The sequence below is a fragment of the Pseudomonas sp. S4_EA_1b genome (genome assembly GCF_016307435.1).
GTDB classification, from domain to species: Bacteria; Pseudomonadota; Gammaproteobacteria; order Pseudomonadales; family Pseudomonadaceae; genus Aquipseudomonas; species Aquipseudomonas rhodesiae.
The window spans coordinates 20,870-77,460 of the sequence record NZ_JAEILC010000113.1 but is presented as its reverse complement, the minus strand read 5'-3'; the positions used below and the strand labels follow the sequence as shown (position 1 = coordinate 77,460).

Annotated in this window: 47 protein-coding genes; 28 read left to right on the top strand and 19 right to left on the bottom strand. The window is 61.9% G+C overall.

Going from position 1 to position 56,591, the window contains the following annotated elements; translation table 11 throughout:
- The 5 genes from YA0848_RS29640 to YA0848_RS29620 form a co-directional block, all read left to right on the top strand.
- On the top strand, positions 1–228 hold a 228-nt coding region (locus YA0848_RS29640), incomplete at its 5' end, for a ribonucleotide-diphosphate reductase subunit beta (protein ID WP_332874102.1).
- An 87-nt stretch (positions 229–315) separates the two neighbouring features.
- Positions 316–804: a DUF1289 domain-containing protein gene (locus tag YA0848_RS29635; protein WP_034097187.1), complete on the top strand. Its 489-nt coding sequence runs from the start codon at positions 316–318 to the stop codon at positions 802–804.
- 93 nt (positions 805–897) lie between these two features.
- Positions 898–1,812, top strand: coding sequence for a class I SAM-dependent methyltransferase (locus tag YA0848_RS29630; protein ID WP_169903230.1), 915 nt, complete (start codon positions 898–900; stop codon positions 1,810–1,812).
- A gap of 147 nt (positions 1,813–1,959) precedes the next feature.
- Positions 1,960–2,676 carry a phosphatidylcholine synthase gene (pcsA, locus tag YA0848_RS29625; protein WP_034097185.1) on the top strand — a complete coding sequence of 239 codons (717 nt, stop codon included), beginning with the start codon at positions 1,960–1,962 and terminating at the stop codon, positions 2,674–2,676.
- A 171-nt stretch (positions 2,677–2,847) separates the two neighbouring features.
- Entirely contained in the window at positions 2,848–3,627 is a 780-nt protein-coding gene (locus YA0848_RS29620; RefSeq protein ID WP_034097184.1) for a TSUP family transporter, read from the top strand.
- On the opposite strand, the gene nudC is transcribed toward YA0848_RS29620, so the two are convergent.
- Both nudC and YA0848_RS29610 read right to left on the bottom strand, forming a co-directional pair.
- Positions 3,595–4,428, bottom strand: coding sequence for an NAD(+) diphosphatase (gene nudC / locus YA0848_RS29615; RefSeq protein ID WP_034097183.1), 834 nt, complete (start codon positions 4,426–4,428; stop codon positions 3,595–3,597). The genes YA0848_RS29620 and nudC overlap by 33 nt on opposite strands.
- Positions 4,429–4,433: 5 nt before the next feature.
- Positions 4,434–5,246: a crotonase/enoyl-CoA hydratase family protein gene (locus YA0848_RS29610; protein WP_198712478.1), complete on the bottom strand. Its 813-nt coding sequence runs from the start codon at positions 5,244–5,246 to the stop codon at positions 4,434–4,436.
- A gap of 185 nt (positions 5,247–5,431) precedes the next feature.
- On the opposite strand from YA0848_RS29610, the gene YA0848_RS29605 reads away from it, so the two are divergent.
- The 3 genes from YA0848_RS29605 to YA0848_RS29595 all read left to right on the top strand — a co-directional run bounded on the left by YA0848_RS29605 (position 5,432) and on the right by YA0848_RS29595 (position 7,755).
- Complete coding sequence (locus tag YA0848_RS29605) at positions 5,432–5,986, top strand: UPF0149 family protein (RefSeq protein WP_034113276.1); 555 nt, start codon at positions 5,432–5,434, stop codon at positions 5,984–5,986.
- Positions 5,987–6,077: 91 nt separating this feature from the next.
- Entirely contained in the window at positions 6,078–7,334 is a 1,257-nt protein-coding gene (locus YA0848_RS29600) for a 3-phosphoshikimate 1-carboxyvinyltransferase (RefSeq protein ID WP_034137993.1), read from the top strand.
- Between the two features lie 31 nt (positions 7,335–7,365).
- The gene (locus tag YA0848_RS29595) at positions 7,366–7,755 is read left to right on the top strand and encodes a hypothetical protein (protein WP_034097177.1); all 390 of its coding nucleotides are present in this window, start codon (positions 7,366–7,368) and stop codon (positions 7,753–7,755) included.
- A gap of 1 nt (position 7,756) precedes the next feature.
- Here YA0848_RS29595 and YA0848_RS29590 read toward each other — a convergent pair whose 3' ends face one another.
- A complete protein-coding gene (locus YA0848_RS29590; RefSeq protein WP_047881958.1) occupies positions 7,757–8,356 on the bottom strand; it encodes an NAD(P)H-dependent oxidoreductase in 600 nt (199 codons plus the stop codon).
- Between the two features lie 71 nt (positions 8,357–8,427).
- On the opposite strand from YA0848_RS29590, the gene YA0848_RS29585 reads away from it, so the two are divergent.
- Positions 8,428–9,030 (top strand): TetR/AcrR family transcriptional regulator, encoded by a 603-nt coding sequence (locus tag YA0848_RS29585; RefSeq protein WP_034097174.1) that lies wholly within the window; start codon positions 8,428–8,430, stop codon positions 9,028–9,030.
- Here YA0848_RS29585 and YA0848_RS29580 read toward each other — a convergent pair.
- Together YA0848_RS29580 and YA0848_RS29575 are read right to left on the bottom strand one after the other, a co-directional pair.
- On the bottom strand, positions 9,011–9,691 hold the full coding sequence (locus YA0848_RS29580) for a GNAT family N-acetyltransferase (RefSeq protein WP_034097172.1): 681 nt from the start codon (positions 9,689–9,691) through the stop codon (positions 9,011–9,013). The two genes, YA0848_RS29585 and YA0848_RS29580, sit on opposite strands and share 20 nt — an antisense overlap.
- Positions 9,692–9,748: 57 nt before the next feature.
- The gene (locus YA0848_RS29575; protein ID WP_169903227.1) at positions 9,749–10,630 is read right to left on the bottom strand and encodes a LysR family transcriptional regulator; all 882 of its coding nucleotides are present in this window, start codon (positions 10,628–10,630) and stop codon (positions 9,749–9,751) included.
- A gap of 113 nt (positions 10,631–10,743) precedes the next feature.
- Between YA0848_RS29575 and YA0848_RS29570 the strand changes: the two genes are divergently transcribed.
- From YA0848_RS29570 to YA0848_RS29560, 3 genes are all read left to right on the top strand, one after another.
- Positions 10,744–11,952 carry an MFS transporter gene (locus YA0848_RS29570; protein WP_034113264.1) on the top strand — a complete coding sequence of 403 codons (1,209 nt, stop codon included), beginning with the start codon at positions 10,744–10,746 and terminating at the stop codon, positions 11,950–11,952.
- A gap of 81 nt (positions 11,953–12,033) precedes the next feature.
- Positions 12,034–12,891, top strand: a complete 858-nt coding sequence (locus YA0848_RS29565) for a CAP domain-containing protein (protein ID WP_034097167.1) — start codon at positions 12,034–12,036, stop codon at positions 12,889–12,891.
- Positions 12,892–13,050: 159 nt separating this feature from the next.
- Entirely contained in the window at positions 13,051–15,237 is a 2,187-nt protein-coding gene (locus YA0848_RS29560; RefSeq protein ID WP_198712479.1) for a GAF domain-containing hybrid sensor histidine kinase/response regulator, read from the top strand.
- A gap of 8 nt (positions 15,238–15,245) precedes the next feature.
- Here YA0848_RS29560 and YA0848_RS29555 read toward each other — a convergent pair whose 3' ends face one another.
- The 4 genes from YA0848_RS29555 to YA0848_RS29540 form a co-directional block, all read right to left on the bottom strand.
- A complete protein-coding gene (locus tag YA0848_RS29555) occupies positions 15,246–16,412 on the bottom strand; it encodes a GGDEF domain-containing protein (protein ID WP_034097164.1) in 1,167 nt (388 codons plus the stop codon).
- A 139-nt stretch (positions 16,413–16,551) separates the two neighbouring features.
- Complete coding sequence (gene glgB, locus YA0848_RS29550) at positions 16,552–18,783, bottom strand: 1,4-alpha-glucan branching protein GlgB (RefSeq protein ID WP_169903225.1); 2,232 nt, start codon at positions 18,781–18,783, stop codon at positions 16,552–16,554.
- Positions 18,780–22,127 carry a maltose alpha-D-glucosyltransferase gene (gene treS / locus YA0848_RS29545; protein ID WP_184316653.1) on the bottom strand — a complete coding sequence of 1,116 codons (3,348 nt, stop codon included), beginning with the start codon at positions 22,125–22,127 and terminating at the stop codon, positions 18,780–18,782. Before treS ends, glgB begins: the two co-directional genes overlap by 4 nt.
- Before the next feature lie 70 nt (positions 22,128–22,197).
- Entirely contained in the window at positions 22,198–24,183 is a 1,986-nt protein-coding gene (locus YA0848_RS29540; RefSeq protein ID WP_034097159.1) for an alpha-1,4-glucan--maltose-1-phosphate maltosyltransferase, read from the bottom strand.
- Between the two features lie 202 nt (positions 24,184–24,385).
- Between YA0848_RS29540 and YA0848_RS29535 the strand changes: the two genes are divergently transcribed.
- The gene (locus tag YA0848_RS29535; protein WP_167389888.1) at positions 24,386–24,544 is read left to right on the top strand and encodes a hypothetical protein; all 159 of its coding nucleotides are present in this window, start codon (positions 24,386–24,388) and stop codon (positions 24,542–24,544) included.
- A 199-nt stretch (positions 24,545–24,743) separates the two neighbouring features.
- Positions 24,744–25,769, top strand: coding sequence for a M10 family metallopeptidase C-terminal domain-containing protein (locus tag YA0848_RS29530; protein ID WP_169903223.1), 1,026 nt, complete (start codon positions 24,744–24,746; stop codon positions 25,767–25,769).
- Between the two features lie 14 nt (positions 25,770–25,783).
- On the opposite strand, the gene YA0848_RS29525 is transcribed toward YA0848_RS29530, so the two are convergent.
- Complete coding sequence (locus tag YA0848_RS29525) at positions 25,784–26,281, bottom strand: MgtC/SapB family protein (RefSeq protein WP_034097158.1); 498 nt, start codon at positions 26,279–26,281, stop codon at positions 25,784–25,786.
- 122 nt (positions 26,282–26,403) lie between these two features.
- Here YA0848_RS29525 and YA0848_RS29520 point away from each other — a divergent pair, with 122 nt between their 5' ends.
- From YA0848_RS29520 to mapR, 3 genes are all read left to right on the top strand, one after another.
- Positions 26,404–26,643 (top strand): DUF3203 family protein, encoded by a 240-nt coding sequence (locus YA0848_RS29520; protein WP_034097156.1) that lies wholly within the window; start codon positions 26,404–26,406, stop codon positions 26,641–26,643.
- A 184-nt stretch (positions 26,644–26,827) separates the two neighbouring features.
- On the top strand, positions 26,828–28,237 hold the full coding sequence (gene ccoG, locus YA0848_RS29515; RefSeq protein ID WP_169903222.1) for a cytochrome c oxidase accessory protein CcoG: 1,410 nt from the start codon (positions 26,828–26,830) through the stop codon (positions 28,235–28,237).
- A gap of 92 nt (positions 28,238–28,329) precedes the next feature.
- Positions 28,330–29,739 carry a GntR family transcriptional regulator MpaR gene (gene mapR, locus YA0848_RS29510; RefSeq protein ID WP_169903221.1) on the top strand — a complete coding sequence of 470 codons (1,410 nt, stop codon included), beginning with the start codon at positions 28,330–28,332 and terminating at the stop codon, positions 29,737–29,739.
- A gap of 122 nt (positions 29,740–29,861) precedes the next feature.
- Here mapR and YA0848_RS29505 read toward each other — a convergent pair whose 3' ends face one another.
- The 7 genes from YA0848_RS29505 to tpx form a co-directional block, all read right to left on the bottom strand.
- The gene (locus YA0848_RS29505) at positions 29,862–30,608 is read right to left on the bottom strand and encodes an SDR family oxidoreductase (RefSeq protein ID WP_034097153.1); all 747 of its coding nucleotides are present in this window, start codon (positions 30,606–30,608) and stop codon (positions 29,862–29,864) included.
- Positions 30,609–30,664: 56 nt separating this feature from the next.
- Complete coding sequence (locus tag YA0848_RS29500) at positions 30,665–32,761, bottom strand: putative bifunctional diguanylate cyclase/phosphodiesterase (RefSeq protein ID WP_198712480.1); 2,097 nt, start codon at positions 32,759–32,761, stop codon at positions 30,665–30,667.
- Positions 32,762–32,933: 172 nt separating this feature from the next.
- Positions 32,934–34,385: an efflux transporter outer membrane subunit gene (locus YA0848_RS29495; protein ID WP_047881948.1), complete on the bottom strand. Its 1,452-nt coding sequence runs from the start codon at positions 34,383–34,385 to the stop codon at positions 32,934–32,936.
- Positions 34,382–37,489, bottom strand: coding sequence for an efflux RND transporter permease subunit (locus YA0848_RS29490; RefSeq protein WP_034113247.1), 3,108 nt, complete (start codon positions 37,487–37,489; stop codon positions 34,382–34,384). The genes YA0848_RS29495 and YA0848_RS29490 overlap by 4 nt, the downstream gene beginning before the upstream one ends.
- Positions 37,486–40,587: an MdtB/MuxB family multidrug efflux RND transporter permease subunit gene (locus YA0848_RS29485; RefSeq protein WP_034097146.1), complete on the bottom strand. Its 3,102-nt coding sequence runs from the start codon at positions 40,585–40,587 to the stop codon at positions 37,486–37,488. The genes YA0848_RS29490 and YA0848_RS29485 overlap by 4 nt, the downstream gene beginning before the upstream one ends.
- Positions 40,584–41,882, bottom strand: a complete 1,299-nt coding sequence (locus tag YA0848_RS29480) for an MdtA/MuxA family multidrug efflux RND transporter periplasmic adaptor subunit (RefSeq protein ID WP_040268115.1) — start codon at positions 41,880–41,882, stop codon at positions 40,584–40,586. Before YA0848_RS29480 ends, YA0848_RS29485 begins: the two co-directional genes overlap by 4 nt.
- Before the next feature lie 234 nt (positions 41,883–42,116).
- Complete coding sequence (gene tpx, locus YA0848_RS29475; RefSeq protein WP_034097142.1) at positions 42,117–42,617, bottom strand: thiol peroxidase; 501 nt, start codon at positions 42,615–42,617, stop codon at positions 42,117–42,119.
- A gap of 159 nt (positions 42,618–42,776) precedes the next feature.
- Here tpx and YA0848_RS29470 point away from each other — a divergent pair, with 159 nt between their 5' ends.
- The 9 genes from YA0848_RS29470 to YA0848_RS29430 all read left to right on the top strand — a co-directional run bounded on the left by YA0848_RS29470 (position 42,777) and on the right by YA0848_RS29430 (position 53,684).
- The gene (locus tag YA0848_RS29470; RefSeq protein ID WP_034097141.1) at positions 42,777–44,066 is read left to right on the top strand and encodes a glycosyltransferase; all 1,290 of its coding nucleotides are present in this window, start codon (positions 42,777–42,779) and stop codon (positions 44,064–44,066) included.
- 72 nt (positions 44,067–44,138) lie between these two features.
- Positions 44,139–45,044, top strand: a complete 906-nt coding sequence (locus YA0848_RS29465; protein ID WP_034097140.1) for an AraC family transcriptional regulator — start codon at positions 44,139–44,141, stop codon at positions 45,042–45,044.
- Positions 45,045–45,278: 234 nt separating this feature from the next.
- Positions 45,279–46,601 (top strand): ABC transporter substrate-binding protein, encoded by a 1,323-nt coding sequence (locus YA0848_RS29460; protein ID WP_034097138.1) that lies wholly within the window; start codon positions 45,279–45,281, stop codon positions 46,599–46,601.
- Positions 46,602–46,756: 155 nt separating this feature from the next.
- On the top strand, positions 46,757–47,647 hold the full coding sequence (locus YA0848_RS29455; RefSeq protein ID WP_034097137.1) for a carbohydrate ABC transporter permease: 891 nt from the start codon (positions 46,757–46,759) through the stop codon (positions 47,645–47,647).
- A gap of 10 nt (positions 47,648–47,657) precedes the next feature.
- The gene (locus YA0848_RS29450) at positions 47,658–48,488 is read left to right on the top strand and encodes a carbohydrate ABC transporter permease (RefSeq protein ID WP_034097135.1); all 831 of its coding nucleotides are present in this window, start codon (positions 47,658–47,660) and stop codon (positions 48,486–48,488) included.
- A 22-nt stretch (positions 48,489–48,510) separates the two neighbouring features.
- Complete coding sequence (locus YA0848_RS29445; protein WP_169903219.1) at positions 48,511–49,614, top strand: ABC transporter ATP-binding protein; 1,104 nt, start codon at positions 48,511–48,513, stop codon at positions 49,612–49,614.
- Between the two features lie 18 nt (positions 49,615–49,632).
- On the top strand, positions 49,633–51,114 hold the full coding sequence (locus YA0848_RS29440; protein ID WP_169903218.1) for a mannitol dehydrogenase family protein: 1,482 nt from the start codon (positions 49,633–49,635) through the stop codon (positions 51,112–51,114).
- A 137-nt stretch (positions 51,115–51,251) separates the two neighbouring features.
- Positions 51,252–52,733 (top strand): xylulokinase, encoded by a 1,482-nt coding sequence (gene xylB, locus YA0848_RS29435; protein WP_034097128.1) that lies wholly within the window; start codon positions 51,252–51,254, stop codon positions 52,731–52,733.
- A gap of 12 nt (positions 52,734–52,745) precedes the next feature.
- The gene (locus YA0848_RS29430; protein WP_034097127.1) at positions 52,746–53,684 is read left to right on the top strand and encodes a carbohydrate kinase family protein; all 939 of its coding nucleotides are present in this window, start codon (positions 52,746–52,748) and stop codon (positions 53,682–53,684) included.
- A gap of 96 nt (positions 53,685–53,780) precedes the next feature.
- Here YA0848_RS29430 and YA0848_RS29425 read toward each other — a convergent pair whose 3' ends face one another.
- Both YA0848_RS29425 and ilvA read right to left on the bottom strand, forming a co-directional pair.
- Positions 53,781–54,050 carry a DUF1652 domain-containing protein gene (locus tag YA0848_RS29425; RefSeq protein ID WP_034097126.1) on the bottom strand — a complete coding sequence of 90 codons (270 nt, stop codon included), beginning with the start codon at positions 54,048–54,050 and terminating at the stop codon, positions 53,781–53,783.
- A 245-nt stretch (positions 54,051–54,295) separates the two neighbouring features.
- The gene (gene ilvA / locus YA0848_RS29420) at positions 54,296–55,318 is read right to left on the bottom strand and encodes a threonine ammonia-lyase, biosynthetic (protein WP_169903217.1); all 1,023 of its coding nucleotides are present in this window, start codon (positions 55,316–55,318) and stop codon (positions 54,296–54,298) included.
- Positions 55,319–55,590: 272 nt separating this feature from the next.
- On the opposite strand from ilvA, the gene YA0848_RS29415 reads away from it, so the two are divergent.
- Both YA0848_RS29415 and map read left to right on the top strand, forming a co-directional pair.
- Positions 55,591–55,791: a ParD-like family protein gene (locus YA0848_RS29415; protein ID WP_034097124.1), complete on the top strand. Its 201-nt coding sequence runs from the start codon at positions 55,591–55,593 to the stop codon at positions 55,789–55,791.
- Positions 55,791–56,558: a type I methionyl aminopeptidase gene (gene map, locus YA0848_RS29410; protein ID WP_169903233.1), complete on the top strand. Its 768-nt coding sequence runs from the start codon at positions 55,791–55,793 to the stop codon at positions 56,556–56,558. Before YA0848_RS29415 ends, map begins: the two co-directional genes overlap by 1 nt.
- Positions 56,559–56,591: the final 33 nt, after the last annotated feature.

Below are 56,591 nucleotides of genomic sequence, written 5' to 3'. Positions count from 1 at the left end.
GACACCATGCCGCGCGGTGTATTGGGCATGAACGCAGCGATGATGGAGGATTACCTCAAGTTCATCGCTAACCGTCGCCTGTCGCAGATTGGCTTGAAGGAAGAGTATCCGGGGACCACCAACCCGTTCCCATGGATGAGCGAGATCATGGACTTGAAGAAAGAGAAAAACTTCTTCGAAACCCGCGTGATCGAGTACCAGACCGGCGGTGCGCTGAGCTGGGACTGATCCACGAACACGCATCAATGTGGGAGCGGGCTTGCCCGCCCCAACATGGGCGCCGCGGGGCGCTACAGACTTTGCTAATAGCCTTTTATGCCTAACCAAACCATCAAGACCCCCTGCGTCGGCCTGTGCTCCACCGTGTACGGTGACCTGGTCTGCCGGGGTTGCAAGCGTTATCACCATGAAGTGATCCAGTGGAATGGCTACAACGCCGAGGAAAAGCGCGCGGTGTGGCAGCGTCTGGAGCAGTTGCTGGTGCAGGTGATGGCCAGCAAGTTGGAAGTGTTCGACCCCGAACGCTTGCGTCAGCAGTTGCAGGACCGCCAGATCCGTTTTATGCCCCAGCAGTCGCCATATTGCTGGGCGTATCAGTTGATCGCGCGCGGTGCGCGGGTGATCTCCCGCCTGGATGCTTACGGTCTGGCGCTGTTGCCGGAGTTTCGCGAACGCCATCTGGCGGATTTGCGCGATGCCATCGATCGGGAGTTTTTCCTGTTGTCCGAGGCGCATTACCAGCGATATATCGCGCCGAATTTCCTCAAGGACGCCTTTGGGCCTGCTCTGATTGCCGCCTTATAGCGCTCAAATTCAGGCCGTTGTGTGTCACTTCATACCGCTCCAATCCTCGCGTGTGGTTAAAATGCCGCCCGCTCAACAACCCGATGCTCAACGATGACCCCAGACGCACTCGCTACCCTCCACGCTCACCTGCTGACGGCCCTGGCCAACCCGCCCAGTGAAACCCGACGCCTGTTCCACGGCCGTGGCCGTTGCTGGCCGGGCCTGGAGCAACTGACGGTGGATTGGCTGCAAGGCGTGCTGCTGGTCTCGCTATTCAAGGAGCCGCAGGCGGCACAGCTGGAAGCCCTGAAACAGCTGCTGCAAAGCGAGTTCAGCGCGCACACGGTTGCCCTGCAACACCGTTACTTGCCACAAAGCACCACCGAATGGCTGGTGGGGCAAGCGATCGACGAGCGGATCATCACCGAGGGCGGCCTGCGTTACCTGATCGACCTGGGTAAAAAGCAGAACACAGGGTTGTTCCTCGATATGCGCTACGGGCGCCAATGGGTGCGCGAACAGGCCAAGGGCCAGCGCGTGCTCAATCTGTTTGCCTACACCTGCGGCTTTTCCGTGGCGGCCATCGAAGGCGGTGCCGAGCATGTAGTGAATCTGGACATGGCGCGCGGCGCCCTGAGCCGTGGCCGCGATAATCATCGGCTCAACGGCCATGACCTGAGCGGCGTCACGTTTCTTGGCCATGACCTGTTCAAATCCTGGGCAAAAGTGATCAACAACGGCCCCTATGATCTGGTGATCATCGACCCGCCATCGTTCCAGAAAGGCAGTTTTCTGCTGACCAAGGACTATCAGCGCGTGCTGCGACGCCTGCCGGAACTGCTGACCGCTCAGGGCACGGTGCTGGCGTGCATGAACGATCCGGCCTTCGGCGAAGACTTCCTGATCGATGGCGTGACCCGCGAAGCGCCGGGGCTGCATTTCGTACAGCGCCTGGCGAACCCGCCGGAATTTCCCGACGTCGACCCACAAAGTGGCCTCAAAGCCCTGGTGTTTCGCCAGAGCTGATGCCGAAACGTCCTACGCTTGCTACCCTAAGCAAGACGCCGGGCGGTGAACCTTATCCCCCCCTTCCCGGTCGATACCTGCATTCCCCGGCCAGACTCGACCGCGTCACGTTGTCGGCTGCCCCGTTCCACCTTTGGAGAACCGCCCGTGATATCGACCCTGCATGTAGCCAGAATCAAAGCCTGGGGCGCCCACGGCTTTACCGCCACCGGTGTGGTCCTGGCCTTCCTGGCCACCCTGGCCCTGCTGGAAAACTCGCCTAAGGCTTGCCTGCTGTGGCTGGGCCTGGCGCTGGTGGTGGATGGCCTCGACGGCTCCCTGGCGCGGCGCGTCAATGTCAGCACGGTGCTGCCGAGCTTCGACGGTTCGGTGCTGGATTTGGTGATCGATTACCTCACCTACGTGTTTATCCCCGCGCTGTTTATCTACCGCTACATCGACCTGCCGGAGTTCACCCATCTGTTTACCGTGTCGGTGATCCTGGTGTCGTCCTTGTTCTGCTTCTGCAACGTCAATATGAAAAGCAAGGACAACTACTTCGTCGGCTTCCCCGCCGCCTGGAACGTGGTAGCCCTGTGCGTGTACATCATCCAGCCGGACGCGTGGGTCACCTTGCTGACGGTCATCGGTTTGGCCCTGCTGACCGTCACGCCGATGAAGTTTCTGCACCCGTTTCGGGTCAAGCGCTTTATGCCGATCAATATCGCGGTGACCACCATCTGGTTGCTGTGCAGCTTTTTGATGGTCGTGGATTATCCCAACACCAATCCGTGGACATTCGGCTTGTGGTCGCTGATGTCGGCGTACTTTCTGGGGATTTGCATCTGGCGCACCGCGCTGGAGTGGCTGGGCACCCACAAATAGCCAAATAGGTGGGATGGGGCTGCCCCCCGATGGCGATGTGTCAGTCAGCTTATCTGTCACTGATACACCGCAATCGGGGGGTAGGCACCCTCCCACAGTTGGTTCTGCATACATTCGGCAGGTAAGATGGCGACCTTCCGCATAGCGCCCTGCCAACCATAAGCCCTGCCCATGCCCTTCGAACTCAGCGTTGACCTCACCACCCTCGCCATCCTCGCCATCGTGGCCTTTATTGCCGGTTTTATTGATGCCATCGCCGGCGGTGGCGGGCTGTTGACCACCCCGGCGCTGCTCACCGCCGGCATGCCGCCGCACTTGGTGCTGGGCACCAACAAGCTCAGTTCCACGTTCGGCTCGGCCACCGCCAGTTTCACGTTTTACCGCCGCAAGCTGTTTCACCCGCGTCAATGGATGCACGCCATCGTCGGCACGCTGGTGGGCGCGCTGGCCGGTGCGGTGGTCGCCCACTACCTGCCAGCCGAGGCCTTGAACAAAATGCTGCCGGTGATCGTATTCGCCTGCGGCCTTTACCTGCTGTTCGGCGGCACGCCCAAGGCGCCGCTGGACGTCGACGCGCCGATCAAGAAAAAGTGGCAGGCCACCCAAGGCTTCGGCCTGGGCTTCTACGATGGCGTAGCAGGCCCGGGCACCGGGGCGTTCTGGACCGTCAGCACCCTGCTGCTGCACCCCATCGACCTGGTCAAGGCCAGCGGTGTGGCGCGCAGCATGAACTTCGTCAGCAACGCGGCAGCGCTGTCGGTGTTTATCTTCAACGGTTCGGTGGACTGGATAGTCGGCCTGGCGATGGGGATTTCGGTGATGGGCGGGGCCTTCTTTGGCGCTCGCAGCGCGATCAGCGGCGGCGCCAAATTCATTCGTCCTGTGTTTATCACCGTGGTCCTCGGCCTGACCGTGCGCTTAGCCTGGCAGCACTGGTTCAGCGTGGCCTAAGCGGCGCGCCACGTAGAGGTCGATCAGGTAGCGCGCAATCGAACGCGACGCCGGCAACGGCGGCAGGTCATGGATGTTGAACCACTGCGCGTCCTCGATCTCGTCGGCCTGGGGCACGATGTCGCCACCGGCGTACTCGGCATGGAAGCCGAGCATCATCGAATGGGGGAACGGCCAGCACTGGCTGCCCATGTACTGGATATTCTGTACCTCCACCTGCACTTCCTCGCGCACCTCGCGAATCAGGCAGTCTTCGGCCGACTCCCCCGGCTCGGCAAACCCGGCCAACGTGCTGTAGACCCCGGTCACAAAGCGCGGCGAACGGGCCAGCAGGATTTCGTCGCCACGGGTCACCAGCACGATCATGCTCGGCGAGATGCGCGGGTAACTGCGTAGGTCGCACGCCTGGCAATACATTGCCCGTTCGCGTGGCACTTGCACCATGGCCAGGCCGCAGCTGCCGCAAAAGCGGTGCTCGCGGGCCCAGGTGCCGATCTGCGCGGCGTAACCCAGCACTTTGTACAGGGTGTGATCACCTTGCAGCATAAAACCGCGCAAGCCCTGCCAACTGCAGCCGAGCACATCGCTGGGGGCGTTTAGCTCAAGCAGGTACACCGGCTCGCCGTCGAGGTGGCCGATACCGTGTTCGGCGAACACCGAAAGGTCCTGACGCTTGAGCCACTCCCGCGGAAACAGCGGGCCATTGGCGTCATGTAAAAAGCCTTCGCGGCTGCGGGCGACAGCCCAGCCGCCAGGGGTGTCGTTGTCCAGAAGCGTTGTGGTAATCCAGCCTGGGGTCATGTCTATCAATCCACGAATTCGGGTGTCTGCTTGCTCATATGGGCCGCCATGGCCACACGCAGGTCGTTGGATTGCAACATAGCCGAGTTCCAGGTGGCAACGTATTCCAGCCCGTCATTGACCGTATGGTCACGCATATAGCTGATCATTGCCTTGGTGCCGGTCACGGCAATCGGCGATTTGGCCGCGATGTCCCGGGCGATCTCCAGCACGCCGGCCAACAGGCTGTCGTGATCGGCATACACACGGTTGACCAGGCCGATGCTTCGCGCCTCTTCTGCGCCGAACATGCGCCCGGTGTAAGCCAGTTCGCGCAGCATACCGTCGCCGATGATGCGCGGCAGGCGTTGCAGCGTGCCGACGTCGGCGGCCATGCCGATATCGATTTCCTTGATAGAGAACTGCGCATCTTCGGCGGCATAGCGCATGTCACAGGCACTGATCAGGTCGATGGCGCCACCGATGCAATAGCCCTGGATCGCCGCCAGCACTGGCTTGCGGCAATTGTCCACGGCATTGAATGAAGCTTGCAGTTCGAGAATCTTGCGCCGCAGCAAGCGCGCGTTGCGGCCCACGTCTTTGCCCAGGTCATTGGCCACCGAGGCCAGCATCATCAGGTCGATACCGGAGGAAAAATGCTTGCCGGCACCGCTGAGCACCACGGCGCGCACGGCATCGGTGTCGTCGATCCATTGGAAAATGTCGATGATCTCGGTCCAGAACGCGGCATTCATCGCGTTGATTTTTTCCGGGCGGTTGATCTGCACATGGGCAATGTTGCCGTTGAGTTCGACGACAAAGGCTTGGTATTCGGACATGGCCATGATCCCTGACTGGCGAAGGAGAAGGCCCAGACTATAACAAGGGTGCGCGACGGCGCATCGGCCAAAAGCGGGACTGGCCAGCGGGATGGAAAAGAGGCTGGATAAAACCCCGCGCACACGCCATCCTTCGTGCTTTGAGCCGCGCAGTGCGCGGCGTTCGACGTTTAAAGGATATGCCCATGCACGCCCAGCCCCTCGCCCCCGCCGATTTCGCCGCCCTGGAAGACACCCTGCTCAAGTACGGCGATGACCACTCCGTGTTGAACGTGGCCGAACTCGACGGCTACTTCACCGCGCTGGTCTCAGGCCCGGCGCCGGTAGACATCGCCGAGTGGTTCCCGGCGATCTGGGGCGGCCAGAACCCCGAGTGGGAAAGCGCCGACGAGGCGCAGCAGTTTCTGGAGCTGTGCGTGCGCTACCTCAACACCCTGGCGGCGCAACTGGCCGGCGACGCCCCGGGCTTCACGCCGCGCTTCGACGAAACCGAGCATCGGGCACAGACGGTGACCCTGGCTGAAGAATGGTGCTTCGGCTACATCCGTGGTGCTGCCATCGGTAACTGGCCGCCGCTGCCGACGGAACAGGCAGCGAACCTGGAGAAAATCTCCTGGTGCGCCGAACAGGACAACTTTGAATTGCCCGCCGACCTGGATATCCAGGCCCACCAGCAGCGCGCCGGCCAGATCGAACCGGCGGCGCGGGCGTTGCATGATTACTGGTCGAGCCAGCGCTAAGCCTCGACAGCACGGCATCAATGCCCGATTATTCGGGTCCGCCCCGTCGGCCACTCCGTGCCACCTTGCCTTGAATCAGGAGCCTTGTACCTTGAGTTCGCAGAAAACCGTGACCGTTACCCCGCCCAACGCCCCGCTCATCGGCAAGGTCGCGCCCCCCGGCTCCAAATCCATTACCAACCGTGCATTGCTGCTGGCGGCCCTAGCCAAGGGCACCAGCCGTTTGAGTGGTGCACTGAAAAGCGACGATACCCGCCACATGTCGGTGGCCCTGCGCCAGATGGGCGTGACCATTGAGGAGCCGGACGACACCACGTTCGTGGTCACCGGTCAGGGCAAGTTGCAGTTGCCGGCGCAACCGCTGTTCCTCGGCAACGCCGGCACCGCCATGCGCTTTCTCACCGCCGCCGTGGCCACCGTGCAAGGCACCGTGGTGCTCGATGGCGACGACTACATGCGCAAGCGCCCCATTGGCCCGCTGCTGGCCACCCTCGGGCAGAACGGCATCCAGGTCGACAGCCCGAGCGGCTGCCCGCCAGTCACCGTGCACGGCACGGGCAAGGTGCAGGCCAAGCGCTTCGAGATCGACGGCGGGTTGTCCAGCCAATACGTATCGGCCCTGCTGATGCTTGCCGCCTGCGGTGAAGCGCCGATTGAAGTGGCGCTGACCGGCAAGGACATCGGCGCCCGTGGCTATGTGGACCTGACCCTGGACTGCATGCGCGCCTTCGGAGCGCAGGTCGATGCCGTCGACGACACCACCTGGCGCGTCGCCCCCACTGGCTACACCGCCCATGATTACCTGATCGAACCCGACGCCTCCGCCGCCACCTACCTGTGGGCCGCCGAAGTGTTGACTGGCGGCCGTATCGACATCGGTGTAGCGGCCCAGGATTTCACCCAGCCGGACGCCAAGGCGCAGGCGGTGATCGCCCAGTTCCCGGATATGCAGGCCACGGTAGTGGGCTCGCAGATGCAGGACGCGATCCCCACCCTGGCAGTGCTGGCGGCGTTCAACAACACCCCGGTACGCTTTACCGAACTGGCCAACCTACGCGTCAAGGAATGTGACCGGGTGCAGGCGCTGCATGACGGCCTGAATGAAATCCGCCCCGGCCTGGCGACCATCGAAGGCGACGACCTGCTGGTGGCCAGCGACCCGGCGTTGGCCGGCACCGCCTGCACCGCGCTGATCGACACCCACGCCGACCATCGCATCGCCATGTGCTTTGCCCTGGCCGGCTTGAAGGTGGCGGGCATTCGCATCCAGGACCCGGACTGCGTGGCCAAGACCTATCCCGACTACTGGAAGGCCTTGAGCAGCCTGGGTGTCGCGCTGACCTATTGAGCCCGGCGCGCCGGAATGGGGAGGACTGAACATGAACATTCGCCAACCCTGCCCACCCGGCGCCTGCGTATGCGAGCGCGAGCAATTGCTGCAAGCGCCCGAGGCGGACTTGCGCATCCTCGGCCTGACCCGCCAGGAAGAGAAACGCCTGCTCGAACGCCTGGAAAACCTGCAAAACCTGCAAGACCTGGAACGCATGCAACAACGCATGTACGAACTGCTGGGCATCCGCGTACACATCGCGCCGGGCCACACCGAAGTCAAAAGCATGCGCGGCATTCAGATCGTCATCGACGACCTGCCCGGGCTATGTCGCAAAACCCGCCAAGCGATTCCGGCGGCGATTCGCCGGGGCATGGAAAAACGCCCGGAGATCGCCTACCGCCTGCTGGACGCCCACGACCTGTTTCGCGACGGGTAAGTCAGCCCGCCACCGTTTCGGCCTTGAACAGCCCCTGGCCCACGGTTCTCGCGGTGCTCAAATGGGCCTCTGCGCTGCCGCTTTCCGAGTCCAGTAGCAGGTCGGACGTGAGCACCTTCGCGCCACAGTAATCAAAGATGCCGTAGTCAATCTGCGTGTGCATCGATTGGGCATAACCATGCCGTTCGTACGCGCTGAAGTCCGCCGCGCCAAGCGCCAGCAGGTGCACGTGTAAATGCCCGAGTTTTTTCACCACCGGGGTGTCCGGGCCGTAGTCGATGGCCCAACCGTTGACGAATACACGGTCAATCCAACCCTTGAGCAGGCCGGGCATCGACCACCAATAAATGGGAAACACCAGAACCAACGCATCGGCGCGGTCGATGCGGGCCTGTTCGGCCAGCACATCGGCCGGTGGTGCGGCGCGTTCGCGATGCACCCGATGGTCGGCAGCGCTGTAACGCGGGTCGAAGCCCTCGGCGGCGAGGTCGGCGATTTCAGAGGTGTGATCCGATAGGCGCAGGCCATGGGCAACCTGGGCGGCAATGCTGTGGGTCAGGGATTGTGGGTCGTGATGGGCGACAACGATCAGTGCGTGCATGACATTCACTCCGGTTCAGTTTAGGCTCTGGGCTTAAGTTACGAACAGTAAGTTACTTTTGGTATATAAGCATGTCAAGCCACGAATCTCCTGCACCCCGCCGTCGTCTGTCCCGTGAAGATCGCCTGCAACAATTATTGGAGGTGGCCTGGCAGCTGGTGCGCGATGAAGGCACCGATGCCCTGACCCTGGGCCGTGTGGCAGAACTGGCCGGCGTCACCAAGCCGGTGGTCTACGACCATTTTGTCACCCGTGCGGGGTTACTGGCGGCGCTGTACGAAGATTTCGACGCGCGCCAGAACCAGGCGTTTGTCGACGCACTCGACACCAGCGACGCTACCCTGGAAGGCCGCGCTAGAGTGATTGCCGCGTGCTACATCGATTGTGTGCTATTGCAGGGGCGGGAAATCCCAGGCGTGATCGCGGCCTTGAACAGTTCCCCGGAACTGGAAACCCTCAAGCGCAAGTACGAAGCGATCTTCCTCGACAAATGCCGCGATGCTCTGGCGCCCTTCGCCCCCTCCGGCACAGTGCCTCAAGCCGGCTTGAGGGCCATGCTCGGGGCGGCCGAAGCGTTGTCCCACGCAGCGGCCAATGGCGAGGTCAGCCGTGAAGAAGCACAGCAGGAATTGCAGGCGATCATTGCAGCGATGATTAACCGCGCTCGCCCGTGACGAACGCCTGCACCTTGCGCGCCAGCTGATCCAAGTGGCGGTCGCGCTGGCGCTCGGCGTCGACCATCGCGCGTTTGCCGTGCCGTTGCAGCAGGTAGGTATGGATCTGCTGCACCTCAAGGGAGCGGTAGATCGCGGCCACGTCCAGCACGCCCATCAGCCCGTCGGTGCCGTAGTTACGCGTGTTCATCAGCACCTGGGTATCGCGTGCGCCGCGCACCTGGAACCCCATGGCCTCGAAGGCCGGCACCTTTTCCACCGAGCAAGCCAGCTCCGCATGGGGGTAGCGAGCCAGCACGTCCTGCATCATGGCGCGCCCTACCCCGTGGCGCCGCGAACCGGCCTGCACGGCCATAAAGGGAATGCCGCAGGCCTCGGGGTCATCCTTGACCGGTAAACACAACAGAAACCCAATGACCTGTTCCGGGTCCTGGGCATCCGTCGCCACCACCAGCTCGACCGCAATGCCCTTCTCACCGTTCAGCGCCTCCAGATACAAGTGCACCTCGAAGCCGATGGCGTATTGGTAGATGTTGTACAGCAGGTTGCTGGGGGGCAGCGCGACGCTGCTGATATCGGTGAGGTTGTCCACCACCATCTGCAGGATCTGACCATTGATAGGCTCGGGGCACGGCGTGGTGTAACGGGTAAGGCTGAACATGCACATTCCTGGGGGTTGGGCTTCAAGGCAGCGGCGATTGTACCTGTTACACCCGGTTCATGGCCCGCACACCTCACGCAGGCAGCCGCGCAGCCAGCGGTGGGCCGGGTCCGCGTCCAGTCGCGGGTGCCAAAGCATGGCTACGCTGAAGGTGGGCAGGCTCAGCGGCAGTTCAAAGCAGAACAGCTCGTTGCGCTGGGCAATATAGCGTTCGGGGACGCTGGCTATCAGGTCGGTGTCCCGTGCCAGGGCGATGGCAGTGGCGAACCCGGCGACTATGGTGTGGATCTGCCGCGTAACGCCCAGGGCTTGCAGGGCATCGTCGATCTGGCCACGGTCCTGGCCTCGCCGCGACACATAGAGGTGTTGGCCTTCGGCGTAGCGTTGCAGGCTGACCGTGCCGCGACTGAGGGGATGGCCGTTGCGCACCACGCCCACCAAGCGATCGCGGAACAGCGCCTGGGTCAGCACCTCGGGGCCGGCGCTGGGGTCGACCACGCCGATGTCCAGATCCACACGGGCGTCGCGCAGCGGTGCAGTGTCCTTGTCGGTTTTACTCAGCAGACGCAGACGCACGTCCGGCGCTTCTTGAGCGATACGCCGGAGCAACGCGGCGCCGAAACACTCGATGAACTCTTCGCTGGTGCGCAACGTAAAGGTGCGCTCGACCTGGGCCATGTCCACCGCTTGCGCCGGGCGCAGGGCCGCCTGGGCCTCCTGCACCAAGCGGCTGACCTGCTCGCGCAACGCCAACGCATGAGGCGTCGGCACCAAGCCACGACCGGCACGCACCAACAACGGATCGCCCGTGGTGTGCCGCAGACGCGCCAAGGCCCGGCTCATGGCCGAAGGGCTCAAGTGCAGGCGCTTGGCCGCACGTTCCACGCTACCCTCGGCGAGCAGCACGTCCAGGGTGATCAACAGGTTCAGATCAGGCATCAGCGCTCCCAAGAAGGCGTTTTATGCAGGTATTTAATGCAATCCATGCGTCTTCCGCCATGTTAGGCCAGGCCGTAGAGTTCTGTCAGTCACCTTCAGTCAAGGAGTTCCCCATGCCCATCTCTTCGCGCGGTGCTCTAGTCAGCCTGTGCTTGTCCATGCTGCTGGCCTCGCTGGGCACCAGCATCGCCAACGTCGGCCTGCCGACGCTGGCACAGACCTTCAATGCAGCGTTCCCGGCGGTGCAGTGGGCGGTGCTGGCGTACCTGCTGGGCATCACGGCGGTGATCGTCAGTGCGGGTCGTTTGGGTGATCGCCTGGGGCGCCGTCGGGTGTTGATTGCTGGGCTGTTGCTGTTCGCGGTGGCGAGCACCGTGTGCGGCGTTGCCCCCTCATTGAATGGCTTGATCGCCGCGCGTGTGCTGCAAGGCCTCGGCGCGGCAAGCATGATGGCCATGGCCATGGGTCTGGTGGGCGATACCGTATCCAAGGAGCGTATCGGCCGAGTCATGGGCCTGCTGGGCACCATGTCGGCACTCGGTACGGCGATGGGCCCCAGTGTCGGCGGCGTGTTGCTCAGCCTATGGGGTTGGCACGCGTTGTTTATGGTGGGCACGCCCCTGGGGGTATTGGCCGCCGCCCTGGCCTGGCGCTATCTGCCGGTGGATCTGCCGCACGCACGCGTACCCGGCAGCCTGTGGTCGCCCTTGAAAGCCGCGCCATTACGCGCCGGCCTGGCCATGAGCGCGCTGGTGTCGGCGGTGATCATGGCCACCTTCGTGGTCGGGCCGTTTTACCTGTCTCGCGGCCTGGGCCTCGCGCCTGAATGGATGGGCCTGGCAATGGCTGTAGGGCCGGGTGTCGCCGCGCTCACCGGCGTGCCGGCCGGACGCCTGACCGACCGCCTGGGCAGCCGCCGCGTCACACTGGTCGGGCTAAGCACATTGCTGGGCGGCGCGCTGCTGCTGTCCCTGGCGTCGGGGCTGATGGCTTATCTGGGCGCGCTGGTGATTCTGACCTGCGGCTACAGCCTGTTCCAAGCCGCCAACAACACCGCGGTGATGAGCGACGTGGACGCCTCCCGCCGCGGCACGGTCTCGGGCCTGCTCAACCTGTCACGCAACCTGGGCCTGATCCTCGGCACCTCAGCATTGGGCGCGGTATTCACCTGGGCCAGTCCGGATGTCATCCACGCCACGCCTGAATCTGTCACCCATGGACTGCACGTCACGTTCCGCGTCGCGGTGGGGCTGATCGTTCTGGCCGCTGCGATGGCAGTTTGCCGCATTGCCAGCGTTACGCCGCCGCTGAACACCCGTTGAGGCAAAAAAACAAAAAAGGCGTTGCGCCGGACCGGGTTACTTCGCGCATCATGGGCACTTTCAAGCTCAAGGGTAACGTCCATGCGCGTTCTGTCATTGATGATGGGTCTTACGACGCTGGCCGCCAGTACGGTGTTCTGCGCCAGCGCGATGGCGAATGAAGAAAGTCAGTTGGTACAACAGATCAATGCCTACCGCAGCCAGGTGCAACGCTGCGGCGATCAGGGTTCCCAGGAGTTGCCGCCGCTGACCAGCGACGCGCGCCTGGTGCTGCCAGCCAATAACGCCGGCGACCTGCAGCAGGCGCTGGCGCGGGCTGCGTACCCGATGGTGAATGTGCAGGCCATCAGCCTGTCCGGGCCCAAGGATGCCGCTGCGGCCATGAAGGCAGTAAGCGAGAGCTTCTGCCGGGTGGTGCTGGACCCGCAATACGTCGACATCGGCGTGAGCAACACGGGCCAGGACTGGCGCATCGTGCTGGCGCGCCCGCTGCTGTCCAGCGGCCGGGGCGACTGGCAGACCGAAGGCAAGCAATTGCTCAGTCTGGTCAATGCCGCCCGCGCTCAAGCGCACCAGTGCGGCACCCAAGCGTTTACCGCCACCACCCCGCTGGCCTGGAACGACACCCTGGCCGCCGCAGCCAACGGCCACACGCGCAACATGGCCAACGGCAACTTCTTCGATCATCTGGACCATGAGGGCAGAACCCCAGGTGACCGTGCGGAACTGGCCGGCTATACCGCCAAATCCATTGGGGAAAACATCGCCGCCGGCCTGGATACTCCGCGCAAGGTGGTGGACGGCTGGCTCGCCAGCCCCGGCCATTGCGCCAACCTGATGAACCCGCAGTTTCGCGAACTGGGCGCGGCCTATGCCATGGACCCCAAGAGCGATGCGGGCATCTATTGGACCGCCATGTTCGGCACTCCGCAGCAATAGAGGGTGGTTGACCGCCCTCGTCGCCCCTCAAACGAATAGAGCATCAAAATGCCATCTCGTGGATAATCCGCTGAACTGGCGGCGGGCATTCCGGTCTGTAGCTTGGCAGCCTGGGCACTCCAGGCGACGACAGACTGTGGCAAACAAGGTGTGACCCCAATGATGAATTGGCTGCAAAGCAGCAGCGACATGGCCGAACAGGTTCGTCAGCATGATTGGGCAAGTACGCCCCTGGGGCCATTGGAGCAGTGGCCAGATGTCTTGAAGACCACCGTTGCGCTGTGTTTCGCGTCGAGTTTCCCTCAGGCAATCGTCTGGGGGCCGCAAATGATCACGCTCTACAACGATGCGTTTATTCCGATCCTGGGTAACAAGCCCTACGCTCTGGGCCGTCCTTTCAGCGAAATCTGGAGCGAGGTGTGGGACGAAGTGCGTCCCATCGCCAGCGCGGCCTTCGAAGGGCACGCCACCTATATCGAGAATTTCCCGCTGGTGATCAAACGCGGGCCCGCACCGGAACAGGCGTACTTCACGTTCTGCTACAGCCCGATCCGCGATCCGCGAGGCAAAGTGGTCGGCATGCTCGATACCGTCACCGAAACCACCGCCACGGTGTTTCACGCGCGCCGCCTGGCGTTGCTGGACGCCATCGGCAACGCGGTGGCCAACGCCAACGACGCCCAGGCGATCATGACTGACACCACCCGCCTGCTGGCCGAGCACTTGCAGGTGAGCAATTGCGCCTACGCCGATATGGATGCCGATGAAGACGGCTTCACCATCCGCGACAACTGGACCGCCCCCGGCTCGCCGAGCATTATCGGTCGTTATAGCCTAGCGGCGTTTGGCGAACGCGCGGTTAAGTGCCTACGCGCCGGTGAGCCGCTGGTGATCCACAACAACTTGCGCGAACTGCCGCCCCACGAGGCCGAGCAATTCCAGACGCTGGGGGTGACCGCCACCATCTGCATGCCGCTGATCCGCAACGGCCGTCTTACCGCCCTGATGGCGGTGCATGACAAAGTTGCGCGGCCGTGGTCGCACTACGACCTGGCGGTGCTGCGGGAAGTCACCGAGCGCTCCTGGGCCTATATCGAGCGCGTGCGTGCCGACGCCGATGTGCGCGCCGGCCTGGCCGCCTACGCCGAACTCAACACCACCCTGGAGCAGCGCGTCGAAGAACGCACCCTGGCGCTGGCCCAGACCGAAGCCGCCCTGCGCCAATCGCAGAAGCTGGAAGCCATCGGCCAGTTAACCGGGGGTGTGGCCCACGACTTCAATAACCTGCTGACCATCATCCGTTCCTCGGTGGATTTTCTGCGCCAGCCAGGGCTCTCTGAAGAACGCCGCCAGCGTTACATGAGCGCGGTCTCGGACACCGTCGAGCGCGCCAGCAAGTTGACCAGCCAGTTGCTCGCCTTCGCCCGGCGCCAGCCGCTGAACCCGGAAGTCTTCGACGTCGGCCAGCGCGTGCAAAATATCGGCGAAATGCTCGAAAGCGTCACCGGTGCGCGCATCCAGGTGCGGGTGGAGTTACCGACGCAGCCGTGTTTTGCGCGGATAGATTCAAGCCAGTTCGAAACCGCACTGATCAACATCGCCCTCAATGCGCGGGACGCCATGGACGGCCACGGCACCCTCACCTTGCGGCTGACCGGTCAACAGCCCCTGCCGCGCATACGCGGCGAGGCCGGTTCGCGCCAGCCGCATATCGCCATTGCCCTGGCCGACACCGGCCCCGGCATTCCCGGCGACACCGTCGAGCGCATTTTCGAACCGTTTTTTACCACCAAGGCCGTGGGCAAAGGCACGGGGCTGGGGCTGTCCCAAGTATTCGGCTTCGCCAAGCAGTCGGGAGGCAATATCGATGTAGCCAGCACCCTGGGCCAGGGCTCGGTGTTTACCCTGTACCTGCCGCAGGTCGCGGCCCAGGACTCGGCACAACACCGCCCACAGGACGAACCGACGCCTGTCCATGACACCACGCAGTGCCATGTGCTGATCGTGGAAGACAATCTGGAGGTGGGGCGCTTTGCCAGCCAGATCCTGCAGGATCTGGGCTACCAGACCACGTGGGCTACCGATGCCGAACACGCCCTGCGCCTGGCGGGTCCGCAGGCGTTGGCCTTCGATGCGGTTTTTTCGGACGTGGTGATGCCTGGCATGACCGGCGTGGCCATGGCCAAGGAGCTGCGCCAACGTCGCGCCGACCTGCCGGTGGTATTGACCTCCGGCTACAGCGAGGAGCTGGCTGACAGTGGCTACGAAGGCTTTGAATTCCTGCCCAAGCCCTACTCGGCCGATCAGGTCTCACGGGTACTGATCAAGGCGATACTCCGGGACTAAGAGGCGCCTTACTCCGCCAGCGCCACCTGGTTACGTCCCTGGGCCTTGGCCCGATACAGCGCTTTATCCGCCATGTTCATCAGGCCGTGCAGGTCTTGGTCGTGATCATGGGTGGAGGCTACACCGAGACTGGCCGACAAGCCCTTGACCGGCTCGGCGGCCAACCCGGAAATCGCCTTGATCAGTTGTTCGGCAATCGCACGCGCGGTTTCCAAGGACGTATTGGGCAGCAACACCGCAAATTCTTCGCCGCCCAGCCGGCCATACACGTCGGCCTGACGGAACGAGGCACTGATCACCCCGCCGATCTGGCGCAACACCTGATCGCCGGCCTGGTGGCCGTAGGTGTCGTTGATCTGTTTGAAGTGATCCATGTCCATCATCAGCGCACACAACGGTTGCTGGTTGTGTCGGCATTGCGCGTACAGCACCTGGGCACGCTCGAAAAATGCACGGCGGTTCATCAGCCCGGTCAATTCATCGGTTTGTGCGGCGCGGGTAGAGATGGAGTGGGCACGCTCCATTTGCCGGGTCAGGCGAAAGGCCTTCTCCAGGGCCCCGGACAATTTGCGCGTGGCGCTGAACACAAAGGTGGAAAACACCAGGACCGCGATAGCAATCCCTACTTGCATTGACGAGGGCTGCCACAACAGCCAGAGGGTGCACGGCATCAGCACCAGGCTGATGGACGCCACGGTCATGGCGCGATAAGCCGAATAACACGACACCGCGCTGACTGACATGCCCACCGTAAACAGCATGACCAACACCTGGGACAGCCGGTCATCGGTGGGAATCAGCGCAAATGCGCCGCCTCCCCAGATGCTGGCCGAGAGCACCAGCGTAATCCAGTAACGCCGTTCCCAGCGCTCCGGCGTGCGCTCGCTGTAGGGGCAACGGAACCATTCCATGAACATCTTGATGCGCAGCAGTGACGAAACGCCAAGGGTCACCAGCCAGACCAGCATGATGCGCTGATCAAGACGGTCCCAGCACAGCCAGCAGAGCATGGCGGCGGCCAGGTAACTGCCCAAAATCGCCGCGAATGACTGCCGGAACAGCTGGTGCAGACGATCCGTGCGCACCTGCTCTTCGATAGTGTCATCCCGGTCCTGCCCACGCCCAAGGCCATTCATGAAATTCGCCTGATCCGACTGCCGCGACAAAGGCGCCATTGTGGCATCCTGCCAGCAATCTGAACAACTGAATCGGCCTAGTTAGAGCGGTTGTTTGAGGGGCGATGCCAAACCACGCCAGACATAACGGCAAAGGGCGATCATTGCAGATCGCCCCCCACTCGCCAGCAGCTTATGCTCAGTCCGGGCGCAGAATCAGCACGCCCAGCGGCGGCAGATTCAACGACAGCGACACCGGCTGCCCGTGACGCGGCTCCTCCTGGGTGAACACTTCACCACCGTTGCCGAAATTGGAGCCGGCGTAAGTGTCGGCGTCAGTGTTGATCAGCTCGCTCCAGCGCCCGGCAAACGGCACACCCACGGCGTATTGTTCGCGAGGCACCGGGGTAAAGTTGGCCACCACCAGCACCGGTTTGCCGTCCTTGCTCCAGCGCAGCCAGGCGTAGACGCTGTTGATCGCATCGTCACCGATCAGCCACTGGAAGCCCTGGGGCGCGTCGTCCTGTTCATGCAGGGCCGGCTCTTCGCGGTACAGGCGGTTCAGGTCGCCCACCAGTTTTTGCACACCTTGGTGTTCTTGGTATTGCAGCAGGTACCAGTCCAGTTGCTGGTCGTGGTTCCACTCGCGCCACTGGCCGAATTCGCAGCCCATAAACAGCAATTTCTTACCCGGGTGCATCCACATAAACGCCAGGTAGGCGCGCAGGTTGGCGAACTTCTGCCAACGGTCGCCGGGCATTTTGTCGATCAACGAATGTTTGCCGTGCACTACTTCATCATGGGAGATCGGCAGGATAAATCGCTCGGACCAGGCATACACCAGGCCGAAACTCAGCTCATTGTGGTGATGGGCGCGGTACACCGGGTCCTGCTGGATGTAATGCAGCGAATCGTGCATCCAGCCCATGTTCCATTTGTAGTTGAAGCCCAGGCCGCCTTGCTGGGTTGGCTGGCTGACGCCGGGCCAGGCGGTGGATTCTTCAGCGATCACCAGGGCGCCCGGCGCCTCCAGCGCCACCACATCGTTCAAATGGCGCAGAAAATCGATGGCTTCCAAGTTCTCGCGACCGCCATGGCGGTTAGGCACCCATTCGCCGGCTTTGCGCGAATAGTCGCGGTAGAGCATCGATGCCACCGCATCCACCCGCAGGCCATCGACATGGAAGTGCTTGAGCCAGTGCAGTGCTGAGGCCAGCATAAAGCCGTGCACCTCGGTGCGGCCCAGGTTGTAGATCAGCGTATCCCAGTCCTGATGGAAGCCTTCCAGCGGGTTGGCGTATTCGTACAGCGCGGTGCCGTCGAACTGAGCCAGGCCGTGAGTATCCGTGGGAAAGTGCGCCGGCACCCAGTCGAGGATCACACCGATATCGGCCTGATGGCAGGCGTTGACGAAGTAGGCAAAGTCTTCGGGCGAGCCGAAGCGCGCACTTGGGGCGAACTGCGACAGGGCCTGATACCCCCAGGACCCTCCAAATGGGTGTTCCATGATCGGCATCAGCTCGATATGAGTGAAGCCCAGTTGCTGCACATAGGGAATCAAGCGCTCGGCCAATTCGCGCCAACCGTACTGGCGGGCCACTTCACCCGCCTCGTCCAGCTCGCATTGCCAGGAGCCGACGTGCAGCTCATAGATCGACAACGGCGCGGTGGACTTCTGCTTGTCGGCGCGAGCCTGCATCCAATCGTGGTCCTGCCAGTCAACTTGCAACGGCGCAGCGACTTTCGAGGCGGTGTCCGGTGGCAGTTGGGTGGCCAGCGCCATAGGGTCGGCCTTGAGCGGCAAAATGCCGTGGGCGCCGAGAATCTCGTATTTGTAAGCGGCACCCGGTTGCAGGCGTGGGATAAAGATCTCCCACACACCGGAAGGATGGCGCAGGCGCATCGGATGCCGACGGCCGTCCCAAATATTGAAGTCGCCCACCACCGACACACGCCGTGCGTTTGGCGCCCACACGGCAAAACGCACGCCCTGCACGCCGTCGACGCTGGTGACCTGAGCGCCCAGGCAACTGCCCAGGTCGCGGTGATTGCCCTCGGCGAACAGGTACAGATCCATCTCGCCCAGCAGCAATTGGCTAAAGCTGTAGGGATCTTCGGTGATCTGCTCACCGCCGGCCCACTGGATCTTCAATAAGTAAGGCTGGCGCGTCGCAAAGTGCCCGACAAACAAACCCGGCACTTGGGTCGCGTCGAGGCTACCGAGGGTTTCGCCGCCATCGCGGCTCAACACCTGCACGCTCAACGCCTCGGGCAGGAACGCGCGAATGAATTGGCCGCCCTGCTCGTCGTCATGGGGACCGAGAATCGAAAACGGGTCGTGGTGCTCGGCGCGCACCAGCGCTTCGACGTCCTTGGACGCCGGCATTGCAGTCAACTTAGGCTGCAGCGGTTCTTTATGTGTATAGCTCATGACGTCTCCCCACCGCGTGCAGTTTTGGATATAGGTGTAAGCCCGCTCAACAGGCCGTGCAGCCCTTGCAGGGGCACCGGCAACCAGGTCGGGCGGTTTTCCGCTTCGTAGGCCACTTCATACGCAGCCTTCTCCAGGCTGAACAACGTCAGCGCGGCGTCCTGGCCGTTGGCGTCCTGCCAGTCATGCGCCAGTGTAGACGTAGCTTGCTGATAAGCCTGGATAAATGCCTGGCGCGCCTCCTTCACATAGCGCTCGGTAACCCGTCGGCGTGCCTGCTCGGCTTGCGGCGACTGATCCACGCCTTGCAGATTCAAGGCCATGGCCGCTGCATAGTCGAAAGAACGCAGCACCCCGCTGACATCTTTGTACGGGCTGTGCTTGCCCCGTCGCTCATGCAGCGGTCGCGCCGGCTCGCCTTCGAAGTCGATCAAATAGGCATCGCCCTTGACCACCAGAACCTGCCCAAGGTGCAGATCGCCATGGACGCGAATGCGCAAGCCGCCCAAGGTGGCCTTCGCCAGGCCGTTCACATGGGCGGCAATGGCTTTTTTCTGCGCCAGCAATTCACTGACCAGCGCCTGATCGGCAGGGTTCAATTGGGTTTGATGCAGTTCCAGCAGTTGCAGCGCGCGGGTGATCTGCGCGCCCACATCCTTGGCCCATGCCTGGGTGTCTTTGACACCGGTGACTTCGGGCTTGAAGTCTTTATTGGCGGTGGTGGCACCCAGCACTTGGTGCATTTCCCCCAGGCGCTGGCCGAGCAGCGCGGCGAAATCGGCCAGCTCACCCAAGGCGTTGTAGTGCTGTTCCTGTTCGGACAGGGCTTCGGCCAGTTCGTCGCGGATTGCCCGTTCCAGATTGTTCTGGGTCCACGTCCAGGCATCGCCCTGATTGCTCAGGTAGCCCTGGGCTATCATCAGCAGATTGTCCTGGCCCTCGCTGTCATGACGCACCACTGCGCCCATCAACGGCGAGATATTGGCGTAACCGGCTGCGGTGAGGTACGCGCTCATCTCCAGTTCCGGATGCACACCGGCGCTGACTTTACGGATCAACTTGAGCACCAGGCTCTCACCCACCACCACCGAGCTGTTGGACTGCTCGGCGGACAGATAACGCACCGGGGACTCGTCGTTCAGTTGCAACGCAGCCAAGTGTTCGGTGGCGTCGAAACGCAACTCGCCGTCGCTGCTGGCCAAACGCGTGCCGGCTTGCAAGCCCTGGATCACCGCGCGAATAAAAGGCTCAAGGCTGAACGCGTCAGTCACCAAACCCACCTGGCGCGCTCGGCGTACGCGGGCCATGGCCAGTTGCTGGGGCAAGGCGCTGGTGAACTGGTCTTCGCCGAGGAAGCCGAACGGCAACTGATAACGACTGACCTGCCCACCGGCACTCACTTCCAGTTCGCTGAGCAACACTGGATGCTCGGCGTCGCCGAACCGCACGCCATAAGCAATCCGCACGCTGTCGATGGCTGTGTCCTTGCCGGCGAACCAGCGCCGCTTGGGCAGCCAGGCCGGCAGTGAGGTCTGTTCCAGGGTGGTGCGGCAAGGTGCTTCGAGCAGTTCTTCCATGCGTTTTTTCAATACCAATGTGGTGAAGTCGGGCATGCTTTGTGCCGGTTCCACATGCCAGCTGGGCATCTGGTTTTCCGCCGCCAGCACAAACCAATAGAAACCGTAAGGCGCCAGGGTCAGCAGGAAATTCAGCTGACCAATAGGCGGGAAGGCATTGCCGCCGAGCATCTCCACGGGAACCATGCCGGCAAAGGACGAAAGGTCCAGCTCGGCCGCCTGGGCGCTACGCGACACGTTGGCCACGCACAAAATGATCTCCGTGCGGCCATCGGCACCGGTGTATTCGCGGGTATAAGCCAGAATGCGCCGATTGGCCGGCGAGAGCATTTTCAGGCTGCCGCGACCGAACGCTTTGGACTGCTTGCGCACTGCGAGCATGCGCCGGGTCCAGTTGAGCAATGAGTGCGGGTCCTGGGTCTGGGTTTCCACATTCACCGACTGGTAGCCGTAGAGCGGGTCCATGATCGGCGGCAGCACCAGGCTGGCCGGATCGGCGCGGGAGAAACCGCCGTTGCGGTCGATGGACCACTGCATCGGTGTGCGCACGCCATCACGGTCGCCCAGGTAGATGTTGTCGCCCATGCCGATTTCATCGCCGTAGTACAAGGTGGGCGTACCCGGCATCGACAGCAGCAGGCTGTTGAGCAACTCTACGCGGCGACGGTCACGCTCCAGCAGCGGCGCCAGACGGCGGCGGATACCCAGGTTGATCCGCGCGCGACGGTCGGCGGCGTAGTAATTCCACAGGTAGTCGCGCTCTTTGTCGGTAACCATTTCCAAGGTCAATTCATCGTGGTTGCGCAGGAAGATCGCCCATTGGCAATTGGCGGGGATCTCCGGGGTCTGGCGCAAGATATCGGTGATGGGAAAGCGATCTTCCTGGGCCAGGGCCATGTACATGCGCGGCATCAACGGGAAGTGAAAGGCCATATGGCATTCGTCGCCGTCATCGCCCTTCTTGTCACCGAAATACAGTTGGGTGTCTTCCGGCCACTGGTTGGCTTCGGCCAGCAGCATGCGGTCGGGGTAATTGGCGTCAATCTCGGCACGGATTTGCTTGAGTACCCCGTGGGTTTCTTCAAGGTTCTCGTTGTTAGTGCCGTCGCGTTCGATCAGGTACGGGATGGCGTCCAAGCGCAGGCCGTCGATGCCCATGTCCAGCCAGTAGCGCATCACTTCGAGCACCGCTTTCATGACCTGCGGATTATCGAAGTTGAGGTCGGGCTGGTGGGAATAAAAGCGATGCCAGAAGTACTGGCCGGCGACCGGGTCCCAGGTCCAGTTGGATTTTTCGGTGTCGAGGAAAATGATGCGGGTGCCGTCGTACTTCTGGTCGTCATCGGACCACACATAGAAATCCCGCGCCGCCGAACCGGGCTTGGCCTTGCGTGCGCGCTGGAACCAGGGGTGCTGGTCGGATGTATGGTTGATCACCAGTTCGGTGATCACTCGCAGGCCACGTTTGTGTGCTTCGGCGATAAAGCGCTTGGCGTCGGCCATGGTGCCGTAGTCGCTGTGGACGCCGCGATAGTCGGCGATGTCATAGCCGTCGTCGCGGCGTGGTGACGGGTAGAACGGCAGCAGCCAGATGGTGTTCACGCCCAGGTCGGCGATGTAGTCGAGCTTGGCGATCAACCCAGGAAAATCGCCGATACCGTCATTATTGGAGTCGAAAAAGGATTTGACGTGAACCTGATAGATCACCGCGTCCTTGTACCAGAGCGGGTCTTTGATAAAGATGGCAGCCTTGGGTTTCTTCGCCATTGGACACTCCTGAAACACTCGATAAATCGTGCAGACTCAATGTCGGAGGGGGGGTGCCCCCTCTTCCCCATCAGGTGGTAATGCGCCAGATCCCGAACGGCATCTGCGGTTCCAGGCGCGTCCACTGGGTCTTGCCGTACCAGGTCCAACGATGGCCGTTCATCAGGTCTTCGCCCTGGGTTTGGGCATCGTCCGGCAGGCCCATCTCCCACAAGGGCAGTTCGAAATGAGCTTCCTGGGCGTTAAAAGGGTCCAGGTTGACCGCCACCAGAATGAAGTTGCTGCCGTCCTCGCTGCGCTTGCCGAAGTAGAGGATGTTGTCGTTCCACGCGTTGTAGATCTTCAAGCCCAAGTGCGTATGCAGCGCCGGGTTCTGGCGGCGGATGCGGTTGAGCTGGGCGATCTCGGCAATGATGTTGCCGGGCGCAGTGAAGTCGCGGGGGCGGATCTCGTATTTCTCCGAGTCCAGGTATTCCTCTTTGCCCGGCACCGGCGCGGCTTCGCACAGTTCAAACCCTGAATACATACCCCACAGGCCCGAGCCCATGGTCGCCAGCGCGGCGCGGATCAAAAAGCCCGGGCGTCCGGATTGATGCAGGAACGCGGGGTTGATGTCCGGCGTGTTGACGAAAAAGTTCGGGCGGTAGCACTCGCGCCACGGCGACTGGTTGAGCTGGGTGAAATACTCGCTCAACTCAGCCTTGGTATTGCGCCAGGTGAAGTAGGTGTAGCTCTGGGAATAGCCGACCTTGCCCAGGCGCGCCATCATTGCCGGAGTGGTAAAGGCTTCGGCGAGGAAGATCACCTCAGGGTACTTGGAACGCACATCGCTGATCAGCCATTGCCAGAACGGCAGCGGTTTGGTGTGGGGGTTGTCGACGCGAAAGGTCTTCACGCCCTCTTCCACCCAGCCAACCACGATGTCGCGCAGCTCGGTCCACAGGCCAGGGATCGCATCGGCGGCATAAAAGTCGACGTTGACGATGTCCTGATATTTCTTCGGCGGGTTTTCTGCGTATTTGATCGTGCCGTCCGGGCGCCAGTTGAACCAGCCCGGATGCTCCTTGAGCCACGGATGGTCCTGGGAGCACTGAATGGCAAAGTCCAGCGCGATTTCCAAGCCATGGTCGGCAGCGGCCTTGACCAGGCGGCGGAAGTCATCGCGGCTGCCCAACTGCGGGTGAATGGCTTCGTGACCGCCCTCCTCGCTGCCGATGGCGTACGGGCTGCCGGGGTCGTCCGGGCCGGCGGTGAGCGAGTTGTTCCGGCCTTTGCGATGGCTACGGCCGATGGGGTGGATCGGCGGGAAGTACAGCACATCGAAGCCCATGTCGTGGATCATCGACAGCCGCGCGTGTACATCGTTAAAGGTGCCGTGGCGTGCCGGATCATCGGTGATCGAACGGGGAAACAACTCGTACCAGCTGGCGAACTGCGCACGTTCGCGCTCGACGTCAATCGGGTACACCGTGCTGATGCTCAGGTAGGCGCGGTGGTCGGCCTGGGTCATCAGATGCGCACTGTCTTCGTGCAGAAACAACGCCACCTGCTCGGTTTCCAGCAGGCCGGACAGTTCGTGGTGCAACAGCATCAGGCGGTCGCGCAGCTCGTTGTCGCTACGCTCGGCGGCTTGCAGCACCAGGCTGCGACCTTCCTGCAACTCCAGGCTGACCGGAACGCCGGCTTCGTGTTTTTTGCGCAATTCGTAGCAGAAGCTGGCGAAGGTATCGATCCAGGCTTCGATGCAGTATTCATGAGGCCCCTGATGGGCCACCGTGAACGCGCCTTCCCAACCGTTGTTGCCAACATCGGTCATGACCACGCTGTGCCAGCTTTCGTCGCGCAGCGGGCGCCAGCGGATCAATACGGCCAATTTGTCATGGCCATCGGCAAACACTTTGCTGGTGACATTAATGCGCTGGCCTATCACCGCCTTGACCGCGAATTCGCCGCCGTCAATCACGGGGCTGGTGCTTTCGATCGCGATCCGGGGCAATAGCAGTGCCTGGGACAGCGGCAGTACGGCAGTGTCTGGAACCTGTGTTTCAGCAGTCATCGAGCATCTTCCCCTTACGCCCAGTGGACGCCCTTTGCTAGATCCGAATCCAATACGCCAGCACTCTCCCTGAGCGTCGACGCATAAGGTCCGAGCCTGTGCCTGGGTTAAAAGTTCAGGTGGATATGCCGCCATTGAGCGGGAATCAAATGCCCCGTGGGAATGTCCACCGCTAGAGCAAAGCACAAAGGAGGCCACACCGATGAATATCCCGATCCCGGCTGAAACCCCGGACCCGAATATCGACCAGCCGACCCTGCCCCCTACGGAACCGCCAACGGTTCCGGAGCAGGAGCCGCCGGATAACGAGCCACCTGCGGTCGAAGAACCGCCAAAGACCATGCCACCGGTCATCGTCTAAACCACGAGCAGGTTTTGAGGTTCGCTCAAGAGGCGCCCAGCCAATTGAGCGGACCACACATATCTCTGATACGTCCTACATATCCTAGAAAAAAAGCCTAAAACCGACTGTGGGGTTCATACCTAAACTCGTTCGCGCGCAGGCGCCCAATCCAGTTCCTTGGAATAGGGCCCTTAAACCTTTCACGCGAGGACACCTTATGTTGACCATCCCCCCACAATGGGCTAACCGCCCTACTGCCTCCCAACCCGCGCACGCCAGCGCCTCGCCCGCCCAGCTCACGCCCGAGCGCCTGAATGCGTTACTCAGGTCAGGCCCGAGGTGGTCCGCCTCGGCCAAGCCACCGGAACCAACACGCCCCTCCCCGGCGGCGACCGCACCCGGCCCTGCATTGCCCTCGGCACCGGAGGCAAAGCTCACTGAAGACCTCAGTGACCTCAACACCGCGTTGACCCAAGACAACATCAACCAGATGGTGCGCGATCCCGATGCAGAGTCCTCCCGCGCCCTCATCGCGCGCACCCGCGCGCTGTTGACACCGGCCAATATGCGCACGATGTTGGGCGGCCCTAATGCCTCAACGAACGCCGCCACCCTTGAAGGCCTCAGGCAACGCCTCGGCAAACAAGTCCTCACCGAGACCCAGCAGTCAGCCAGCAACGATGCGGAACAGGAATTGATCGACCAAATGAAGCTGCATCTTCTGGAAAACCTTGGAAAAATCTACGACGGCGGCCTCGGGACTGACGAAATTCTCAAGGACTACAACATGTCGCGCAAGCACATAGACGCCATTAAACGCGACCAGTCCGCCAGGGAAGCCAGCGTCCGCACGCTGTACGATATCGGCGGCTCTCTGAGCAAAGAAAAGCTCTCCGCGTTGCGCACCCCCGAACCTGCGTCCGCCACTGCGCAGGTAGCCGAGCGTCTCACTCGCCAGCGCAACACCTATCGCTTCAATGCGCTCAGTGATTCGCGACTTGATGCGCCTCGCGAGATCTCAGGATTCATGGCCGGCGACAAACTGGACCTGTCGGGTATTCGCAACCAATTGAACAAACCGCTGCAAAGGGTCGAACGTTTCTCCGGGGCCAGCGCAGAAATGCAGATCCACTACCTGCCCAGCACCGGCACCAGCGTGATCGCCGTTTCCGGCAACCCAGGCGAGCCGCCGTTTGTGCTTAAGGTTTTCGGTCAGGTGCGGTACAGCGATATCGTGTCCTGAGACGCCGCATAGGGTCAGGCATCCTTATCCAACCACTTGATGATCCTAGGCATTACGCTGAACACCACCAGCGCCAGCAACGTACTCAACACCGCCGTGGATTCACGCCCCATGCCCGCCGCCACACCGATGGCGGCGGTCATCCATAGCCCGGCGGCGGTGGTCAAGCCTTTGACGTGCTGACCCTCTTCGTCTTCCTTACCTTTAAGAATAGTGCCGGCGCCGAGGAAACCAATCCCGGCAATCACCCCCTGCACCACCCGGCTCATGGCATCGGCCTGGTTGCCGGACATCTGCGGCACCAATACAAACAGCGCCGCGCCCATCGCCACCAGCATATGGGTGCGCACCCCGGCGGCCTTGCCCTTGTGCTCCCGTTCAAAACCGAGGATCCCGCCCAGCAGCGCAGCGATCAGCAGACGCACGGTGATCTGCGTGAGCTGTCTGGCATCGCCGAGATCGGCGAATTCGGCCTGCAGGGTCACCCATACTTCGTGCCACCAAGCGTCCATAAACCCTGTCCTTTGTTGAGATGGATAATGGGTTGACAACGGCGACCGTCAGTCAGTTGCCTGGAACACCGCGCCTGTGCATGCGCCCTAACGTTTATCAGCCTGATAAAGAGGAGAGCGCCATGCCAATCCGTATCGAAAACCGCACCTGTTTCTTCAAGGTCAACGATGAGGGCCGGGAATACAGCCTGCCCGCCGCTGAAGTCACCGTCAGCACTGACGTCCCCAGAGCCATGTCCTATGTGGACGTGGGCGCCGAGCGTGTCTACATCACCGAGCAGGAAGCCGATGCCCTCACCGTGGCCGGCGCCATCGATGGGCGTCAGCACAAGAAGGTCACCACGCCGGATTCGGCGATTTGACTGATCTGTATCTATTGACGCAGCACAAGCCTGCACCCCGAAGGCGACGGGGTGCAGCACAATGTCGCAGGGCCACGGCTGCAAACAATCTGATCCGGTTTTTATCGTCATAGCTGAGTCTGTTATGCAAACAGCTCGCCGCGCATAGTCCATTGGCCTGATGGAGGCTGATGAGCGAACGACCATGAGCGAACGAATCCCCACCGTGGAAATCTTTGAGCCCGTGCACCCAAAGAAGGTGAAGGCCAAATCCAGCGACACCCTGATCCATACCCGCAGTTTCACCGGCTTGTTCCGCACCTTGCGTGTGCTGGGCGCAGGCTTTCTGTTCCTGGCCTTTTTCGGCACCGTGTGGCTGAACTGGGGCGGTCGGCAAGCCGTGCTGTGGGACTTGGCTGAAAGCAAGTTCCACATCTTCGGCGCGACGTTCTGGCCCCAGGACTTCATCCTGTTGTCGGCGCTGTTGATCATCTGTGCCTTCGGCCTGTTTGCCATTACGGTCTTCGCCGGCCGCGTCTGGTGCGGCTACACCTGCCCGCAAAGCTCGTTCACCTGGCTGTTTATGTGGTGTGAAAAGGTCACCGAGGGCGAACGCAACCAACGCATCAAGCTGCAAGCGGCACCGTGGAGCCTCAACAAACTGGCGCGGCGCTCGGCCAAGCACACGCTGTGGCTGGGCATCAGCGTGCTGACCGGGCTGACGTTTGTCGGTTACTTCACCCCCATTCGCCCCCTCGCGGCGGAACTGCTGACCTGGCAAATCGGCGGCGTCAGCCTGTTCTGGGTGCTGTTTTTCACCGCCGCCACCTACCTCAATGCCGGTTGGTTGCGCGAAGCGGTGTGCATGCACATGTGCCCTTACGCACGGTTCCAGAGTGTGATGTTCGATAAAGACACCCTCACTATCTCTTACGACGCCGCCCGTGGCGAACACCGTGGGCCGCGCAAACGCGAGGTTAAACCGGCTGACGTCGGCCTGGGCGATTGCATCGATTGCCAGCTGTGCGTACAGGTGTGCCCGACCGGTATCGACATCCGCGACGGCCTGCAAATGGAGTGCATCGGCTGCGCGGCGTGTGTCGATGCCTGCGATTCGATCATGGACAAGATGGGCTACGCGCGCGGTTTGGTGCGCTACACCAGCGAACATCAACTGCAAGGCGGCAAGACTCACCTGCTAAGGCCGCGACTGATCGGCTACAGTGCCGTGCTGTTGGTGATGATCGCCGCGCTGGTGGTGGCCTTGGTGCAACGGCCGATGGTGTCGCTGGACGTGACCAAGGACCGGGGCATGTTTCGCGAAAACAGCCAGGGCTCGATTGAAAACATCTACAGTCTCAAGGTCATCAACAAGACCCAGCAGCGCCAGGATTATCGGCTGGAGCTGGTAGAGGCCGAAGGTTTCCAATTGCAAGGCAAGACCGGGATCACCCTGGCGCCAGGGGAAATCGTGGATGTACCGGTGTCGGTGGCACTGCTGGCGGATAAACCGGCGAGCAGTTCGCAGACACTGCGCTTCAAAGTGACGGATGTGGACGAGCCGTGGGTGTACAGCGAGGCCGAGAGCCGCTTCGTCGCACCGCTCAACCGCTGATACTTGGCTATCGAAAACGATGAAAGCCCAATGTGGGAGGGGGCTTGCCCCCGATGGTATCTCTCCTACAAAAACCTGTGTTTAAGGCCGCTATGAAACGCTACGAAAAATTCGCCGACGACATCGCTGAACTGATCCGCTCCGGCGTCCTCGGCCCCGGCCAACGCGTGCCGTCGGTGCGCTACGCGAGCCAGACCTACGGCGTCAGCCCATCCACGGTGTTCCAGGCGTATTACCTGCTGGAGCGCCGCGGGCTGATCCGCGCGCGGCCGCGCTCCGGTTACTTCGTCAACACCCATGCGCCGAGCCCGTTTTCCGAGCCGGTGGTGAGCGAACAGGTACACGAATCCACCGAGGTGGATGTGAGCGAGCTGGTGTTTTCGGTGCTCGACTCGATCAAGGACCCCACCACCGTGCCCTTCGGTTCGGCGTTCCCCAGCCCGATGCTGTTCCCGTTGCCGCGTCTGGCCCGTTCCCTGGCCAGCGCCAGCCGTGAGATGGACCCGCGCATGGTGGTCACTGACATGTCGCCGGGCAACCCACAACTGCGCCGGCAAATTGCCCTGCGCTATATGGTCGGCGGCCTGATGCTGCCTATGGAAGAGTTGCTGATCACCAACGGCGCCCTGGAAGCGCTGAACCTGTGCCTGCAGGCCGTGACCGAGCCAGGCGATTTGGTGGCCATCGAGGCTCCGGCGTTTTATGCCTGCTTGCAGGTCTTGGAGCGTTTAAAACTCAAGGCGGTGGAGATCCCGGTGCACCCGCGCGACGGCATCGATCTCAATGCCCTGGCGCAAAGCCTGGAGCGCTACCCGATCAAGGCCTGTTGGACCATGACCAGCTTCCAGAACCCCATGGGCGCCACCCTGCCTGAAGCCAAGAAACAAGCGCTGGTGGAACTGTTGCGCGGCCATCAGGTGCCCTTGATCGAAGACGATGTGTACGCCGAGTTGTACTACGGGCAGCACGCGCCCAAACCGTCCAAGGCGTTCGACACCGAGGGCCTGGTGATGCACTGCGGCTCGTTCGCCAAGAGCCTTGCACCGGGTTATCGCGTGGGCTGGGTCGCGGCAGGGCGCTATGCGCAGAAAGTCGAACGTTTGAAGCTGATGACCTCGTTGTGCCCGTCGATGCCGGCCCAGGCGGCAATTGCCGACTACCTGCAACACGGCGGCTACGACCGGCACCTGCGTAAATTGCGTTATGCGTTGGAAGAACAGCAAAGCGCCATGCTGGCCGCCATTGGCCGCTACTTCCCCGCACAAACCCGCGTCAGCCAACCGGCCGGCGGGTATTTCCTGTGGCTGGAACTGCCCGAGCAGACCGATTCGCTGAAGCTATTCCAGATGGCCCTGGCCCAAGGCATCAGCATTGCGCCGGGGCCGATTTTCTCGGCGACTCAACGTTTCAGAAATTGTATTCGCCTGAACTACGGCAGCCCGTGGACCGAGGCGTCCGAGAAAGCTATGGAAACGTTGGGGCGGATTGTGCGGTCGTTCTAAGTGATGGTGTTGCGCTTTCTGACGCCATCGGGGGCAAGCCCCCTCCCACATTTTGAGCTGTGAGTACTCTCAAGTGTGGGAGGGGGCTCGCCCCCGATGGCGTCGGTTCGGGCACTGCATCCCTAGCGCCCGCCGCCCAAATCCAGAAACGTGCCGGTGGCATAGGATGCCTTGTCCGACAGCAACCAGATAATCGCTTCGGCCACTTCATCCGGACGGCCGCCACGGGCCATGGGGATGCCAGACTCCAGTTTGCTGACCCGGTCCGGATCGCCGCTCAGGGCATGAAAGTCGGTGTAGATATAACCCGGGCGCACCGCATTGACGCGGATACCTTCGCCGGCAACTTCTTTCGACAGGCCAATGGTGAAGGTGTCGAGCGCGCCCTTGGAGGCGGCATAGTCGACATACTCACCCGGCGAACCCAGGCGTGCCGCTACCGATGACACATTGACGATACTGCCGCCCTGCCCGCCATGCCGGGGCGACATGCGCAACAGCGCATGCTTGGCACACAGAATCGGGCCGAGCACGTTGGTCTTGAGCATTTTCAGGATGCGAAACTCCGACATCTCATCCACCCGGGATTTATGCCCCACGGTGCCGGCGTTGTTCACCAGCGCAGTGACCCGGCCCAATTCGGTGTCGACACGGTGGAACAGCGCGATCACTTCGTCTTCGATACTTACGTCAGCGCGCACCGCAATCGCCTGGGCGCCGAGGGCGCGTACCTGTTCCAGCACGCGGTGGGCGGCCTCGTCGTCGGCCTGATAATTGATGCAAATACGGTAGCCCTGACGCGCAGCCAGCAAGGCCGTCTCGGCGCCAATCCCGCGACTGCCCCCGGTGATGATGACGACTTTGTCCATGCCTGCTCTCTCCTGTTTCAACCTGTAGGTTTAATGGGTCGCGTCAAGAATAACCGTCACTCACTGACCTTGTCAGGACCGGCCGCCTCTTCGGCGCGGCGGATATTAGCCATAAAACCCTCGGCCGGCAGTGGAAGACCCAACAGATAACCTTGCAGCGAGTTACAACCCAGGCGCGTTAGAAAATCCTGCTGTTTATCGGTTTCCACGCCTTCGGCCACAATGCGCAGCCCAAGGGCCTGGCCGAGGGCGACGATGGCCGACACGATAGCGGCATCGTCGCCATCGTGCTCCAGATCGCGCACAAAGCCACGGTCGATTTTAAGTTCGTTGGCCGGCAAGCGCTTGAGGTACATCAAGCTGGAGTAACCGGTGCCGAAATCATCGATGGACAGGTCCACGCCCATGTCCGATAGCTGCTGCAACACCTTCATGCTCGCGTCGGCATCGCGCATGGCCGTGGTTTCGGTGATTTCCAGGGTCAGGCTGTTAGCCGGCAACTGGTGGCGTTCAAGCGCGGCGGCGACGCTGTTGACCAGCCCGGCATGGCAGAACTGCAACGCAGAAAGATTCACGGCGATGCGCCATTCTTCATACCCCTGCACGTACCACAGGCGCATCTGGCGGCAAGCTTCATTGAGCACCCATTCGCCGATGGGGATGATCAGCCCGGTTTTCTCCGCCAGTTCAATAAACGTCGCCGGCATCAACAGGCCCTGCTGCGGATGCTCCCAGCGCAATAGCGCCTCGGCGCCCACCGCAATGCCGCTGGCCGCATCGAACTTAGGCTGGTAGTACAAGCGAAACTGCTGTTGCTCCACGGCATTGCGCAAGTCCTGCAACAGTTGCAGTTGCTTGCGCGCGTTGGTGTTCATCGACACATCGAAAAAGCTGTAGCCGTTCTTGCCCAAGCCCTTGGCGTGGTACATGGCGGCGTCGGCGTTCATCAACAATTCCTGGGGCGTGGCGCCGTTGCCGGGGAACAGTGCGATACCGACGCTGGCGGAGATTTTCAGCTCATGCTCGGCCACCAGGAACGCCCTGTTGGTCAGTTGTACCTGGCGCTCGGCCAGGCCGAGGGCATCGTCCGGCTGGTTCAGTTGCACCAACAGTACAAACTCGTCACCACCGATACGCGCCAGGGTGTCGTGGCTGCGCAGATCCTCGCGCAGGCGCAAGCCCACTTCGCGCAGCAATTGGTCGCCCAGATGATGACCAAAGGCATCGTTGACCGGCTTGAAGCCATCCAGGTCGATAAACATCAGCGCAAAGCAACCGCCCTGCTCCTGCACCGCCTGCATGGCCTGCTGAATGCGGTCGGCGAGCAGGCTGCGATTGGGCAGACCGGTGAGCATGTCATGCAAGGCCAGGTGGGACAGTTCCTGGTTGGCCTGGGTGAGCGAATCGGCGAGCACCGCGATGCGGGCTTCCAGGCGCGCGTCGAGCAACGAAGTCAGCAAAGCGATGGCCAGCACTGCCAGGGTGGTGACCAGCACCAGGTTATCCAGGCCATTGCCGCTCAACCCGTCCAGGGCGGCGCCGCAGTAGCTGTCATCGGCAAAGCTGGCGGCCGCCATTGCGGTGTAGTGCATGCCGACAATGGCAACGCCCATCACCACCGCGGCACCACCTCGAAGCAGGCGTACACGCGGGGTGTTACGCCGCAGGTTGAACGCAATCAGCAAGGCCGCGCCCGACGCCGCCACGGCGATCATCAACGAGGCACCGAACAACGTGGGGTCGTAGTCGATGTCGGGGGTCATACGCATGGCCGCCATGCCGGTGTAGTGCATGCAGCTGATACCGGCCCCCATCACCAACGCGCCGAATAGCAGTTGCCAGGCGGGCAACCGGGCCTGGCTGACCAGCCACAAGGCAAAGCCGCTGGACAATACGGCGATCAACAGCGACAACGCAGTGATGCCCACATCGAACCCCAGGGCAAACGGCAAGCGCAACGCGAGCATGCCGATAAAGTGCATCGACCACACTCCCACCCCCATCGCCAACGCGCCGCCGACTATCCACAGGTAGACGGCCCGTCCCTGGGCGGTCGCGATGCGGCCGGCCAGGTCGAGTGCGGTGTAGGAAGCCAGAATCGCAACGAACAGCGAGATCACGACCAACGAAGGGGTATAGCTACCGATAAGCATGCTGAGTCTCGCGAGCTACGAGCTGGAACGCCCGTACCGAGTGGCAAAGCGGCGGATTGTAGCGATAAATATTCGGCGGCAGTTGAATAATTATCACAAGGCCATCATGGGCTTTTTGACGTCAATCCACCGGCTCAACATCGCCATCGAGCGCTTGTACGCCCGCACTCTTCTAGTCGTTGGCGCTGATTTGGGTTTGCCCGTCCCAGCCCCCGCCCAAGGCGGCGATCAGTTGCACACTGGCGACCAGGCGCGATTGCAGCAAGGTCAACACGCTGCGTTCGTTGCTCAGGGCGGTGGCCTGTACGGTGACCACGTCCAGGTAGGCAATCAGCCCCGCTTTGTACTGGTTCTCGGTCAGGCGCAGCGACTCGCGCGCCGCCGCCAACGCTTCGTTGCTGACCGCTGCTTCGTCTTCCAGCACCTTGAGTTGCACCATGTAGTTTTCCACTTCACGGAAACCGTCCAGTACGGTCTGGCGGTACTTGGCCACGGTTTCGTCGTAGGACGCCACGGTGCGGTCGACTTCCGCCGAGCGCTGGCCACCGTCGAACAGGGTCATGGCCAGTTTCGGCCCCACTGACCAGAAGCGGTTGGGCAGGCTGATCCAGTCGGCATAAGTGCTGCTGGAATAGCCACCGGCCAGGCTCAGGGTCAGGTCCGGGTAGTACGCGGCCTTGGCCACGCCGATATTGGCATTGGCGGCGATCACCGCGCGCTCGGCCGAAGCAATGTCCGGGCGGCGCTCCAACAGCTGCGACGGCAGGCCTACCGGGATCTGTGGCAGCTGCGGAATGTCCTTGCTCACCGCCAGGCTGAAGTTGGCCGGCGCCTCGCCGATCAGCACCGCAATGGCGTTTTCCAGTTGGGCGCGCTGCCAGATCAGGTCGATCAGACTGGCCTGGGTGGTCTTGAGCTGGGTTTGCGCCTGGGCCACCGCGTCCTTGCCGGACACGCCAGCGCGATACTGGTTTTCGGTCATTTGCAGGGAGCGTTGATAGGTGTCCAGGGTGGCTTGCAACAGCCGCGTCTGTTCATCCATCACCCGCAGTTGGAGGTAGCTTTGTACCAGTTCCGATTGCTGGCTCAGGCGCATCGCGGCCAGGTCCGCCGAGCTGGCTTCGGCGCTGGCCTCGTTGGCCTCCAGGCCACGGCGCAACTTGCCCCAGACATCCGCCTCCCAGCTCACGCCCAATTGCGCGTTGAGGGTGTCGCGGATGCCGCTGCTGGAACTGCTGAGGCTGGCGCTGCTGCTGCCGGTGCCCTGGCTGGCGCGGGTCTTGCCCACGCTGAGGTCGACGCTGGGGTAGAACGCACCGCGCGAGCTGCGCACCAACGCCTGGGCCTGGCGAAAACGTGCCTCGGCCTGAGCCACGGTCTGGTTGGCATTATTGAGCCGCGCGACCAAGTCGTTGAGCTGACGGTCGCCATACAATTCCCACCAGGCGCCGCGGGCCAGCGCGTCGCTCGGCGTGGCCTGACGCCAGCCTTGGGCTTGCTTGAACTGCGCGGGCTCGATGACCTCCGGGCGCTGGTAATCCGGGCCAATGGCGCAAGCGCTGAGCATCAGACCGCAGAGTGCCGCTGCCAACAGTTTTTGGGGGGCGTGGATTGAATCGGTCATAGCGCAGTGTCCAGGGCGGCATCGGTCCGCACGCCGCGCCAGGCATTGAAGCGATGGCGCGCGCGGTCGAGGTAAAGGTAAACCACCGGGGTGGTGTAAAGAGTCAGGATCTGGCTGAACACCAGGCCGCCAATGATGGTAAGGCCCAACGGTTGGCGCATTTCCGCACCGTCGCCGGCGCCGAGCAGCAACGGCAAAGCACCGAGAATCGCCGCCAGGGTGGTCATCAGGATCGGCCGCAGGCGCAACAGGCAGGCGCTGCGGATCGATTCCAGCGGGCTCATGCCGTCATGGCGTTCCAGTTGCAGCGCCAGGTCGATCATCAGGATCGCGTTTTTCTTCACCACCCCAATCAGCAGAAACAACCCCAATAACGAGATGAGGCTGAATTCGCCGCCCAGCAGGTAGATCGACAGCAGCGCGCCGACGCCAGCCGAGGGCAAGGTCGACAGGATGGTCAACGGGTGAATATAGCTTTCGTACAGAATCCCCAGCACCAAATAGACCGCCACCAGCGCGCCAAGAATCATGAAGGGTTGACCCTTCTGCGTCGCCGCAAAGGCATCGGCGGTGCCGGCCATTTTGGCAATCACATCTTCCGGCAGCCCCACCTTGGCGATCGCCCGCTCAATGGCGGCCGTACCCTGCTCTACCGTGAACCCGGGGGCGATGTCGAACGCAATGTTTTCCGAGGCAAACTGGCCCTCATGACTGACGCGGTCGTCCGCCAGGCTGTTTTCGTAATGGGCGATGGTGGACAACGGCACCCGCGCACCGTCGGCCGTAATCACCTGCATCTGGTTCAGGGTGATCGGATCTTGGGCATATTTGGGGTTGACCTCCATCACCACCTGGTACTGGTTGAGGCTGTCGTAGATCGTGGAAATCTGCCGCTGACTGTAGGCGTTGTTCAGCACCCCCGTGACCATGTTCATGTCGATACCCAGGCGCTTGGCCTGATCACGGTCGACGATCAGTGTCACTTGCGCCGCACCACGGCCTTCGCGCGCGTCGATGGCGGTCAGCTCCGGTAATTCACGCAATGCGGCAACCACTTTCGGGTACCACAGACGCAACGCGGCCAGGTCGCCGCTTTGCAGGATGTAGGAATACTGTGCGCTGGTCTGGTCGCGGCTGCCGCCGAATTGCAGGTCCTGGTCGGCCATCAGGAACAGGCGCCCGCCCGGCACCGGTGGCACGTTCTTGCGCAGACGCTCGATCACCGCCTGGGCCGAGACTTTGCGCTCTTTGATGGGTTTGAGCCGCACCAGCATCACCGCGTTGTTGGTGCCGTTGTTGCCACCGATAAAGCCGGCGACGCTGAGCACCGCCGGGTCCTTGAGCACCGCCTGACGGAAAATTTCCATCTTCGGCTGCATCACGCTGAACGACAGGCCGTCATCGCCGCGCACAAAGCCGATCAACTGCCCGGTGTCCTGCTGCGGCATAAAGGTTTTCGGCACCACGATATACAACGCCACGTTGACGCCGATGGTCAGCAACAGGCTGAGCAAGGTCAGGCGCCGGTGGCGCAGCACCCAGTCCAGGCTGCGGGCGTAGCCGGCGACCATGCGCTCGTTGATCCTGTGGCTCCAGCGTTGCAAACCGGTCATATGGCCTTTGACATGGGGCTTGAGCCAACGGGCGCAGAGCATCGGCGTCAGGGTCAACGACACCACCAGCGAGACGATGATCGCCGCCGACAAGGTGATGGAAAACTCGCGGAACAGGTTGGTGACGATCCCGCCCATAAACAGGATCGACAGGAACACCGCCACCAGCGACACGTTCATCGACAACAAGGTAAACCCGACTTCCTGGGCCCCCAGGTACGCCGCCTTCATCGGCGGCACGCCTTCATCGATGTGCCGGGAGATGTTCTCCAGCACCACGATGGCATCGTCCACCACCAGGCCAGTGGCCAGGATCAACGCCATCAACGAGAAGTTGTTCAACGAGAACCCGTACAGGTACATCACCGCAAAGGTGCCCACCAGCGACACCGGCACCGCCAGGGTCGGGATCAGCGAAGCGCGGAAATTGCCGAGGAACAGGTACACCACCAGGATCACCAGCCCCACCGCGATCAGCAGGGTCATCTCCGCTTCGTGCAGGGTGGCGGTGATCACCGGCGAGCGGTCCATGGCCAGGCTGAGCTTGACGCTGGACGGCAGCACCGCCTGCAACGCCGGCAATTGCGCCTTGATCTGGCGCACGGTCTCGATAATGTTGGCGCCGGACTGGCGGTTGATCACCAGCAACACCGCCGCATCGTTGTTGAAGAAACCGCTGTTGTAGCGGTCTTCCACGCCGTCGCTGATCTTGGCCACATCCCCCAGGCGCAAGGCTGCGCCGTTCTGGTAGCGAATCAGCAGCGGCTCGTAGTCCTTGGCCTTTTCCAGTTGGTCGTTGGCTTGGATCTGCCAGTTGCGCTCGCTGTCTTCCAGCGAGCCCTTGGGCCGGCGCTGGTTGGCATTGGCGATGGTGTTGCGCACATCGTCCAGGGCCACGCCGTACTGATCGAGAGCCTTGGGTTCGAGTTCAATGCGCACCGCCGGCAAGGAGCTGCCGCCGATCTGCACTTCACCCACGCCCGGCACCTGGGACAGGCTCTGGGACAGGATGGTGGAGGCCAGATCGTAGAGCTGGCCCTTCTGCAACACGTCCGAGGTCAGCGACAGCACCATGATCGGCGCTTGGGACGGGTTGATCTTCTTGTAGGTGGGCATGCTGCGCATGCCGCTGGGCAGCAGATTACGCGAGGCGTTGATGGCCGCCTGCACTTCACGCGCCGCGCCGTTGATATCGCGGTCAGAGTCGAAGGCCAGAATCACCCGGGTCGAGCCCTGACTGGAACTGCTGCTCATGGTGGTGATGCCGGCAATCGAGCCGAACGAACGCTCCAAGGGCGTGGCCACGGTGGACGCCATCACCTCGGGGCTCGCGCCAGGCAGGCTGGCCGACACCACGATCACCGGGAAGTCGATCTGCGGCAACGGCGATACCGGCAGCAGGTTGAAGCTCACTCCGCCGAGCAACATGATCGCCAGGCTCAGCAGCATGGTGGCTACCGGCCGGCGAATGAACGGTCCGGACAGGTTCATGACTCAACCGGCTCCAGGCTCTGGGGTTCTTTGCGCCAGCGGCGGCCCAGGCGATCGAAATACAGGTAGATCACCGGGGTGGTGAACAGCGTCAACACCTGGCTGACCAGCAGCCCGCCGACCATTACCAAGCCCAAGGGTTGGCGCAGCTCCGCGCCGGAACCGCTGGCCAGCATCAACGGCACGGCGCCGAACAGCGCGGCCAGGGTGGTCATCAGGATCGGCCGGAAACGCAGCAGCGCCGCCTGATAGATCGCGGTCTGCGGGTCCAGGCCCTGATTGCGTTCGGCGTCGAGGGCGAAGTCGATCATCATGATCGCGTTCTTTTTGACGATACCGATCAACAAAATGATGCCGATGATCGCGATCATGCCCAGGTCATTGCCGCTGAGCAGCAACGCCAACAAAGCCCCAACCGCCGCAGAGGGCAACGTGGACAGAATGGTGATCGGGTGGATGTAGCTCTCGTAGAGCACCCCCAACACGATGTACATGGTGACCACCGCCGCCAGGATCAGCAGCAAGGTACTCGACAACGAGGCTTCAAACGCCTGGGCCGCGCCCTGGAACTGGGTCTGCACGCCCACCGGCATGCCGATGTCTTTCTGCGTCTGGTTGATCAGTTCCACGCCCTTGCCCAGCGCCACGCCGGGTGCGAGGTTGAACGACATCATCACCGCTGGGAACTGACCGATATGCGCCACGGCCAGCTGGGCCTGGCGCTGTTCCACCTTGGCCAGGCTCGACAAGCGCACTTGGCCGCCGTCGGTGGTTTTGACGTAGATCTGGTTCAGCGCGTCCGGCCCGAGGGTTTCGCCGGATTGGGCCTGCAACACCACGCGGTACTGGCTGGCCTGGGTGTAGATGGTCGAGATCTGCCGCTGGCCGAAGGCGTCATATAGCGCATCGGTGATGTTCGAGACGCTGACGCCCAGGCGCGAGGCGGCATCGCGGTCGATCACCAGGTATACCTGCAGGCCCTTGTCCTGCAGGTCGCTGGCCACATCGGTGAGTTCCGGCAACTGGCTGAGGGCGTGTACCAGTTTGTCGCTCCACAACGCCAGCAACTCGGCATCCGGCGATGACATGCTGAACTGATACTGGGTGCGACTGACGCGGTCTTCGATGGTCAGGTCCTGCACCGGCTGCATAAACAAGCGAATGCCCACCAGCTTGTCGATTTGCGGTTGCAGACGCGTGATCACCTGGGCCGCGCTGAGGTCGCGCAGGCCGTGGGGCTTGAGGTTGATCAGCAAGCGGCCGCTGTTGAGTGTGGCGTTGTCGCCATCCACGCCGATATAGGACGACAGGCTTTCCACCGCCGGGTCGGCGAGGATGATCTTGGCCAACTCCTGCTGACGCTGGCTCATCGCCGCAAAGGAAATCGACTGCGGCGCTTCGGAAATGCCCTGGATCACGCCGGTGTCCTGCACCGGGAAAAACCCCTTGGGCACCACCAGGTACAACACCACGGTCAGGCCGAGGGTGGCGATGGCCACCAGCAGGGTCAGCGGTTGGTGCTTGAGCACCCATTGCAACTTGCGCCCGTAGCCTTCGATCAACCAGTCGAGCCAGGCGCCGCTGGCCTTATAGAAACGGCCCTGTTCTTCTTCCTTGGGCTCACGCTTGAGCAGGCGCGCGCACATCATCGGCGTGAGAGTCAGGGACACCACCAGGGAAATCAGGATCGCTACCGCCAGGGTGATGGCGAACTCGCGGAACAAGCGCCCAACCACATCGGCCATGAACAGCAGCGGGATCAGCACCGCGATCAGCGACAGCGTCAGGGAAATCAGAGTGAAACCGATCTGCTTGGCGCCCTTGAGCGCGGCAGCCAGCGGCGTTTCGCCCTCCTCGATATAGCGGGAAATGTTCTCCAGCATCACGATGGCATCGTCCACCACGAAGCCGGTGGCAATGGTCAGGGCCATCAGCGTCAGGTTGTTGATGGAGAAGCCCGCCAGGTACATCACGCCGAAGGTGCCCACCAGGGACAGCGGCACGGCGATGGACGGGATGATCGTGGCACTGACACGCCGCAGGAACAGGAATGTCACCATCACCACCAGGGCAATGGCGATCAGCAGTTCGTGCTGCACGTCCTTGACCGACGCGCGGATGGTCTGGGTGCGGTCGGTGAGCACGGTGACGTCGAGGCCGGCCGGTAGGTTGTCGGTGATACTTGGCAGCAGCGCCTTGATGCGGTCGACCACCTCGATCACGTTGGCACCCGGCTGGCGCTGGATATTGAGCAGCACGGCCTGGTTCTGGTTGGCCCAGGCAGCCAGGCGCTCGTTCTCGGCGCCGTCGACGATCTGCGCAACGTCCTTGAGACGCAGCGGCGCGCCATTGTTGTAGGCCAGGATCAGTTCGGCGTATTGCTGGGGCGAGACCAACTGGTCGTTGGCATCGAGCATCGAAACCCGCGTGGGGCCGTCGAAGTTGCCCTTGGGCTGGTTGACGTTGGACGCGGCGATCAAGGTGCGCACGTCCGAGAGGTTCAAACCATTTGCCGCCAGGGCCTCGGGGTTGACCTTGATGCGCACGGCCTGGCGCTGACCGCCGGCGATGCTGACCATGCCGACGCCGCTGATCTGCGCGATTTTCTGCGCCATGCGCGTATCGACCAGGTCATTGAGCTTGGGCAGCAGCATGGTCTTGGAGGTGATGGCCAGGGTCAGTACCGGGGTGTCCGCCGGGTTGACCTTGTTGTACACCGGCGGCGCCGGCAGGTCCTTGGGCAGCAGGTTGGTGGCGGCGTTGATCGCGGCCTGCACCTGTTGCTCGGCCACGTCCATATTGATGTCGAGGTTGAAGCGCAGGGTCAGCACCGAGGCGCCGCCGGAGCTGGTGGAAGCCATCTGAGTCAGGCCGGGCATCTGCCCGAACTGGCGCTCCAGGGGCGCGGTGACCGCGCTGGTCATCACATCCGGGCTGGCGCCGGGGTACAGGGTCATTACGCGGATGGTCGGGTAGTCCACCTGGGGCAAGGCCGACACCGGCAGCAAGCGGTACGCAATGATGCCGGCCAGGACAATGGCCAGCATGCTCAGGGTGGTAGCGACCGGGCGAAGAATAAACAGCCGCGACAGGTTCATGAACCGACCTTTTGCGCCTTGCCGGCGGTGCTGCCGGTCTCCCCTTTGGCCGCAGGCTTGCCTTGCAGGTGTTCGGTCGGCGTGGTCGGCACTTCGCTGCTGTCGTTGACCACGTCCACTTCACTGCCGTCCTTGAGGCGGTCGGTGCCTTCCAGCACCACCCGGTCGCCGGCGACCAGGCCCTGCTTGATCACAGTGTTGTCGCCGTCGGAGTCGCCCACCACCAACGGCTGGACCTTAACCTTCTTGTCGCCATCGAGCTTGTAGACGAAGGTGCCGTTGTTGCCGAACTGAATGGCCGCCGAGGGCGCGAGCACCACGTTGTGCAAAGTGTCGGCCAGCAGGTGCACATTGACGAACTGGTTGGGGAACAGCGCCTGGTCCTTGTTATCGAAGCGCGCCTTGAATTTCAGGGTGCCCGTGGTGACGTCGATCTGGTTATCCAGGCTTTGCAGTACGCCGGTGGCCTGAATTTTCGCATCGCCACGGTCCCAGGCTTCCACAGGCAATTTATTGCCGGCGTGGTAACGGGTCAGGACCGTGTCCAGGGTGTTTTCCGGCAAGGTGAAGGCCACGCTGATCGGCTGGGTCTGGGTGATCACAGCCAGGGCGGTGGTGTCGTTGGCCGCCACCAGGTTACCCACATCAAGCTGGCGCAAGCCCACACGGCCACTGATGGGCGCGCGGATCTTGGTGAATTCGAGGTTGAGCTTGGCGTCATCCACCGCACCCTGGTTTGTCTTGACCGTGCCCTGGTATTGCAGGACCAGCGCTTCGGCGGTGTCCAGGGTCTGTTTGGCGATGCTGTCCTGGGCATACAGGTCACGATAGCGCTGCACGTCGACCTGGGCGTTCTTCAACTGGGCCTGGTTCTGCAGCAAGGTGCCCTGGGCTTGGAGCAAGGCGTTCTGGTAGCTGCGCGGGTCGATCTCGGCGAGCAGATCGCCGGCCTTGACCATTTGCCCTTCTTCAAAGGCTATTTTCACCAGCTCCCCGCCCACTCGGCTGCGCACATTGATGGTATTGAGCGCGGTAACCGTGCCCAGCGCCTTGTAGTAGACCGGGAATTCCCCCTGCATCACCGGCGCCACACGCACCGGCACCGGGCCGGTAGAGCCGCCGAAGCCCGGGCGCGCCATACCGGTTTTGCCGGTGTGCCCGGCCGGCGCGTCTTTATGGGCCGCGCCGCTTGGCCAGAATTTCCAGCACAGGCCGGCGATAACCAGCAGCACAAGCAGGCCAAACAGCCAGCGACGGGAGTGACGGGGGGAGGATTGCATGGAGTGATCAACCATTGGGCGCGAGAGCTTCTTCTTTGGGAGGCTGAAAGATAAGCACTGGGGCGCATTTAGAAAAGCGCCTTTACCGGCTATTTACCTTGGGCTTACAACATGTGACTTGAGGATCTTAGTCCATCGGCCTATTCCAGCTAAGCATTTGAAGCACAAATGAAAACGGCCTGGACTAGGCCAGGCCGCAATCATGTATCAAGCGTGTTACTGCAAAACGACAGCAATGCGCCGAAACAGTTACTTCAATACTGCCAGGGCAGCTTCGTAGTTCGGCTCCTGGCCGATTTCCGATACCAGCTCGCTGTGCAGCACGGTGTCGTTCTCGTCCAGCACGACCACCGCGCGGGCGGTCAAGCCTTTGAGCGGGCCGTCGGCGATGGAAACACCGTAATCAACCGCGAAATCCGAATCACGGAAGTCCGACAGGCTTTTCACGTTTTCCAGGCCTTCGGCACCGCAGAAGCGCGCCTGGGCGAATGGCAGGTCGGTGGAGATGCACAGCACCACGGCGTTGTTCAGCGAGCTGGCCTGAGCGTTGAACTTACGCACCGAAGTGGCGCAGGTTGGGGTGTCGACGCTTGGGAAGATATTCAGCACTTTGCGCTTGCCGGCGTAGGTCGCCAGGGTTGCGTCCGACAGATCGCCGGCGGTCAGGGTGAAGTCGTGGGCCTTGGCGCCAACTTTCGGCAGTTCGCCTTCAACCTGGACAGGGTTGCCTTTGAGGGTGACTTGAGCCATGAACGGAATCCTTATGCTGGGTTTGGTTTAAACGAATGCGAGAGGCGGAAGTTAACCACAAAGTACGATGTCCACCTACCGCCAGACACAAATTGTCATGTCGCCGGTTGTGGTTTAATTGCGCGCCTTTCGCCCTGCCCTGCAAGGAAACCGTTGTCGATGAAGCCGCCTGCTACCCGAGTCCTGGTCATTGGTTACGTCTGGCCGGAGCCGCGCTCCTCGGCCGCGGGCGGGCATATGATGCAGATTCTCGAAACTTTTCTGACACAAGGTTGGGACATCACCTTCAGCAGCCCCGCCGCGCTCGGCGAACATAAGGCCGACCTGGCGGCGCTGGGTATCGCCGAGTGCGCCATCGAGCTGAATAACAGCAGTTTCGATGACTTTGTCCGCGAACTGGCCCCGGATATCGTGCTGTTCGACCGTTTCATGATGGAAGAACAGTTCGGTTGGCGCGTCGAAAAACACTGCCCGAATGCCCTGCGCGTGCTGGAAACCTCCGACCTGCAAAGCCTGCGCGACGCCCGCCATCAGCGCCTAAAGGAACACCTCAAAATCGAGCCCGATAGCGATGACTTCACCGCGCTGTTCGCCCCGGCCTTGACCGAAGAATTCCAGCACATGGCCAACACCGACCTGGCCAAGCGCGAGATCGCAGCAATTTACCGTTGTGATATCAGCCTGATGATTTCCGATGTGGAAATCCGCCTGCTCACCGAACAATTCAAGGTGCCGGCCGCCCTGCTCCACTGGTGCCCGCTGATGCTGACGCCGCCGAGCGAGGCGTTCGCGTCGTTTGAGGAGCGTGCACACTTCCTCAGCATCGGCAACTTCCGCCATGCGCCCAACTGGGATGCGGTGCTGTGGATGAAGAACAGCCTGTGGCCACGCATCCGCCAGCAACTGCCAGGGGCCCAGCTGCATATCTACGGGGCTTATACGCCGCCCAAGGCCACCGCCCTGCACAACCCGGCCCAGGGCTTTCATGTCATGAACTGGGCCGAGGATGCCCTGCGCGTGATGAGCGCCGCGCGTATCTGCTTGGCGCCGTTGCGCTTTGGCGCCGGAATCAAGGGCAAGCTGGCCGATGCCATGCTGTGCGGCACGCCGAATGTCACCACACCGATCGGCGCCGAAGCCATGGGCGATGAACAGCCCTGGCCGGGAGCCATCGCGGCAGACGCCGACGCCCTGGCCGCTGCCGCCGTGGCTTTGTATCAGGACCGCGACCGTTGGACGAAGGCACAGGAACACGGGCGCCACCTGCTGGCTCGGCGTTACGCCCAACAGATCCACGGCCCGGCGCTGATCGAGTGCCTGCAACAGTGCCGCAGCCGCCTCACGGCCCATCGCCGGGATAACTTCACCGGCAGCATGTTGCGCCACCACGCCCACAAGAGTACCCAGTACATGGCGCAGTGGATCGAGGCGAAAAACCGCAACGGGTAAACACAGACGTTGGCGAGGGGGTGCGCCAGGGGGCATTATCCTACGCAGCAACCACAATAAAGCGACGGCAGCATGACCCGAGCAACGCGCATCACCGACCCTTCCTACGAGTTGATGGACGATCACAACGGTCTGTCCATCATCTATCGCCAGCATGGCTTCCCCTGCCCGCTGGTGCGCTGGCATTTCCACAAGGAATACGAACTGCACCTGATCGTCGCCAGCTCCGGCAAGGTGTTTATCGGCGACTACATCGGCAACTTCTACCCGGAAAGCCTGTTCCTCACCGGCCCCAATCTGCCCCACAACTGGATCAGCCAGGTGGAGGAAGACGAAGTGGTGCCTAAGCGCGACATGTTGGTGAACTTCACCGATGAACTGCTTGAACAGGGCAGCCACATTTTCGCCGAACTCAAAAACCTCGCGCCGCTGCTGGAGCGTGCGCAGTCGGGTATCGAGTTTCGCTGCAAGCACACCATCGCCCAGGCCGTGACCTTGATGCAGCGCATCGAGGACGCCCAGGGCATGGCGCGCCTGGGGCATTTCTTTATCCTGCTGGACGTGTTGAGCGCGTGTGACGACTACCAACTGCTGTCGGGGGTGACAGCACCGCAAACGGCCGACGAGCACAGCATCGACCGCACCAACCGCGCGGTGGACTACATCTTCGCCCACTACGCACGGGAGTTGCCGCTGGAAGAAGTGGCCGAACACCTGGGCATGAAACCCACTTACTTTTCCCGCGTGTTCAAACAGGCCACCGGGCGCACGTTTATCGAATTCGTCAATCGGTTGCGCATCAGCAAGTCCTGCGAGCTGCTGGCCGATGGCGATAAGGCCGTGACGGATGTGTGCTTTGAGTCGGGCTTCAATAACATCTCCAACTTCAATCGACGCTTTCAACAGCTCAAGGGCATGACCCCGTCCCATTACCGGCGACTGGCGGTACAACGCTTGACCGAGCAGAACCTGGCCTGAGAGTGATTTTTCACTGGCTGATATAGAGGTTAAGTACTGCACTGATCGTTCCCTCGCGGGGCGTGGAACGATCTTGTTGAGTGCAAAAAAGTATCAGTCCCAGTGTTCCCAAGGATTTGTCACACCGCCAATTGAAGGCTGTAATCAACGCACACTCTTCCTGACTCCCTGTAGGAAGACACAACAACAATAACTGTCCTTCCGTAGCCCCTGGGCGCGGAAATGGAGTGCGCGATGAAGTTCCCAGCAAAAGCTCTGCTTGCCTCTACGTGTATGACTGCATGTATGACCCTCAGCGCCGTTAGCCTTGGCGCGCAGACCCTGACCATTGCCACCGTCAACAACAGCGACATGATCCGTATGCAGAAGCTCTCGAAGACCTTCGAGGCCGAGCATCCGGAGATCAAGCTGAACTGGGTGGTGCTCGAAGAAAACGTGCTGCGCCAACGCCTGACCACCGACATCGCCACCCAGGGTGGGCAGTTCGATGTCTTGACCATCGGCATGTACGAAGCCGCACTCTGGGGCGCCAAGGGTTGGCTGGAGCCGATGAAGGACTTGCCGGCGTCCTACGACCTCGACGATGTGTTCCCTTCGGTGCGTGACGGTTTGTCCGTCAAGGGTTCGCTGTACGCCCTGCCGTTCTATGCCGAGAGCTCGATCACCTATTACCGCACCGACCTGTTCAAGGATGCCGGGCTGACCATGCCTGAGCACCCGACCTGGAGCCAGATCGGCGAATTCGCCAGCAAACTCACCGACAAGAGCAAAGAGCAATACGGCCTGTGCCTGCGCGGCAAAGCCGGTTGGGGCGAGAATATGGCGCTGATCACCACCCTGGCCAACGGCTACGGTGCGCGCTGGTTCGATGAAAAATGGCAGCCTGAATTCAATGGCCCGGAATGGAAGAACGCGCTGAATTTCTACGTCGACAACATGAAGAAATCCGGTCCGCCGGGGGCGTCCAGCAACGGCTTCAACGAAAACCTTGCGCTATTCAACAGCGGCAAGTGCGCGATCTGGGTCGACGCCAGCGTCGCCGGCTCGTTCGTCACCGACAAAACCCAAAGCAAAGTGGCCGACCACGTCGGTTTCACCTTCGCGCCCCATGAAACCACGGACAAAGGCACGTCGTGGCTGTACTCCTGGTCCCTGGCGATCCCGACCAGTTCCAAGGCCAAGGACGCCGCCAAAGTATTCACCAGTTGGGCCACGTCCAAGGAATACAGCCAGTTGGTGGCCAAGACCGATGGCATCGCCAACGTACCGCCAGGTACGCGCACATCGACCTACAGCGATGAGTACATGAAGGCTGCGCCGTTCGCCAAGGTCACGCTGGAATCGTTGAAAGTTGCCGATCCGACCAAGCCGACGCTCAAACCGGTGCCGTATATCGGGATCCAGCTGGTGACCATTCCTGAGTTCCAGGCGATTGGTACCCAGGTCGGTAAGTTCTTCTCCGGTGCGCTGACCGGTCAGCAGACGGTTGATGCAGCATTGACTGCGGCGCAGACCACCACCGAGCGGGAAATGAAGCGGGCCGGTTACCCCAAATAACCTGAGCCTCACCACCGTCAAAAGTGGGAGAGGGCTTGCCCCCGATAGCAGTGGATCAGCCAACTGATTAATCGACTGACACTCCGCTGTCGGGAGCAAGCCCCCTCCCACACTGACCGCACTCCGATCCTTGCTCCGCACTGGCGTTAATTACCATGAATACACCTGCCAAAAACCGCCTGGCCAACCCCGGCTGGTTTCTCGTCAGCCCCTCGGTTGCCCTACTGTTGCTATGGATGATCGTGCCGCTGGGCATGACCCTGTACTTTTCGCTGATCCGCTACAACCTGCTCTACCCCGGCGAGAATGAATTCGTGGGGCTGGAGAATTTCACCTACTTCATCACCGACTCCGGCTTCCTGCCCGGCGCCACCAATACCCTGCTGCTGGTCGGCAGTGTGCTGTTGATCAGCGTGGTGTTCGGCGTGTTGATCAGTGCGCTGCTGGAGGCCAGTGAGTTCTTCGGTCGCGGCCTGGTGCGGGTGCTGCTGATTTCACCGTTTTTCATCATGCCCACCGTCGGCGCGCTGATCTGGAAAAACCTGATTTTCCACCCGGTGTCCGGGGTGCTCGCCGCCGTGTGGAAACTGTTCGGCGCCGAGCCGGTGGACTGGCTGGCGCACTACCCGTTGCTGTCGATCATCATCATTGTGTCGTGGCAATGGCTGCCCTTCGCGATCCTGTTGCTGATGACCGCCATGCAGTCCCTCGACCAGGAACAAAAGGAAGCCGCGCGCCTGGACGGTGCCGGCGCCATCGCGATCTTCTGGCACCTGACCCTGCCGCACCTGGCGCGGCCGATTGCCGTAGTGGTGATGATCGAAACCATCTTTTTGCTCTCGGTGTTCGCGGAAATCTTCACCACCACCAACGGTGGCCCGGGCTACGCCTCGACCAACCTCGCGTACCTGATCTACAACCAGGCACTGGTGCAGTTCGACGTGGGCATGGCCTCGGCCGGCGGCTTGATCGCCGTGGTCATCGCCAATATCGCGGCGATCATCCTGGTGCGGATGATCGGCAAAAACCTGACTGACAAGCCTTGAGGGCCGCGCCATGACGCTTCAACAATCCCGTCGCCTGCAAAGCCTGCTGCTCGGTACCCTGGCCTGGGCCATCGCGATCGTGATTTTCTTCCCGATCTTCTGGATGGTGCTCACCAGCTTCAAGACCGAAATCGACGCGTTCGCCACGCCACCGCAGTTCATCTTCACGCCGACCCTGGAGAACTACCTGCACATCAACGAGCGCAGCAACTACTTCAGCTATGCATGGAACTCGGTGCTGATTTCCTTCAGCGCCACCGCGCTGTGCCTGCTGATCTCGGTGCCCGCGGCCTACTCCATGGCGTTCTACGAAACCCAGCGCACCAAACGCACGCTGCTGTGGATGCTGTCGACCAAGATGCTGCCGCCGGTGGGCGTGCTGATGCCGATCTACCTGCTGGCCAAAAGCTTCGGCCTGCTGGATACGCGCATCGCGCTGATCATTATCTACACCCTGATCAACCTGCCGATCGTGGTGTGGATGGTCTACACCTACTTCAAAGACATCCCCAAGGACATCCTCGAAGCTGCGCGCTTGGACGGTGCCAGCCTGTGGCAGGAAATGGTCCGCGTGCTGCTGCCGATTGCCAAGGGCGGCCTGGCGTCCACCGTGCTGCTGTCGCTGATCCTGTGCTGGAACGAAGCGTTCTGGTCGTTGAACCTGACCTCGTCCAGCGCCGCGCCATTGACCGCGCTGATCGCCTCTTACTCCAGCCCCGAAGGCTTGTTCTGGGCCAAATTGTCCGCCGTTTCGACCCTGGCCTGCGCGCCGATCCTGATCTTTGGTTGGATCAGCCAGAAACAGTTGGTGCGCGGTCTGTCCTTCGGCGCAGTTAAATAATAATTCCTAGCGGAGGCCCGTCATGGCCAACCTGAAAATCAAGAATCTGCAAAAAGGCTTCGAAGGTTTCTCGATCATCAAAGGCATCGACCTGGAAGTGAATGACAGAGAGTTCGTAGTCTTCGTCGGCCCGTCAGGCTGCGGTAAATCCACCCTGCTGCGCCTGATCGCCGGCCTGGAAGAGGTGAGCGACGGCACCATCGAGCTGGACGGGCGCGACATCACCGAAGTGACCCCGGCCAAGCGCGACCTGGCGATGGTGTTCCAGACCTATGCTTTGTACCCGCACATGAGCGTGCGCAAGAACATGTCGTTCGCCCTCGACCTGGCCGGTGTCGATAAGAAACTGGTGGAGAGCAAAGTCAGCGAAGCGGCGCGCATCCTCGAACTGGGCCCGCTGCTGGAGCGCAAGCCCAAGCAACTCTCCGGCGGCCAGCGCCAGCGTGTGGCCATCGGCCGGGCCATTGTGCGCAACCCCAAGATCTTCCTGTTCGACGAACCGCTGTCCAACCTCGACGCCGCCCTGCGCGTGCAGATGCGCCTGGAGCTGGCGCGCCTGCATAAAGAGCTGCAAGCGACCATGATCTACGTGACCCACGACCAGGTCGAAGCAATGACCCTGGCCGACAAAGTCGTGGTGCTTAACAGTGGCCGCATCGAACAGGTCGGCTCGCCCCTGGAGCTGTATCACCAGCCGGCCAACCTGTTCGTGGCGGGCTTTTTGGGTACGCCGAAGATGGGCTTCCTCAAAGGCCAGGTCAGCCGGGTCAGCGGCCAGGACTGCGACGTGCAGCTGGACGCCGGGACATTGGTCACGTTGCCGTTGAGCGGCGCCAGCCTGAGCGTCGGCAGCGCGGTGACCCTGGGCATTCGCCCGGAGCACCTGGAAATCGCCACGCCGGGGCAAACCAGCCTGACGGTGACCGCCGATGTTGGCGAGCGCCTGGGCAGCGACACGTTCTGCCACGTCATCACCGCCAACGGCGAGCCGTTGACCATGCGTATCCGTGGCGATATGGCCAGCCAGTACGGCGAGACGCTGCAACTGCACCTGGACCCGACGCACTGCCACCTGTTCGACACCGATGGCAACGCCGTGGCCCGCCCACTGCGCGCCGCCGCCTGATTTCGCGAGTATTACGCTATGAAGCTGAATAAACAGAACCTCCCCCAACTGCCGCGTGAGATCCAAGTGCCGGCCTACGCCATTGCCAGCACCTCCCAGGGTATTGCCCATATCGGCGTCGGCGGCTTTCATCGCGCACACCAGGCGTATTACACCGATGCGCTGATGAACACCGGCGAGGGCCTGGACTGGAGCATCTGCGGCGTCGGCCTGCGCGCCGAAGACCGCAAGGCCCGCGACGACCTGGCCGGCCAGGACTTTCTATTCACCCTGTACGAACTGGGCGACACCGACGACACCGAAGTGCGCGTGATCGGTTCGATCAGCGACATGCTGCTGGCCGAAGACGGCGCCCAGGCGCTGATCGACAAATTGGCCGAGCCCGCGATTCGCATCGTTTCGCTGACCATCACCGAAGGCGGCTATTGCATCGACGACAGCACCGGCGAATTCATGGCGCACCTGCCGCAGATCCAGCATGACCTGGCACACCCGCAAGCGCCGACAACCGTGTTCGGCTTTATCTGCGCCGCGCTGACCCAGCGCCGCGCCGCCGGCACGCCCGCCTTCACGGTGATGTCCTGCGATAACCTGCCGCACAACGGCGCGGTCACACGCAAGGCGCTGCTGGCCTTCGCCGCCCTGCGCGATGCCGAGCTGCATGACTGGATCGCCGCCAATGTGAGCTTCCCCAATGCCATGGTCGACCGCATCACCCCCATGACCAGCACCGCGCACCGTCTGCAACTGCATGACGAACACGGCATCGACGATGCCTGGCCGGTAGTGTGCGAGCCGTTTGTGCAGTGGGTGCTGGAGGACAAGTTCGTCAACGGCCGACCGGCCTGGGAAAAGGTCGGCGTGCAGTTCACCGATGACGTTACCCCTTACGAAGAAATGAAAATCGGCCTGCTCAACGGCAGCCACCTGGCCCTGACCTACCTGGGCTTTCTCAAGGGCTACCGGTTTGTCCACGAAACCATGAACGACCCGTTGTTCGTGGCCTATATGCGCGCCTATATGGACCTGGACGTCACACCGAACCTGGCGCCGGTGCCGGGCATCGACCTGACCGAATACAAGCAGACCCTGGTGGATCGCTTCTCCAACCAGGCCATCGCCGACCAGTTGGAACGGGTCTGTTCGGATGGCTCGTCGAAGTTTCCCAAGTTCACTGTGCCGACCGTCAACCGTCTGATTGCCGATGGCCGCGAGACCGAGCGCGCGGCGCTGGTAGTGGCCGCCTGGGCCCTGTATCTCAAAGGTGTGGATGAGAACGGCGCACGCTACAACATTCCCGACCCGCGCGCAGCGTTCTGTCAGAGCCTGGCAACTGACGATGCGCTGATCAGCGTGCGCCTGCTGGGGGTGGAAGAGATTTTCGGCACGGCTATTCCCAATTCGCCTGCGTTTGTGGCAGCGTTCGAACGGTGTTTTGTCAGCTTGCGGGATAACGGTGTGACCAAAACCCTGCAGCAGTTACTGAAAAAACCGGCTTGAAATGTGGAAGGGAGCTTGCCCCCGATAGCGCTGGGCCAGTCAACTTATTCATCAACTGACCTCCCCTTATCGGGGGCAAGCCCCTCCCACATTGGGATAGCATTTAACTTCCAACAATAATGCTGAGCACCCCCCTCATGACCCAGCAAAACCTGTTCCTCGGCATCGACTGCGGCACCCAGGGCACCAAGGCTATCGTCCTCGACGCAAGCAGCGGCAAGGTACTGGGCCTAGGTGCTGCGGCCCACACCCTGATCAGCGCTGCCAATGGCCGCCGCGAACAGCACACCCAGGAATGGCTGGACGCGTTCACCGAAGCCACCCATCGCGCCCTGCAACAGGCCGGCGTCGACGGCCAGGACATCCTCGGCATTGGCGTATCCGGCCAGCAGCATGGGCTGGTGCTGCTGGATGAGCACGGCCAGGTGCTGCGCCCGGCCAAGCTATGGTGCGATACCGAAACCGCCGCCGAGAACGACCGCTTGTTGGCCCACCTCGGCGGCGAGCGTGGCTCCCTGGAACGCCTGGGCGTGGCCATTGCACCCGGCTACACCGTCTCCAAACTGCTGTGGACCCGCGAACAACACCCGGACCTCTTCGCCCGCATCGCCCATATCCTGCTGCCCCACGATTACCTCAACTACTGGCTCACCGGCCGCGCCGTCGCCGAGTATGGCGATGCGTCGGGCACCGGTTACTTCAATGTGCGCAATCGTGAATGGGATACGGCTCTGCTACGGCACATCGACCCGAGCGGCCGCCTGGAGCGGGCCCTGCCGCCGCTGATCGAGGCCGATCAAAGCGTGGGCACTATCCTGCCGGCCATCGCCGAACGCCTGGGCATCAACCCCAACGCCGTGGTCTCCAGCGGCGGTGGCGACAATATGATGGGCGCCATCGGCACCGGCAATATCGCGCCGGGGGTGATAACCATGAGCCTGGGCTCGTCCGGCACCGTGTATGCCTTTGCCGACCAGCCCAACGTCAGCCCCCAGGCCTCGGTGGCGACGTTCTGCTCGTCCAGCGGCGGCTGGTTGCCGTTGATCTGCACCATGAACCTGACCAACGCCACCGGGGTGATCCGCGAGCTGTTCGAGCTGGACCTGCCTGCCTTCAATGCCTTGGTCGAACGCGCGCCCATCGGCGCCGACGGCGTGAGCATGCTGCCGTTTCTCAACGGCGAACGCGTACCCGCCCTGCCCCACGCCACCGGCAGCCTGCATGGGCTGACCATGACCAACCTGACCCGCGCCAACCTGTGCCGCGCGGTGGTCGAGGGCACGACCTTCGGCCTGCGCTACGGCCTCGACCTGCTGCGCCAGACCGGCCTACAAAGCCAGAGCATCCGCTTGATCGGCGGCGGTTCGAAAAGCCCGGTGTGGCGGCAGATGGTCGCGGATATCATGCACACCGAAGTGGTCTGCACCGAACAAAGCGAAGCCGCCGCCCTGGGCGCGGCGATCCAGGCGGCGTGGAGCCAGACCGGCGAATCCCTGGCCAGCCTCTGCGACAGATGCGTGAGCGTCGACCCGGCCAGCCGTACCGTGCCGGTGGCAGCCCATGTCAGCGCCTATCAACAGGCTTACGAGCGCTATCAGCAGCTCGTGGCAACCCTTTAAGAGCGAGCGATTATGTATCTGGTGTGTGGTGAAGCGCTGTTCGATTTCTTCAGCGAGGAAGACGCCGGCGGCAAGGCGTCGAAGGTCAATTACACGGCGATTGCCGGCGGTTCGCCGTTCAACGTAGCCGTGGGCCTGCGGCGCCTGGGCATCGAGGCAGGCCTGTTCGGGGGGCTGTCCAGCGATTTTCTTGGTCGGCGCCTGCTGCAAGTGCTGCGGGATGAAGGCGTCAGCGAGGATTACCTGGTGGAATTCGCCGCGCCGACCACCCTGGCGATGGTCGCCGTGGGCGCCAACGGCTCACCGCAGTACAGCTTTCGCGGCGAAGGCTGCGCCGACCGCCAATTGCAGGTGAGTCACCTGCCGCAGCTGGGCGATAACGTGCGCGGGCTGCATGTGGGTTCGTTCTCGCTGGTGGTGCAACCGATTGGCGACACCCTGCTGAGCCTGGTCCAGCGTGAAAGCGGCAAGCGCCTGATCAGCCTCGACCCCAACGTGCGCCTCAACCCGCAGCCGGATATCCAACTGTGGCGCGACCGCGTAGCGGAACTGGTCAGGCACGCCGACTTGATCAAGGTCAGCGACGAAGACCTGCACCTGCTCTACCCCGGCCAATCACCGGAAAGCGTTCTGCAGGGCTGGTTGCAGCACCGTTGCCAGTTGGTGTTCCTCACCCGCGGCGGCGATGGCGCCAGCGTATTCAGTCGCCAGCATGGCAACTGGTCGCAACCAGCGGTGGACGTTGTGATGGCCGACACAGTGGGCGCCGGCGATACCTTCCAGGCGGCATTGATTGCTTGGCTGACGGAGCATCAATTGGATTCGGTGGCGGGTCTGCAACAGCTCAGCCGCGAGCAGATTAACGCGATGCTCGGCTTTGCCATTCGCGCAGCGGCATTAACCTGCACCAAGACCGGTCCGGATCTACCGTATCGCCAGCAATTGGGTTGAAGGCATAGGGGGAATTGCGCAAGGACATACCACCGTTTTGGGCCTGGCGTTAATCCAGGCCCAGAGGTCTTCGGTGGTTCAACCGCAGACGACGGCTTAGTAGTAGCCGCGCGACCCGGCGCGTTGCAGTACAGGTGCATGGGTGTGCTTGAGGTCTTCACGCAACCCGGTGATCAGATTGCAAATGGCGCGACTGCTGTCGAGCTTGTCTGCATTGATGCCTTTGACTTCCAAGTCCACCCGGTCACGGTCGCGGTCGTCATACACCTTGATCGTCAGCGAAGCATCTTCGGCTTTGGTGCATTCGCACCGTTTAGGCAGGAAACTTCCTTCAATAATGCTGCGTAATTCAAGTTCCGAAAGCATGGTCAACCTCTCCTTTTTATAGACTGCCAACAGATTGTTGTGTTTATGCCAGGCATACGCCTGTGACGCCTTACCAGCCTTGGAAGACGCCTTCACTGAGCAAGCGTACCCGGCAAAATCGAGTTGCGTTGTAACCTTTCCTCATAAGCGACCCTGGGTTTTATATAACTAAAACTTGAACTTTTCGCCGCTGTTTAAAATATCGGCGAATAGCATCGATTAAACGTTTAACCGGCGGTTTACACTTAAACGGCTAACTGGGCACCCACTCTGTCAGCAACATATCGCAAACTATCAAAGTTGATATTTGCCCCGGAATTGACCGCTACCAGGGTCTGCCCCTGCACTCCGCGCTTGGCGACAAACCTGCGCATTCCCGCCACCGCCAAGGCGCCTGATGGCTCGGTGATGGAGCGGGTATCGTCGTAGATCAGTTTGATGGCGCTGCACAGTTCGTCGTTGCTCACGGTGATGACGTCGTCCACCCAGTCGCGGCATATTTCAAAACCGTAGGCGCCGATCTGCGCCACCGCGGTGCCGTCGGCAAACCCATCGACGCTGGGCAACACCACCCGTTCGCCGGCACGTAACGCCGCCAGCAAACAACTGGAGCCTTCGGCTTCGACCCCGATGATGCGCACCTCGGGCCGCAGGTATTTGACATACGCCGCGATGCCCGCGATCAGCCCGCCGCCACCCACCGGCACGAAGATCGCGTGTAGCGGGCCCTGTTGCTGGCGCAGGATCTCCATCCCTACCGTGCCTTGACCGGCGATCACATCCGGGTCGTCGAAGGGCGAGACAAAGGTGCCACCGCTGGCCTCGGCCAAGGCCAGCGCATGGGCCAGGGCAAACGGAAAACTCGGCCCATGCAGCACCGCCTCGGCGCCTCGGGAGCGCACGCCCTGCACCTTTAAATCCGGCGTGCTGCAAGGCATCACGATCCGCGCCTTGATCCCCAGTTCCCGCGCCGCCAGTGCTACGCCCTGGGCGTGGTTGCCCGCTGAAGCGGTGATCACCCCTTGAGCGCGTTGCGCGTCGCAAAGTTGCACCAATTTGTTGTAGGCACCGCGCACCTTGAAGGAAAAGGTCGGCTGCAGGTCTTCGCGCTTGAGCAGCACCTGGTTGCCGAGCAACGCCGACAGCGCCGGGGCCGCTTGTAACGGCGTGCGCACGGCCAAGTCATAGACCGGCGCGGCGAGGATCTTTTTTACATAGTGCTCAAGCAAACGTGTATCGGACGTCGCGGGGGCTGTGGGGGTACTCATCGGTGTCTCCTGGCGGTGTGTGCTGGGCCCGGGAGACGGAAAAACAAAACCCGCCTCTAGGGCGGGTTTGGGTACAGCCGTGCGCTATCCCGCCAACTGAGGAATGGCGGTAATAATGCTTGGCTGGCGAAGGCAGGTATGAAATGTCATGAAACGAAACTAACCGCCTACCGTGTGACCCGTCAATCGGCTTGTGGGATTTTGCAGCTGGGGTTTACGCCGAATATACGAAACATATACGCTTTGTATATCCACCCTACACAGTGAACACCATGGGCATCGTCAAGATCACCGACCAACTGCACGAACAATTACGCCTAGCCAGCGCGAGGATGGACCGCTCCATCAACGCTCAGGCCGAATTCTGGATCAAAGTCGGCCTGCTCGCCGAACTGAACCCCACCCTGACCTACAACGACTTAATCAACAAACTGTTGCTGGACAAACCCGAATTGATCCGAGGGCGTGAATGATGATCAAGACCGCCGCCCAACTGGCCGTGATGCGCGAGTCCGGTCGCCTGCTGGCCCAAGTGTTCGACATGCTCGACGGTTTCGTCGCCGCCGGTCGCTCGACCCTGGAGCTGGACGTCGCCGTCGAAGCGTTTATCCGCAACGACTTGCAGGCCCGCCCCGCCAGCCTCGGCCAGTACGACTACCCGTTCAGCATTAATACCTCAATCAACGAAGTGGTGTGCCACGGCATGCCCAGCGCCAAGGACGTGCTCAAGGACGGCGACATCGTCAATATCGACATCACCCTGGAAAAAGGCGGCTTTATCGCCGACGCCAGCAAGATGTATATGATCGGCACTGTCGCGCCCAAAGCCCAGCGCCTGGTGGAGATGACCTTCGAGGCAATGTGGGCCGGTATCCGCCAGGTCAAACCTGGGGCGCGCCTGGGCGATATCGGCCATGCCATCCAAAGCCACGCCCAAGCCAATGGCTACAGTGTGGTGCGCGAATACTGCGGCCATGGCATCGGCCGGCAGATGCACGAAGAACCACAGATTCTGCACTTCGGCCGCCCCGGCACCGGGCTGGAGCTACGCGAAGGTATGGTGTTTACCGTCGAACCGATGCTCAACCAGGGCAGCGCCAAAGTGCGCAGCCTCAAGGACGGCTGGACGGTCGTCACCAAAGACAACAGCCTGTCGGCGCAATGGGAACACACCGTGGCGGTGACGGCCGACGGCTACGAAGTCCTGACCCTCCAGCGACCGCCCACTCTCAGAGGCTGAAACCCAGCCATGTGGCGAGCAGGCTTGCCCTGC

Coding starts and splice junctions, on each gene's coding strand:
- YA0848_RS29490 (WP_034113247.1), bottom strand. CDS start 37,489: ATGAACCTGTCCGGACCGTTCATTCGCCGGCCGGTAGCCACCATGCTG.
- mapR (WP_169903221.1), top strand. CDS start 28,330: ATGAAACGCTACGAAAAATTCGCCGACGACATCGCTGAACTGATCCGC.
- YA0848_RS29535 (WP_167389888.1), top strand. CDS start 24,386: ATGAATATCCCGATCCCGGCTGAAACCCCGGACCCGAATATCGACCAG.
- YA0848_RS29415 (WP_034097124.1), top strand. CDS start 55,591: ATGGGCATCGTCAAGATCACCGACCAACTGCACGAACAATTACGCCTA.
- YA0848_RS29495 (WP_047881948.1), bottom strand. CDS start 34,385: ATGACCGATTCAATCCACGCCCCCCAAAAACTGTTGGCAGCGGCACTC.
- YA0848_RS29605 (WP_034113276.1), top strand. CDS start 5,432: ATGCACGCCCAGCCCCTCGCCCCCGCCGATTTCGCCGCCCTGGAAGAC.
- YA0848_RS29555 (WP_034097164.1), bottom strand. CDS start 16,412: ATGGCGCCTTTGTCGCGGCAGTCGGATCAGGCGAATTTCATGAATGGC.
- YA0848_RS29455 (WP_034097137.1), top strand. CDS start 46,757: ATGAATACACCTGCCAAAAACCGCCTGGCCAACCCCGGCTGGTTTCTC.
- ccoG (WP_169903222.1), top strand. CDS start 26,828: ATGAGCGAACGAATCCCCACCGTGGAAATCTTTGAGCCCGTGCACCCA.
- YA0848_RS29565 (WP_034097167.1), top strand. CDS start 12,034: ATGCGCGTTCTGTCATTGATGATGGGTCTTACGACGCTGGCCGCCAGT.
- YA0848_RS29485 (WP_034097146.1), bottom strand. CDS start 40,587: ATGAACCTGTCGCGGCTGTTTATTCTTCGCCCGGTCGCTACCACCCTG.
- YA0848_RS29480 (WP_040268115.1), bottom strand. CDS start 41,882: ATGGTTGATCACTCCATGCAATCCTCCCCCCGTCACTCCCGTCGCTGG.
- xylB (WP_034097128.1), top strand. CDS start 51,252: ATGACCCAGCAAAACCTGTTCCTCGGCATCGACTGCGGCACCCAGGGC.
- YA0848_RS29440 (WP_169903218.1), top strand. CDS start 49,633: ATGAAGCTGAATAAACAGAACCTCCCCCAACTGCCGCGTGAGATCCAA.
- YA0848_RS29590 (WP_047881958.1), bottom strand. CDS start 8,356: ATGCACGCACTGATCGTTGTCGCCCATCACGACCCACAATCCCTGACC.
- YA0848_RS29470 (WP_034097141.1), top strand. CDS start 42,777: ATGAAGCCGCCTGCTACCCGAGTCCTGGTCATTGGTTACGTCTGGCCG.
- YA0848_RS29530 (WP_169903223.1), top strand. CDS start 24,744: ATGTTGACCATCCCCCCACAATGGGCTAACCGCCCTACTGCCTCCCAA.
- YA0848_RS29575 (WP_169903227.1), bottom strand. CDS start 10,630: ATGCCTGATCTGAACCTGTTGATCACCCTGGACGTGCTGCTCGCCGAG.
- YA0848_RS29430 (WP_034097127.1), top strand. CDS start 52,746: ATGTATCTGGTGTGTGGTGAAGCGCTGTTCGATTTCTTCAGCGAGGAA.
- map (WP_169903233.1), top strand. CDS start 55,791: ATGATCAAGACCGCCGCCCAACTGGCCGTGATGCGCGAGTCCGGTCGC.
- YA0848_RS29610 (WP_198712478.1), bottom strand. CDS start 5,246: ATGTCCGAATACCAAGCCTTTGTCGTCGAACTCAACGGCAACATTGCC.
- YA0848_RS29445 (WP_169903219.1), top strand. CDS start 48,511: ATGGCCAACCTGAAAATCAAGAATCTGCAAAAAGGCTTCGAAGGTTTC.
- YA0848_RS29635 (WP_034097187.1), top strand. CDS start 316: ATGCCTAACCAAACCATCAAGACCCCCTGCGTCGGCCTGTGCTCCACC.
- YA0848_RS29525 (WP_034097158.1), bottom strand. CDS start 26,281: ATGGACGCTTGGTGGCACGAAGTATGGGTGACCCTGCAGGCCGAATTC.
- glgB (WP_169903225.1), bottom strand. CDS start 18,783: ATGAGCTATACACATAAAGAACCGCTGCAGCCTAAGTTGACTGCAATG.
- YA0848_RS29560 (WP_198712479.1), top strand. CDS start 13,051: ATGATGAATTGGCTGCAAAGCAGCAGCGACATGGCCGAACAGGTTCGT.
- nudC (WP_034097183.1), bottom strand. CDS start 4,428: ATGACCCCAGGCTGGATTACCACAACGCTTCTGGACAACGACACCCCT.
- YA0848_RS29425 (WP_034097126.1), bottom strand. CDS start 54,050: ATGCTTTCGGAACTTGAATTACGCAGCATTATTGAAGGAAGTTTCCTG.
- YA0848_RS29465 (WP_034097140.1), top strand. CDS start 44,139: ATGACCCGAGCAACGCGCATCACCGACCCTTCCTACGAGTTGATGGAC.
- YA0848_RS29620 (WP_034097184.1), top strand. CDS start 2,848: ATGCCCTTCGAACTCAGCGTTGACCTCACCACCCTCGCCATCCTCGCC.
- tpx (WP_034097142.1), bottom strand. CDS start 42,617: ATGGCTCAAGTCACCCTCAAAGGCAACCCTGTCCAGGTTGAAGGCGAA.
- treS (WP_184316653.1), bottom strand. CDS start 22,127: ATGGCGAAGAAACCCAAGGCTGCCATCTTTATCAAAGACCCGCTCTGG.
- ilvA (WP_169903217.1), bottom strand. CDS start 55,318: ATGAGTACCCCCACAGCCCCCGCGACGTCCGATACACGTTTGCTTGAG.
- YA0848_RS29500 (WP_198712480.1), bottom strand. CDS start 32,761: ATGCTTATCGGTAGCTATACCCCTTCGTTGGTCGTGATCTCGCTGTTC.
- YA0848_RS29585 (WP_034097174.1), top strand. CDS start 8,428: ATGTCAAGCCACGAATCTCCTGCACCCCGCCGTCGTCTGTCCCGTGAA.
- YA0848_RS29630 (WP_169903230.1), top strand. CDS start 898: ATGACCCCAGACGCACTCGCTACCCTCCACGCTCACCTGCTGACGGCC.
- YA0848_RS29570 (WP_034113264.1), top strand. CDS start 10,744: ATGCCCATCTCTTCGCGCGGTGCTCTAGTCAGCCTGTGCTTGTCCATG.
- YA0848_RS29580 (WP_034097172.1), bottom strand. CDS start 9,691: ATGTTCAGCCTTACCCGTTACACCACGCCGTGCCCCGAGCCTATCAAT.
- YA0848_RS29450 (WP_034097135.1), top strand. CDS start 47,658: ATGACGCTTCAACAATCCCGTCGCCTGCAAAGCCTGCTGCTCGGTACC.
- YA0848_RS29540 (WP_034097159.1), bottom strand. CDS start 24,183: ATGACTGCTGAAACACAGGTTCCAGACACTGCCGTACTGCCGCTGTCC.
- YA0848_RS29595 (WP_034097177.1), top strand. CDS start 7,366: ATGAACATTCGCCAACCCTGCCCACCCGGCGCCTGCGTATGCGAGCGC.
- YA0848_RS29520 (WP_034097156.1), top strand. CDS start 26,404: ATGCCAATCCGTATCGAAAACCGCACCTGTTTCTTCAAGGTCAACGAT.
- YA0848_RS29460 (WP_034097138.1), top strand. CDS start 45,279: ATGAAGTTCCCAGCAAAAGCTCTGCTTGCCTCTACGTGTATGACTGCA.
- YA0848_RS29505 (WP_034097153.1), bottom strand. CDS start 30,608: ATGGACAAAGTCGTCATCATCACCGGGGGCAGTCGCGGGATTGGCGCC.